General features: G+C 37.8%; 49 protein-coding genes and 1 pseudogene (2 of these 50 cut by a window edge). 11 read left to right on the top strand and 39 right to left on the bottom strand.

The window, feature by feature from the left end; all coding sequences use genetic code 11:
* From BANA01_RS09605 to BANA01_RS09585, 5 genes are all read right to left on the bottom strand, one after another.
* On the bottom strand, positions 1-430 hold the 5' end (the start) of the coding sequence (locus tag BANA01_RS09605; protein ID WP_063252900.1) for a glycoside hydrolase family 28 protein. The gene continues 905 nt to the left of window position 1, outside the view; 430 of the gene's 1,335 nt are visible here — the first part of the coding sequence; the start codon lies at positions 428-430; its stop codon lies beyond the left edge, outside the window.
* A gap of 4 nt (positions 431-434) precedes the next feature.
* Complete coding sequence (locus BANA01_RS09600) at positions 435-1,550, bottom strand: glycoside hydrolase family 88/105 protein (RefSeq protein ID WP_063252961.1); 1,116 nt, start codon at positions 1,548-1,550, stop codon at positions 435-437.
* Positions 1,551-1,652: 102 nt separating this feature from the next.
* Positions 1,653-3,182 (bottom strand): extracellular solute-binding protein, encoded by a 1,530-nt coding sequence (locus BANA01_RS09595; protein WP_063252898.1) that lies wholly within the window; start codon positions 3,180-3,182, stop codon positions 1,653-1,655.
* Complete coding sequence (locus BANA01_RS09590) at positions 3,127-3,810, bottom strand: YesL family protein (protein WP_063252896.1); 684 nt, start codon at positions 3,808-3,810, stop codon at positions 3,127-3,129. Before BANA01_RS09590 ends, BANA01_RS09595 begins: the two co-directional genes overlap by 56 nt.
* Positions 3,811-3,831: 21 nt before the next feature.
* A complete protein-coding gene (locus BANA01_RS09585) occupies positions 3,832-4,746 on the bottom strand; it encodes an ABC transporter permease (protein WP_235847099.1) in 915 nt (304 codons plus the stop codon).
* 382 nt (positions 4,747-5,128) lie between these two features.
* On the opposite strand from BANA01_RS09585, the gene BANA01_RS09580 reads away from it, so the two are divergent.
* Entirely contained in the window at positions 5,129-6,013 is an 885-nt protein-coding gene (locus tag BANA01_RS09580; RefSeq protein ID WP_063252891.1) for a carbohydrate ABC transporter permease, read from the top strand.
* 60 nt (positions 6,014-6,073) lie between these two features.
* Here the strand turns inward: BANA01_RS09580 and BANA01_RS09575 are convergent, their stop codons facing one another.
* The gene (locus BANA01_RS09575; RefSeq protein WP_235847096.1) at positions 6,074-8,308 is read right to left on the bottom strand and encodes a helix-turn-helix transcriptional regulator; all 2,235 of its coding nucleotides are present in this window, start codon (positions 8,306-8,308) and stop codon (positions 6,074-6,076) included.
* 333 nt (positions 8,309-8,641) lie between these two features.
* Here BANA01_RS09575 and BANA01_RS09570 point away from each other — a divergent pair, with 333 nt between their 5' ends.
* Together BANA01_RS09570 and BANA01_RS09565 are read left to right on the top strand one after the other, a co-directional pair.
* Positions 8,642-9,325, top strand: a complete 684-nt coding sequence (locus BANA01_RS09570; protein WP_063252887.1) for a rhamnogalacturonan acetylesterase — start codon at positions 8,642-8,644, stop codon at positions 9,323-9,325.
* A 41-nt stretch (positions 9,326-9,366) separates the two neighbouring features.
* Entirely contained in the window at positions 9,367-11,130 is a 1,764-nt protein-coding gene (locus BANA01_RS09565; protein WP_063252885.1) for an ABC transporter ATP-binding protein, read from the top strand.
* 433 nt (positions 11,131-11,563) lie between these two features.
* Here the strand turns inward: BANA01_RS09565 and BANA01_RS09555 are convergent, their stop codons facing one another.
* From BANA01_RS09555 to BANA01_RS09535, 5 genes are all read right to left on the bottom strand, one after another.
* Positions 11,564-13,057 (bottom strand): UxaA family hydrolase, encoded by a 1,494-nt coding sequence (locus BANA01_RS09555; protein WP_063252881.1) that lies wholly within the window; start codon positions 13,055-13,057, stop codon positions 11,564-11,566.
* Positions 13,058-13,072: 15 nt separating this feature from the next.
* Positions 13,073-14,536 carry a tagaturonate reductase gene (locus tag BANA01_RS09550; protein ID WP_063252879.1) on the bottom strand — a complete coding sequence of 488 codons (1,464 nt, stop codon included), beginning with the start codon at positions 14,534-14,536 and terminating at the stop codon, positions 13,073-13,075.
* A 61-nt stretch (positions 14,537-14,597) separates the two neighbouring features.
* Positions 14,598-15,596 (bottom strand): LacI family DNA-binding transcriptional regulator, encoded by a 999-nt coding sequence (locus BANA01_RS09545; RefSeq protein WP_063252960.1) that lies wholly within the window; start codon positions 15,594-15,596, stop codon positions 14,598-14,600.
* Positions 15,597-15,670: 74 nt separating this feature from the next.
* Positions 15,671-17,107: a glucuronate isomerase gene (gene uxaC, locus BANA01_RS09540; protein WP_063252876.1), complete on the bottom strand. Its 1,437-nt coding sequence runs from the start codon at positions 17,105-17,107 to the stop codon at positions 15,671-15,673.
* 138 nt (positions 17,108-17,245) lie between these two features.
* Positions 17,246-18,013 (bottom strand): NAD-dependent epimerase/dehydratase family protein, encoded by a 768-nt coding sequence (locus tag BANA01_RS09535; RefSeq protein ID WP_063252874.1) that lies wholly within the window; start codon positions 18,011-18,013, stop codon positions 17,246-17,248.
* A 439-nt stretch (positions 18,014-18,452) separates the two neighbouring features.
* Between BANA01_RS09535 and BANA01_RS09530 the strand changes: the two genes are divergently transcribed.
* The gene (locus BANA01_RS09530) at positions 18,453-19,286 is read left to right on the top strand and encodes a YhcN/YlaJ family sporulation lipoprotein (protein WP_063252872.1); all 834 of its coding nucleotides are present in this window, start codon (positions 18,453-18,455) and stop codon (positions 19,284-19,286) included.
* A gap of 87 nt (positions 19,287-19,373) precedes the next feature.
* Here the strand turns inward: BANA01_RS09530 and ligD (BANA01_RS09525) are convergent, their stop codons facing one another.
* Positions 19,374-20,342: a non-homologous end-joining DNA ligase gene (ligD, locus tag BANA01_RS09525; protein ID WP_174524412.1), complete on the bottom strand. Its 969-nt coding sequence runs from the start codon at positions 20,340-20,342 to the stop codon at positions 19,374-19,376.
* A 55-nt stretch (positions 20,343-20,397) separates the two neighbouring features.
* On the opposite strand from ligD (BANA01_RS09525), the gene ligD (BANA01_RS09520) reads away from it, so the two are divergent.
* Positions 20,398-21,297: a non-homologous end-joining DNA ligase gene (gene ligD / locus BANA01_RS09520; RefSeq protein WP_063252870.1), complete on the top strand. Its 900-nt coding sequence runs from the start codon at positions 20,398-20,400 to the stop codon at positions 21,295-21,297.
* A gap of 325 nt (positions 21,298-21,622) precedes the next feature.
* Here ligD (BANA01_RS09520) and BANA01_RS09515 read toward each other — a convergent pair whose 3' ends face one another.
* The 3 genes from BANA01_RS09515 to BANA01_RS09505 are packed head-to-tail and all read right to left on the bottom strand — an operon-like array spanning position 21,623 to position 23,564.
* A complete protein-coding gene (locus BANA01_RS09515; protein ID WP_063252869.1) occupies positions 21,623-22,282 on the bottom strand; it encodes a fumarylacetoacetate hydrolase family protein in 660 nt (219 codons plus the stop codon).
* Between the two features lie 51 nt (positions 22,283-22,333).
* On the bottom strand, positions 22,334-23,065 hold the full coding sequence (locus BANA01_RS09510) for a hypothetical protein (protein WP_063252868.1): 732 nt from the start codon (positions 23,063-23,065) through the stop codon (positions 22,334-22,336).
* Positions 23,052-23,564: an RNA polymerase sigma factor gene (locus BANA01_RS09505; protein ID WP_063252866.1), complete on the bottom strand. Its 513-nt coding sequence runs from the start codon at positions 23,562-23,564 to the stop codon at positions 23,052-23,054. Before BANA01_RS09505 ends, BANA01_RS09510 begins: the two co-directional genes overlap by 14 nt.
* Before the next feature lie 245 nt (positions 23,565-23,809).
* Between BANA01_RS09505 and BANA01_RS09500 the strand changes: the two genes are divergently transcribed.
* The 3 genes from BANA01_RS09500 to BANA01_RS09490 are packed head-to-tail and all read left to right on the top strand — an operon-like array spanning position 23,810 to position 26,284.
* Positions 23,810-24,685 carry a hypothetical protein gene (locus tag BANA01_RS09500; RefSeq protein ID WP_063252864.1) on the top strand — a complete coding sequence of 292 codons (876 nt, stop codon included), beginning with the start codon at positions 23,810-23,812 and terminating at the stop codon, positions 24,683-24,685.
* Positions 24,682-25,020 (top strand): replicative helicase loader/inhibitor, encoded by a 339-nt coding sequence (locus tag BANA01_RS09495; protein WP_063252862.1) that lies wholly within the window; start codon positions 24,682-24,684, stop codon positions 25,018-25,020. The genes BANA01_RS09500 and BANA01_RS09495 overlap by 4 nt, the downstream gene beginning before the upstream one ends.
* Entirely contained in the window at positions 24,941-26,284 is a 1,344-nt protein-coding gene (locus BANA01_RS09490; protein WP_169803674.1) for a replicative DNA helicase, read from the top strand. Before BANA01_RS09495 ends, BANA01_RS09490 begins: the two co-directional genes overlap by 80 nt.
* Before the next feature lie 36 nt (positions 26,285-26,320).
* On the opposite strand, the gene BANA01_RS09485 is transcribed toward BANA01_RS09490, so the two are convergent.
* From BANA01_RS09485 to BANA01_RS09455, 7 genes are all read right to left on the bottom strand, one after another.
* Positions 26,321-26,662 carry a hypothetical protein gene (locus tag BANA01_RS09485; protein WP_063252859.1) on the bottom strand — a complete coding sequence of 114 codons (342 nt, stop codon included), beginning with the start codon at positions 26,660-26,662 and terminating at the stop codon, positions 26,321-26,323.
* Between the two features lie 147 nt (positions 26,663-26,809).
* Complete coding sequence (gene thrC / locus BANA01_RS09480; protein ID WP_063252857.1) at positions 26,810-28,213, bottom strand: threonine synthase; 1,404 nt, start codon at positions 28,211-28,213, stop codon at positions 26,810-26,812.
* A gap of 128 nt (positions 28,214-28,341) precedes the next feature.
* Positions 28,342-28,995, bottom strand: a complete 654-nt coding sequence (locus BANA01_RS09475; RefSeq protein WP_063252856.1) for a DNA-3-methyladenine glycosylase — start codon at positions 28,993-28,995, stop codon at positions 28,342-28,344.
* A 423-nt stretch (positions 28,996-29,418) separates the two neighbouring features.
* Entirely contained in the window at positions 29,419-31,044 is a 1,626-nt protein-coding gene (locus BANA01_RS09470; RefSeq protein ID WP_063252851.1) for a M20/M25/M40 family metallo-hydrolase, read from the bottom strand.
* Between the two features lie 130 nt (positions 31,045-31,174).
* Positions 31,175-32,584: an amino acid permease gene (locus BANA01_RS09465; RefSeq protein WP_063252849.1), complete on the bottom strand. Its 1,410-nt coding sequence runs from the start codon at positions 32,582-32,584 to the stop codon at positions 31,175-31,177.
* Between the two features lie 44 nt (positions 32,585-32,628).
* Positions 32,629-33,390, bottom strand: coding sequence for a dimethylarginine dimethylaminohydrolase family protein (locus BANA01_RS09460; protein ID WP_063252848.1), 762 nt, complete (start codon positions 33,388-33,390; stop codon positions 32,629-32,631).
* A gap of 17 nt (positions 33,391-33,407) precedes the next feature.
* Entirely contained in the window at positions 33,408-34,274 is an 867-nt protein-coding gene (locus BANA01_RS09455; protein ID WP_063252846.1) for a dimethylarginine dimethylaminohydrolase family protein, read from the bottom strand.
* Between the two features lie 169 nt (positions 34,275-34,443).
* Here BANA01_RS09455 and BANA01_RS09450 point away from each other — a divergent pair, with 169 nt between their 5' ends.
* On the top strand, positions 34,444-35,205 hold the full coding sequence (locus BANA01_RS09450; RefSeq protein ID WP_063252844.1) for an IclR family transcriptional regulator: 762 nt from the start codon (positions 34,444-34,446) through the stop codon (positions 35,203-35,205).
* A gap of 677 nt (positions 35,206-35,882) precedes the next feature.
* Complete coding sequence (locus tag BANA01_RS09445) at positions 35,883-37,232, top strand: MFS transporter (RefSeq protein WP_063252843.1); 1,350 nt, start codon at positions 35,883-35,885, stop codon at positions 37,230-37,232.
* 149 nt (positions 37,233-37,381) lie between these two features.
* Here BANA01_RS09445 and BANA01_RS09440 read toward each other — a convergent pair whose 3' ends face one another.
* The 12 genes and pseudogenes from BANA01_RS09440 to BANA01_RS09395 form a co-directional block, all read right to left on the bottom strand.
* A complete protein-coding gene (locus tag BANA01_RS09440) occupies positions 37,382-38,323 on the bottom strand; it encodes a sensor domain-containing diguanylate cyclase (RefSeq protein WP_063252841.1) in 942 nt (313 codons plus the stop codon).
* 111 nt (positions 38,324-38,434) lie between these two features.
* Positions 38,435-38,917, bottom strand: a pseudogene (locus BANA01_RS30320) (amidase); the annotation flags it as partial.
* Positions 38,918-39,041: 124 nt separating this feature from the next.
* Positions 39,042-39,974 (bottom strand): AEC family transporter, encoded by a 933-nt coding sequence (locus tag BANA01_RS09435; RefSeq protein WP_063252839.1) that lies wholly within the window; start codon positions 39,972-39,974, stop codon positions 39,042-39,044.
* A gap of 361 nt (positions 39,975-40,335) precedes the next feature.
* Positions 40,336-40,482, bottom strand: a complete 147-nt coding sequence (locus BANA01_RS29875; RefSeq protein WP_169803673.1) for a hypothetical protein — start codon at positions 40,480-40,482, stop codon at positions 40,336-40,338.
* Positions 40,483-40,524: 42 nt separating this feature from the next.
* The gene (locus BANA01_RS09430) at positions 40,525-41,922 is read right to left on the bottom strand and encodes a CitMHS family transporter (RefSeq protein WP_082799463.1); all 1,398 of its coding nucleotides are present in this window, start codon (positions 41,920-41,922) and stop codon (positions 40,525-40,527) included.
* 91 nt (positions 41,923-42,013) lie between these two features.
* Positions 42,014-42,706 (bottom strand): response regulator, encoded by a 693-nt coding sequence (locus BANA01_RS09425; RefSeq protein WP_034677490.1) that lies wholly within the window; start codon positions 42,704-42,706, stop codon positions 42,014-42,016.
* Complete coding sequence (locus tag BANA01_RS09420) at positions 42,690-44,288, bottom strand: ATP-binding protein (RefSeq protein ID WP_235847095.1); 1,599 nt, start codon at positions 44,286-44,288, stop codon at positions 42,690-42,692. The genes BANA01_RS09425 and BANA01_RS09420 overlap by 17 nt, the downstream gene beginning before the upstream one ends.
* Positions 44,289-44,324: 36 nt before the next feature.
* The gene (locus BANA01_RS09415; protein ID WP_034677488.1) at positions 44,325-45,047 is read right to left on the bottom strand and encodes a response regulator; all 723 of its coding nucleotides are present in this window, start codon (positions 45,045-45,047) and stop codon (positions 44,325-44,327) included.
* Entirely contained in the window at positions 45,044-46,639 is a 1,596-nt protein-coding gene (locus BANA01_RS09410) for an ATP-binding protein (RefSeq protein ID WP_034677487.1), read from the bottom strand. Before BANA01_RS09410 ends, BANA01_RS09415 begins: the two co-directional genes overlap by 4 nt.
* A 70-nt stretch (positions 46,640-46,709) precedes the next feature.
* Entirely contained in the window at positions 46,710-48,236 is a 1,527-nt protein-coding gene (locus tag BANA01_RS09405; protein WP_034677485.1) for a tripartite tricarboxylate transporter permease, read from the bottom strand.
* Between the two features lie 34 nt (positions 48,237-48,270).
* Positions 48,271-48,726 carry a tripartite tricarboxylate transporter TctB family protein gene (locus BANA01_RS09400; RefSeq protein ID WP_034677483.1) on the bottom strand — a complete coding sequence of 152 codons (456 nt, stop codon included), beginning with the start codon at positions 48,724-48,726 and terminating at the stop codon, positions 48,271-48,273.
* 85 nt (positions 48,727-48,811) lie between these two features.
* Positions 48,812-49,843 (bottom strand): Bug family tripartite tricarboxylate transporter substrate binding protein, encoded by a 1,032-nt coding sequence (locus BANA01_RS09395; RefSeq protein WP_034677482.1) that lies wholly within the window; start codon positions 49,841-49,843, stop codon positions 48,812-48,814.
* 180 nt (positions 49,844-50,023) lie between these two features.
* On the opposite strand from BANA01_RS09395, the gene BANA01_RS09390 reads away from it, so the two are divergent.
* A complete protein-coding gene (locus BANA01_RS09390) occupies positions 50,024-50,221 on the top strand; it encodes an H-type small acid-soluble spore protein (protein WP_034677481.1) in 198 nt (65 codons plus the stop codon).
* Between the two features lie 501 nt (positions 50,222-50,722).
* Here BANA01_RS09390 and BANA01_RS09385 read toward each other — a convergent pair.
* From BANA01_RS09385 to BANA01_RS09365, 5 genes are all read right to left on the bottom strand, one after another.
* Positions 50,723-51,760 (bottom strand): cytochrome d ubiquinol oxidase subunit II, encoded by a 1,038-nt coding sequence (locus BANA01_RS09385; RefSeq protein WP_034677480.1) that lies wholly within the window; start codon positions 51,758-51,760, stop codon positions 50,723-50,725.
* A 12-nt stretch (positions 51,761-51,772) separates the two neighbouring features.
* Complete coding sequence (locus BANA01_RS09380) at positions 51,773-53,134, bottom strand: cytochrome ubiquinol oxidase subunit I (protein ID WP_034677479.1); 1,362 nt, start codon at positions 53,132-53,134, stop codon at positions 51,773-51,775.
* Between the two features lie 150 nt (positions 53,135-53,284).
* Positions 53,285-53,776, bottom strand: a complete 492-nt coding sequence (locus BANA01_RS09375; protein WP_034677477.1) for a DUF6803 family protein — start codon at positions 53,774-53,776, stop codon at positions 53,285-53,287.
* A 236-nt stretch (positions 53,777-54,012) separates the two neighbouring features.
* Complete coding sequence (locus BANA01_RS09370; RefSeq protein ID WP_034677475.1) at positions 54,013-55,758, bottom strand: alkaline phosphatase D family protein; 1,746 nt, start codon at positions 55,756-55,758, stop codon at positions 54,013-54,015.
* A gap of 385 nt (positions 55,759-56,143) precedes the next feature.
* Positions 56,144-57,671: the final stretch of a hypothetical protein gene (locus tag BANA01_RS09365; RefSeq protein ID WP_034677474.1), read on the bottom strand. It continues 2,936 nt past the right edge of the window; only the last 1,528 of its 4,464 coding nucleotides appear in the window; its start codon lies beyond the right edge, outside the window; its stop codon occupies positions 56,144-56,146.

The raw sequence follows: 57,671 nt of genomic DNA, 5'->3' as shown, positions 1-57,671 counted from the left end.
AGATGTGCTCACATCCATCAAAACTAATCAATTTCGGACGTGGATATGCCAGCTTTTCTCGCTCATTGCGGAAAATATGCCACCATTTCTCCCCATTGCCATCAATTCTGCCAAAACCAGTAATAGAAATATTTTGTGCATCTTCTGCATAGATACAAGACGCATAAACCTCTCGCACAACACCTTCCCAACGAGAAACGACCACTGGATAGTCCTCTTGTTCATCCGAAAATTTTAAAGTGCTCCCTGCAGATAAATGCAATTCAACATTATTTTTTAAAAACAAAGCACCTGTGAAAAAGACACCTGACGGAATCAAGATTTGTCCGCCGCCGTTTTCAGTGGCTTCATCAATGGCCTTCTGGATAAATTGCGTACATAAACTCCCATCGTTTCTTGCACCGAATTCGGTAATATCGTAAGTGGTCATATATTTACTCCTTATTCATTACTTCTTCAAATTCAGCTAAAGCTTGTAAAAACGCACCGAGCCCTTTTTGGTCATTACATATAATCGGCTCACTAATGTAATAGGTATAGGTACCATCACGCTTGTCATGTCCTCCTAAACCAGCAACCTGACAATTCTTATTTAAATTCACCCAGCCTTCTTTTGTTAGCAATACAAATTCGTCCAATAATCCTTGATGCGATTTTCTTAATTGGTTTTCCCATACATTTCGATCCAGAACCCCCAGACGAATCCCTTTTGCTATTGCACATACAAACATGCTGCTGCAGGAAGCTTCTAAGTAATTACCCTTTTCATGTCTCTTATCTGGTACTTGATACCAGACACCACTTGATTCATCTTGATAGTTTACAAGAGCTTTCAATGTTTTCTCTGTAATCTGTACAAGAGAGTACCGATTCGGTGTATCTTCTGGCAAAATTTCTAAGGTATCTACTAACGCTAATAAATACCAGCCCATTGAGCGCCCCCAAAAGTTTTCAGACAAACCTGTTTCTTTATTGGCCCAAGGCTGCACCTTTTTCTCATCCCAGGCATGATATAAAAGCCCTGTCTTTTCATCTAGTAAATGTTGATAGCTAATGGTAAACTGACGAATGATATCTTCTAACCCTTCTCCATTAGCAAAGGTTGTTTGATACTCTGCATAAAAAGGTGAGCCCATGTACAAACCATCCAGCCAAATTTGATAGGGATAAATTTGTTTATGCCAAAATGCACCTTCCGATGTTCTGGGGTGTGTTTCGAGCTGACTGCGTAATAATTCAGCAGCTTTTTTATACTTTTCTTCTCCGGTTTCCTTGTATAGGACAAATAACATTTTTCCATTATTGATATGATCGATATTATATTCATCGAGATGATACCCTTTAATGGATCCATCTTCTTGAATAAAGTAATCCATGTTTTCTTTGATATAATTAAAATATTTTGCTTCTCCTGTTTGCCTCCAAACTCTTTCAAAACCTTTAAATATCACCCCATAATCATAAGACCACTTTCCTTTATATCCTTTGTCTTCATATAAACGAGGCAGCCTTTCCATAATTGAGTTTGCTGTTTTAATGGACCAATTCATCACGATCACGCTCCTATTCTCTTTTCTATTATTTTGATACGCAGGATGTAGAATGGAGGTATTCTTATTGAACAAATTCAATAAAAAGACCTCCACTGGTGATTATTTTGCCTCGTTATATGCTGCTTTGTATTCCTCTTTTATTGTTTTTCCGCCTTGGTCATTCCAATTTTTAACGGCTTTCTTAAAATCATCGAGTGAGATTTCACCCAAAATGTATTGATAAGTAGCGTCCGTAATAATCTTTTGCAATTCTGAACCTTGTGTAGTGAAAGTTGGTGATTCTAAAGGTACCGCAGGGTTAAAGACAGCATATTCTGCGTTTTCAGCAATCATTTCATCTGCTAGTGCTTTAATTGGGTTAGGATCCTTTAGACCAAAACCGCTTTCTTTCGGACGTGAAGCTGCAAATGGCTGAACTTCTTGCTGCCATAAATCTTGGTTAATAATCTCATATGCACCCTCATCATTGAGTTTATAATGTGTACCTTCAATACCGTAGGTCATTAGCGTATAGGTTTCAGGATCGATTAAATCATTTACAAATTGAAGAAGACGTTTTAACTCTGCTTCATCCTTTACTTCCGAACGCGGGAATGCGAGAAGTCCGCCAATACCATTCCCTGCAGACCAAATGGCTCGTTCAGAATTTGAATCAGATGTCATATCATTGACTAAAGCAAGTTCCATATTGTCCTGGATACCTGCCGCCATTGTTTGAAGATTTTTAGCGTCGAATAAGGCACCAACATAAATACCCGCCTTGCCTTGTGCAAAGTTTTGCTGCTGATCTGTTTTGGCTGTTACAGCAAAGTCCTTGTTGATCCAGCCGTTTTCATATAACTCTTTCATGTAGTCCATCGTTTTAATATAGCCATCTGTTTCAAACTCAGCGGTAAAATTGCCCTTTTTATCCACCTGCCAATTATTTGGAGTGCCGTGGTACGAACCTAATGTTTTGAAGGCACCAAAGATTAAATCACTACGATCCATAAATCCAGTCGTATCATTTTTTCCATTTCCATCCGGATCCTTTTCTGTAAACGCTTTCGCTACTTCCATTAATTCTTCTGTTGTTTTTGGAACAGCCAAACCTACTTTATCTAACCAATCTTTCCGAATGACAACACCATTTCGTGCTAAATCTTTTTGGAACGGAATGCCGTATAATTTACCTTCAATTGAGGCTGAGACACGAATGTCTTTTGTAATCGCTTTTAGATTAGGGAACTCATCTAGATAATCTTCTACATTCCAGAACATCCCTGATTTCAAGGCATTACGAACAGAAGAATTCTCCAAAATGGTTAAAGTAACAATATCTGCTAATGAATCGGAAGCTAATGCTGTATTTAGACGTTCCTCTTTTGAGGCATCTGGGATCCAAGAAAATTTAATTTCTGTATTTGTTTTTTTCTCGATTTGGTCTAATACTGTATCTGTCGGCGGCGAAGCTGTATGCAGAATGTTTAACCAAGAAATTTCTGCGGTACTGTTTTTGTCAACTTCCTTTGCTGAATCTTTTTCGTTCGATGCTGTACTGTTGCACCCCGCTAATAAAAGCGCACCTGCTAAACTAACACTGGCTAACTTTGATACTTTTTGTTTTTTCATCCCAATTCTCCTTTGCATTTTGGTGAATATATTTATCTTCTAGCTCTTCGGCATCCATCGTTTCCATTCTTGTAAACACTTGATTTGCTGTCCAAGTAATTAAATAGAATAAGAAACTAATACCTAAAAAGGTTAAAACCCCTGGAACAAAGTTGGCTGCTGCCCAATAAATTACACCAGCAACTAAAAATAAAACAAGTGCATACTGGAGGCACGAAAACCCAAATAATAGAGACATCTTGATTTTAATGCGAATTCCCTTCCAATTATAATGAGCCATAATCGGAAAGATATAAACGAGTGATAATAAATACATAAAACTAATTACAAATAATACGACTCTAATATACCAATTGGAAACATGCATTAAATCAACAATTAAAACGATCCCGCCTATTAGATAAATCCAACTTATGATGACAGACTCTCTGAAACTTTCTTTGTAATACTTCCAGTAGGTCTTGAAAACAGGCTGGCTTTGTCCGCGCACCCATTGCCTGCAAATACTAACCAAGGCATAAGTGGAGGGGCCAATACCGAAGATGCCTAATCCAAAAATGGTAAAGAGTACCCATAAGAAATTTACGTATACCAAGTTAAGGATGATTGTTAAAACGTGGTTTAACCTTTCCACAGATTTCAGCATGATATCCCCTCCTTCTCTCCTCTAATACACTCCATCTTCTCCAAATTTTTTCGCTAGTTTATTCGCAAGGATGACCAATACCAATCCAACAAGCCCTTTAAATAAACCTACAGCAGTACTGAAACTCAACTGTCCATTTTTTAAACCTGCCGTATAGATATAAGTATCGAAAATTTCTGCAACACTGCGGTTTAAGGAGTTAAGTAAAAGGTACATATGTTCAAATCCTAGATCCAAGGTGCTGCCAATCTTCAAGATTAATAGAGTAATAATAACTGGACGAATAGCAGGTAATGTTACATGCCAAGTTTTTCGAAGACGACCAGCACCATCCATTTCAGCTGCTTCATATAATTGAGTATCTACTGCTGTAATAGCAGCTAGATAAATGATTGTTGACCACCCTAATTCTTTCCAGATGATTTGTCCGATGTAAATGGTCCTAGTCCAATCAGGTGCAGTTAAGAAGCTAATTTTCTCCATTCCTATTGAAGCTAAGAATTCATTAATAATACCGCCATCCACATTCAAAAAGATAAAAGAGATGGAAACAATAATTACCCAAGACATAAAGTGAGGAATATAGATAATCGTTTGAATTCCAGCTTTAAAATATCGATTCTTCACTTCATTCAGCATGAGAGCTACGATAATTGGCATTGGAAAAAAGATTACGAGATTTAACGCAAACAATATTAACGTATTCTTTAATAACATGAAAAAAGTAGGTTCAGTAAATAAACGAATAAAATGTTTGAGACCAACCCATGGACTTCCTAAAATCCCTAAGAATGGCTGATAGTCTTGAAACGCAATAATGAGACCAGCCATCGGTAAGTACTTAAATATAATGAAATAAAGTAACCCAGGAAAGATCATAAAATATAAGAACTTATTCGTTTTTAATCCCGCAATGATTTTTTGCCTTTTTTTCATTTTTAGCTCCCTTGATGTCAAAATGGGCAAGGGTTGATTATTTTGGTTTACAGCACCTTCCATTTCATTCCTCCTCTATTCATTTTGTTTTCCTTTCTTGTTTTAAGCATACTGAAATTGAAAAATTACGTACATAATCATTTTATGATTACGCTTACAAATCCCTTTGGTATCAAGGTTTTTTTATATGCTATCCACCATAATGATAGTTTTTCACTGGTTGTGATTATCAGTTTATAGAGTAATTTTTTCGCATTGTAAACGCTCTCTTTGTTGTTTTATTAATAGTGGGATATTGATTATATACGTAATTTGGGGCCAATGATAAGGTTGGTTTATCTTACTAAAGATGGCTTATTATTTTGATACGAGGAGGATTTACATGAAGAAAACGAAAAAGAATAAAAGAAACAAAGGAGGCCTAGTCTTTCCCATTATTAATGGATCGATTCTAATATTGATTGCACTTATCTGTTTTCTTCCATTTGTCAATGTGATCGCAAGTTCATTTGCTTCTACTCAGGAAGTGGTAGCAAGAAAGTTTATTTTATTTCCACGTACTTTTTCTTTGGATGCCTATCGCTATATCTTATCAACCCCTACCCTCTTTAAGTCATTAGCTGTTTCGATTGGCGTAACGGGTATCGGTACTTTGGTTAGTATGGTTCTAACTGCTTTAATGGCGTACGGCTTATCTCGAAGATATCTAGTAGGGAGAAATTCGATTAACTTTATTGTTGTTTTCTCCATGCTGTTCAGCGGCGGTATGATTCCAACCTTCTTAGTTGTTAAATCTGTTGGTTTAATTGATTCTTATTGGTCATTAATCTTGCCTGTTGCAATTAATGCGTTCAACTTAATTATTATGAGAAACTTCTTCCAAGCCTTACCTGATAGTTTAGAAGAATCGGCTAAAATGGATGGCTGCACAGATTTTGGCGTCTTTGTTAAAATCATGCTGCCACTAGCCTTACCATCAATCGCTACCATTTCTTTGTTCTATGCAGTCACCTATTGGAATACGTATATGACAGCCATTCTTTACATCAATGATTCTACCAAGTGGCCGATACAAGTACTATTACGACAAATAGTCATTGTCTCTAGTGGTATGCAAGCAGAAGGCTCCTCAGTAGATGTTGTACCTCCTGCTCAAACAATTAAAATGGCTGTTATTGTAATCGCTACTGTTCCAATGTTAATTGCTTACCCATTTGTGCAAAAATACTTTGTCAAAGGTGCGTTAGTTGGATCAGTAAAAGGATAATATAAATTTCCAACAAAAAAAGCTTCTGCTGTAGAAGCTTTTTTTTTGATGGAAATGAACCTAATGCATATATTCCTTACGATAATCACCTGGGGTCATTCCTAATTTTTTCTTGAAGAAACGAATGAAATTTTGGGAATTTCGATATTGTAATCGTTCAGCGATTTCTTTGATGGCCAAATTGGTATCCTTCAACAAGCTTTGTGCCATTTGTAGACGGTAATTCATGAGATAGTCTACAAAATTCTCCCCATACTCCTTTTTAAATACATTGCTTAAATAGTTAGGATTGTAATGCAATCGATCTGCAATAATATCCAGGGAAATTTCCTGGTCGTATTCAGTTTGGACAATATATACGATTTTTTCTGATAAAGATTTAAATCCTCTTTCTGTCTTATCGTGTGTACTTATAATAACGGGTTTAATTAAATCGTTAATTAACATTTCCTTAATTGGTTCGGGATAATAGGCATTCATGGCAGCTTGATACAATTTCTTTATATTTTCAAAGATTTTCGATTCAGCACCTAATAGTTGCCCTAATTGTACGAGTTCATTTATTACCCGTATTAAGGTAACTCCCAAACTAATAGGATTTTTATTTTGACGAAAGATCTCTTCTACAAGCCGATCGACCATATGCATGACGTCTTCCTCGTGACCAGAGCGAACAGCATTTAATAACTCATTAAGTAATTCCACAGGGAATTTGGAAATGGACGCGTCATTTAACATTGAAGAAATATCATTATAGAAAATAATTGATTCAGGTCCAACATTTACACGATAATGAAGCGATTCTTTTGCTAAGTCTACCGCTTTTTTACTATCAATTAACGAATCATAGATTGGGCTAATACCAACACTTATGATGATATTCAGCGATTTTTTCACTGCCTCTCGGATTTCTTCATAAAACTTCATAATCCGACGCTCAGGTTCTTGATCACTTTTATCTAAGATAAAGATTGTTGCTTGCATTTCATCATTCAAAACGATTGGATTTAAGCATTCGTACTTTGGGACAATTTCTCCTACGATATTATTAATGGCCAATAATAAAAGATTTTTATCTCCAACTTGTTGATGATCATAGTTGTCAATTTGTATTAAACCTGTATAAAACACCTTTTCCTCTTCAAAATGGTAGCCAAATTGTTCCAAACGATTCTTTACATCGTTTTCAGAGATTCGTTTTCTAAATAAACTTAATACAAATAATGTCTCCAATTGAGGTTTCTGAATAGAAAGGCTAGCAGTTAACACCTCGTTTTGCCCCACAATTTTATCGATAGAGTCCGCCAAAAAGGAAAATTCATTTTGTTTTTTATGTACTCCCTGAATGTCCAGTTTTTCTTGTATTTTTTTTATCGGTCGCGTGTATGAAACTGCCAAAACATATGAAATAATTCCTACTAAAACAATCAATAGAGCCGAAACAATAAAAAGGCCAACTCGTGTATTATGAATAATACTGCCAATTTCTTTTTCATCTATCTCCACTACATAAAGCCAACGATTATAATCAGACTGCATATAAACATATTTCTTTCCTTCATTTGTTTCTAATACATTGGCAGTTTGCCCACTTTCGTTAGCTACTGATTTAAAATCTTGAAAACTGCCTTTTTTCACTTCACTATTCTTCATCATGCTAGAGTATAGTAATTGATTTTTTTTATTATAAATTTCTACTCGATTGTTTTGGTCACCTATAATCTGTTCAATACTTCTTCTAGGAATATATGATATACCTAAAGCAAACTTTTCCCTTTTATACATCGGTAAAGTCATAACCATTTCGATTCCAGATTTTATCGGTTTCCAAAAAAGGTTATTGTTATTATTGTTAATATATGTATTTTTGTATTCAGTAACTTCCTCTGCTGTTAGTGCCTTTAAAGAACCGCTAATGATTCCCCAGTTCCCTTCCAAGCTTATTAAACTATTATTACTGCCTTCTATCCCCATCATTTCAATGTAACTCATCTCTTTTTTGATATCTCGATATATATCAAAATCTTTACCTGTTAAGGGATTCTTAAAGATCTCTTCAAAATTAGAAGTTGCACTATAAGCAGTATATCCATATTCAATGGTTCTTACTTTTTGTTCAACATTGTTTAAAATTTGTTTCGTATAATTTTTCTTATCCTTTAAGAAACTTTCCTCAACGGAATTATAAGTGGAATTATAGATAAATATGCTAAATCCAATCACAAGCCCTATACCCACTAAGAAAAACGGGATAAACAGCTTGTAAAACACTCTTGCCTTTCTCAATAATTTCACTCCTTCGTTAGTTATTGTCCAAATTATTACAATAAAATTCAATTTTCAAAAATTTGATAACGCTTACGTAATAATAAACTACAATTTTCATATTTACAAGACTGTGTAACCTGTCATTTTATCTTTGAATTTTATATGCATTGACACGAAATCAGTTAGATTATACAATGTTAACGTTAACATTTCACTGTGTAATCCAACCACATTCCCAATTTAATAGCCCTCAGGAATGAAAATAGGTTCTAATTTTGTTTTAACATAAAAATGTTAACGTGTACATATGCTTTTAGCAGTTATTAATAAGAAATTTTATTAAATGGGAGCGCAAACAAAATGGAGAATCAAATCACGATTTATATTGCTGGAGATTCGACAGCTGCTAGTAAACTACCAGAAAAACGGCCAGAAACGGGCTGGGGGGAAGCCTTTCAAGCATACTTTAAAGAGGATGTTAGGATTGAAAATTGCGCCATAAATGGGCGCAGCACAAAATCATTCATAAACGAGGGTCATTTAGCTAGAATCGAGAACAGCATTCAACCCGGAGATTTCTTAATTATCCAGTTTGGTCACAATGATCAAAAAATAGAAGATCCAGAGCGCGGAACGCTCCCTTATGGAGACTATCAAGATAATCTCGGACAATTTATTCAAGTGGCTTATCGAAAAAATGCCAATCCTCTTTTATTGACATCCGTTACTCGCCGAAAGTTTGAAGAGGATAAAATTGATCATATGTCAGTTGGAGATTTTCCTCAAGCCATGATTCATTTTGCGGGAAAATACCATGTTCCTGTTTTAGACATACATAAAATTACCACCGAATTTATGGGTAAAATCGGCAATGAAGAATCCAAAAAATATTACTTGCATTTACCTCCGGGTCAATCCGAAAACTACCCTGAGGGAATTATCGACAACACCCACTTCAATGAACATGGTGCAAAAATGGTGGCTCAATTAATTATTGAAGCAATCCAACAAAGTGATTTACCTCTAAGAAACCTACTAAAATAGTAATCTACTATATTTTTCAGACTTTATAGGGAGTTGAATTGATGAAAGAGTCATTTATACAACAAATCTATAACAAAAATCAGAAAAATTCTTTTAAGGTGCTAGTAGGATTATATAAAGGAAATTACTTAAGAATTTTTTATTCAGCTGTTTTATTTATCATCAAACATATCCCTGCTTGGGTGATGCCAATCGTCATTGCGAATGTAATTAATGCAGCGACAATTCAGGATGGCGGGGGCATACAAACAATTTATCTTAATGCAATCGTTATGTTTATATTGGTACTTCAAAACATTGTAACAAATTATTATCATACTAAGCTGCATAGTTTTGCGATTCGTAGTGTGGAGTCAGGTTTACGCGCCTCGCTTATTAAAAAGCTGCAAGAACTATCGATTCCCTATCAAAAAGAGATGCAGTCAGGCAGACTTCAATCTAAAATAATGCGAGATGTAGAAGCTGTCCAAACGCTTTCCTCACAAGTGTTTGTCAGTAGTTTAAATATTCTTGTCAATCTAATAGTTGCCTTAGCGATTACGTTATATAACAGTCCCACAGTCTTTCTATTTTTTATCTTAACTGTACCGATATCAGCTCTTATCATTGTAGTCTTCCGTAAAAAAATCAAAACCTCAAACTCTGAATTTCGTCAAGAAATGGAAGAAACCTCTGCGCGTGTTATTGAGATGATTGAATTAGTCCCCATTGCACGTGCACACGCTTTAGAAAACCAAGAGGTAAGCCGTTTAAATCACCGATTCCAGCAAATATTAACAAAAGGGTTTCACTTAGACATCATTCAATCATTATTTGGTTCTGTCAGTTGGGCTAGTTTTCAAGTTTTTCAAATTATTTGTTTAGTTTTTACTGGTATTTTGGCATTACGCGGTTCCATTACTCCTGGGGAAGTGGTGATGTATCAAACGTACTTTACAACTGTAGTAAATTCTGTATCTAGTATAATAACGTTAATACCCACTATTGCTAAAGGCCTAGAGTCGGTCAATTCGATTGGTGAAATATTAACGGCTGGAGAAGTAGAAAATCATGAAAACAAACCAAAGATTAAACATGTAGAAGGACATTTTTCCTTACAGAAGGTTTGTTACCGGTATCCTAAAAGTGAGCAAACGATCCTCCAAGATATTAACATAGAGGTGAAACAAGGAGAAACAATCGCATTTGTCGGAGAATCTGGTTCAGGGAAATCTACCATCCTAAATTTGCTCATTGGGTTTATTCAACCTACTGAAGGAAAAATTCTTTTGGATGGTCATGATATGTCCTCCATTGATTTACGATCCTATCGACATCATTTAGCGGTAGTTCCTCAGTCTACCATTCTATTCTCAGGAACCATTCTCCAAAATATAACCTATGGCATGCCATCTGTTACAGATGAAGAACTAAAAAGGGTTTTAGTTGCTGCGAACCTCTGGGATGTCATTCAGAAGCTTCCTGATGGATTGGACACGAGGATTGGAGAACATGGGGATAAGCTATCTGGAGGTCAAAGACAAAGGGTCTCGATTGCAAGGGCCTTAATTCGGAATCCAAAGGTCATAATTTTAGATGAAGCCACATCGGCATTAGACAGCCATTCTGAGAAAAAAATTCAAGAAGCCTTGAATACATTATGCCATGGCCGGACAACCTTTATCGTGGCTCACCGTCTTTCGACGATTCGGAATGCAGATAAAATAGCAGTGATCGAAAATGGGCGTTGTGTAGAATTCGGTACCTACGATGAATTAATGTATACTAAAGGGAAGTTTTATGAGTTGAAGCAATTACAAATGTAGTAGATTAGCAAAACTAGGTGCTAAGGGAAATTAAGCCTGGCATCTTTTTTTTTTACCTGTTTGGGATTGTGCCAATAAACCAAGGCTCTACTAATTATCGGAACTATCTGGCCAGGATTGTGCCGATAAACCAAAGCTTCCAAAATTATCGGAACTATCTCGGGGATTGTGCCGATAAACCAGATCTTCCCAAATTATCGGAACTATCTGGCCGGCATTGTGCCGATAAACCAAGGCTCCACTAATTATCGGAACTATTTGGCCGGGATTGTGCCGATAAACCAAGGCTTCACAAATTATCGGAACTATCTGGCCTCTATTGTGCCAATAAACCAAGGCTTCCAAAATTATCGGAACTATCAGAATCAGCCAAAAAAATCCCTTTTGAAGGACTGTATCACTGTCTCCTCCAAAGGGATTACTTAGTCTCTTATTAAAGAGTAACTCCACTCTTAAAAATCGAAATCTCTCTAAAGTCATTTTTCTCATTATTGACAAATTCGCCGCTTGCAACTTGAATAATATAATCCACAAAATCATTCAACACTTGTTCAGGCATTACTCCATCATCCAACAATGTTCCTGCATTAAAGTCAATCCAGTGTGGTTTTGTTTCATAGATTTGGGTGTTAGTTGAAATTTTCATTGTCGGTACAAAGGTTCCGAACGGTGTTCCCCGGCCTGTCGTAAACAAAACCATCTGACATCCGGCTGCACCAAGCGCCGTTGAAGCAATCAGGTCATTGCCCGGGGCACTTAAGAGAATTAATCCTTTTGTTTTAAGTGTTTCGCCATATTTTAAGACATCGACAATGGTGCTCGTTCCCGCTTTCTGTGTGCATCCAAGCGATTTGTCTTCTAGTGTGGTAATACCACCAGATTTGTTCCCTGGCGAAGGGTTTTCATAAACAGGTTGATTATGACGCAAGAAATATTCCTTGAAGTCATTAATCAGATCCACAATCTTTCCAAAAACCTCTTCATCTGCAGCACGTTCCATTAATATCGTTTCGGCCCCAAACATTTCCGGGACTTCAGTGAGGACGGTTGTTCCTCCTTGCGCGATTAAATAATCTGAGAATTTACCTAGAAGCGGATTGGCAGTTATGCCAGAAAAACCATCGGATCCACCGCATTTTAAACCGATTTTCAATTCTGAAAGAGGAACGGATTCTCTTTTGTCATTTTTGGCATTTTCATAGATTTCCATGACCAGTTTAAAGCCTTCCTCGATTTCATCGGTAACATTTTGGGAAATCAGGAATTTCACTCTCTCCTCATTCACCTCACCTAAAGCCTTTTTAAACTCTGGCAGCTCATTATTCTCACAGCCAAGACCTAAAACCAGAACACCGCCCGCATTGGGATGCTTTACTGCATTGATTAGTATTTGTTTTGTGTTTTCATGGTCATCTCCTAGCTGAGAACATCCATAGTTATGCTTTAAGACTAGGACGTTGTCAAACGGGGTAATGTCGCCAACATGACGCTCAAACCGCTTGATAATTTTCTCGGCAATTCCGTTCACACAGCCTACTGTAGGGACAATCCATAATTCATTCCGAATCCCAACATTACCATTTTCCCGACGATATCCCTGGAATGTTCGATTTTCATTTTTATATAGAGTCTGAGATTCCTTAAACACATATTGGTATTCCTGTGTTCCTGATAGATTTGTTTTGGTGTTATGGGTGTGAACATGTTCACCTGGTGTAATCATACCCAGTGCATGGCCGATTGGATAGCCGTATTTAATAATATCATCGTTGAGGTAAATATCTTTTATCGCTATTTTATGACCGCGGCTGATGTCTTCTTTAATTTGAATATCCTTACCATTAACATGAATGGTTTCATTTTTCTTAAAGTTTCTTAGTGCTAGAATAATATTATCGTTGTCTGTGATTTGAAGAAAATCCTTCATTTTAGCTGCCTCCTACTAAATGGATGTTTCAAACAATTCTTTAAGAGCTTCCTTAACTCCTATTTGATAGATAGTAAGGAGGTTTGTACTGACGGTACTTTCTAGATTTGGAATAGAGGTCAAATCCATCCCCCATAACCTTTGCTCCGCCAGGATTATGTTCACGAGTTCAGACATGGCAAGTTCTTGCTGTTCAAATTTTTCCCAATGAGTTTTAAAGAATTCATCAATTTCTGGATCATCTTGTAGTTCTATTGCGTCATTTCCTCTTTTCCCCCGATAAAAATAAAGCAGGCAGCTAAGTGAAAATACCATACGCTTTGGAAGGCTATTATATTTTTCTACATAATCTAATAAGGCCGGCAGGTTTCTAGTCTGAAATTTAGAAATAGAGTTTAAGGCAATGCTCATTAAATAATGCTTGATATACGGATTAGCAAAACGGCTAATCACATCATTTGCATAGCTTGCTAGCTCTGTTCTACTCCCCTCTAAAGTAGGGATTATTTCCTCTGTAATGATTTCTTTTATAAACACTCCTACTTCTTCATGATTTACACTTTCTTCCACTGTGTTTAAACCGTAAAGATAAGCAACCGGAGTCATCGCTGTATGTGTGCCGTTTAATATCCGGACTTTCCGTATCCTGTAAGGAGTTAAGTCATCGACAATCAGCGTGTTTAGCCCTGTCCCTTCCACTTTTAACTCATTTTTTATCCATTCCGGTCCTTCAATGACCCAAAGATGATACGGCTCCCCCACTACCATCAATTCATCCTCATATCCAAGTTGTTCGGTTTTTTCTTTGTAAGAATCGGTTGGAAATCCTGGTACGATTCGGTCTACAAGACTTGAACAAAAGGTATTTGCAATCTTTACCCATTCAATAAATTCATCCTCAAGGTTCCAAAATCTTGCATATTGTAATACGATTTCCCTCAGCACTTCCCCGTTTCTCTCAATTAGTTCACATGGAATGATAATGCATCCCCGTTTTTCATCACCGGCAAACGCCTTGAAACGGTGATAAAGGAACGCAGTCAGCTTCCCTGGAAAACTCTTTTGCGGCCGATCCTCCAACTGATCTGTCGGGTCAAACACAATTCCCGCTTCTGTCGTATTTGATACGATAAATCGGAGATCTTCTGTCCCTGCGAGCTTGAAATATTCCGAATAATCGGTAAATAAATTAATACCTCTGCTGATTGACTCAATCACATGATGCTGATTTACTAATTGACCTTCTTTTTTGCCCTGTAAATAAAGAGTGAACAGTCCATCCTGTTTATTCAGCCTTTCAATCTTGTTATTCCCCCGGGGCTGGACAACCACTACACTTCCATTAAAATCTGTCTTCTCATTAAGAACCTGGATTTGCCAGTCAATAAACCCTCTTAAAAAATTTCCTTCCCCGAACTGGAGCACCTTCTCGGGATATGAGGGATATGTCTGATGTATTTTTTTATTTAGTCGTTGCACGAATCTTTCCCCTTTCTAAATGCACACGTTAACATTTTTATTCAGAAAGAAAAGGTTAAAACTAACCTCTCTTCTTAACCGAATCTCTTATGATTAATTCTGTATTAGCAAAAACTTTGGATGCTCTTTCTTCTTTTCCTGTTACGAGTGAGAGGATTTTCTCCGCACCTAGTACACTGATTTCTTCTACCGGCCGTTTTACCGTTGTTAGCTTTGGTGTTGTATATTGCGCGAACCCAATATCATCAAATCCAATAATGGAAATGTCATTGGGGACATGCAATCCACTAGCAAACACGGCATTCATGGCACCAATGGCCATATCGTCATTGGAACAAAAAACGGCTGTCGGAGGTTGTTTCAAAGAAAGTAATTTTTCCATTCCTCGATAACCGCTCTCCATATCATAATTACCGCTCACGGAATACTCCGGTTGAATCGAAATGCCATTTTCAATCAGCGCAGTAAGATAACCGTCCTTACGCATTTGCGTAGATTTAAAGGTTGGAATTCCTTCAATAACTGCGATGTCTGTATGTCCGCAATCGATCAGATAATGGACAGCTTGTCTTGATCCCTCTGTATCGTTAGATAAAATGTTGATGATGTAATCTTCCTCAATTTCTCTGTTCAGAACAACAAGAGGAATTTCTTTTTGCAGTACATGGTAAATAAAAGCGTGATCCCGTACACTTTGGCTCATCACGATAATTCCGTCAAATCTTTGCGGATTAATACTTGAAAAATCCTGATAATCATCGATACCACGAATAAATAGGTTATATTCTTGGCTAATGACACTATTTACACCTTTTATTGTATCAGCAAGAAAGCTTGCGGAAGTCCCATTGCTGATGCTGGTTAAAAATAAACCAATCGTATGCGACTTCTGCATGACTAGGCTTTTAGCATTGTAATTAGGGGTATATTTTAGCTGGGAGGCAATTTCAAGGATTTTTCTCCTTGTAGGCTCTTTGATAAGGGGGCTATTATTTAGTGCCCTTGATACTGTTGTATGCGATACATTGGCCAATTTTGCAATATCTTTTATTGTAACCATCGTCTTGACCTGCCTTTTGCTTTCTCTATTTTCGTTCATTATACCTCATCTTACCTGCCCCACCAGCTCATTTATTAATTATTAGAGATATGTTCGACTTTTGGTGCTTCCTGAAAATCAAAATAATTTTCGGCATTGTGATACGATATTCCCTGAACAATACTTCCGAGTAACTCCAAATCATTTGGAACCTCACCGTTCTCAACCCATTCTCCAATTAAATTGCAAACCAGTCTCCGGAAATATTCATGTCTTGGATAAGATAGAAAACTTCTTGAGTCGGTAAGCATTCCGATAAAACGGCTGAATAGACCAACAGAAGACAAGGCCTTCATCTGCTCGAGCATGCCTTCCTTTGTATCGTTGAACCACCATGCTGTACCGAATTGAATTTTCCCTGGAGTCTTGCCATCTTGGAAACTATTAATGATACTTGCGATGACAATATTATCGCCTGGGTTCAAAGAATAGATAATCGTTTTAGGAAGCTTGTTTTCCTGCTCTAACGAGTCCAGAACTTTTACTAACGGCTTTGCAATCCGGTCATCATTTATAGAGTCATAACCGGTGTCAGGACCAAGAATCTTAAACATCCTGCTATTATTGTTGCGATGAGCATTAATATGGAACTGCATCGCCCAGTCCAGCTCTGCATAAAGCTTGCCAAGATAGATTAATGTAAACGTTTTGAATTTCTTTTCTGCCTCAAGAGAAATAATGCTGTCAGACATTCTTTTAGCAAAAATTTCGGCCACTTCTTCAAAGCTCGCCTTTTCATATACCATAGAATCTAAAGCATGATCCGACACTCTGCACCCTGCGGCATGGAAAAAATGAACTCGTGATTCAAGTGCAGCAAGGTAATCCTCATAATTGGCTATGTCAATGTCAGCGGCTTCACCAAGCTTATCCACCCATTCAATAAAGCCCGCGCGACTTATTTCTAACCCTTTATCAGGTCTAAAACCTGGTACAACACTAACCGGGTAGTCATTTTCTTCTCTTAACTTTAGGTGGTATTCAAGGCTATCTACAGGGTCGTCTGTTGTACAAACCACTTTTACCTTTGAATTTTCAATAAAATCCCTAACACGAAAGCCTTCCTCGTTTAATTTAGCATTCACTTTTTCCCAAATAACTGGGGCACTCTGTTCATTTAAAATATCATAAATTCCGAAGAAACGTTGTAATTCTAAATGGGTCCAGTTATACAATGGGTTCCCAATCGTCATCGGAACGGTTTTTGCCCAAGCAAGAAATTTATCATAATCACTTGCTCCACCCGTGATATATTCTTCTTCAATTCCATTTGCTCTCATGGCTCTCCATTTATAATGATCACCATACAACCAGGCTTCCGTAATATTTTTAAATTTCCTATTTTCATAGATTTCTTTCGGACTTAAATGGCAATGGTAATCAATAATCGGAAGATCTTTTGCGTAATCATGAAATAAAGTAATCGCGGTTTTATTCTTCAACAAAAAATTTTCATCCATAAATTTTTTCATTTTACACCACCAATTTTATTTTTGTTAACGTTAACAAACTTTTGTAATTAAAGTCTAACAGCTCTAAGAAATATTGTAAATAATTTTTGTTAACGTTAACATTAATATGTTGTCTTTCTCCTTTTATTCGCACCACGCCTACATAAAGGGGTTACCTCTTTTTAATATTTCCACTGAATTCACTTTTGAAAAATAGCCCAGCTCTTTAAAAGCACTTTCTGTTGACCATGGTTTACCAGGATTATCAGAAACACCATAATATGTCCCATACTTAACAGTTGACTGAAGTGCCAAATCAAAAAGCTGCACTGTATCTTTATGGGATAATATCGTTCGGAGAAGACGGTCATCTTCTTTTACTGCCTTTTGTTCATCAGGATGAACACTTCCAATCCGCAAATTAATGATTGAAAGATTGTTTGTTTGTCGAGCCAATATTTGTCCAATATTTTCAGAGGCAAATTTTAATACCCCGTATAATCCACAAGATTGAGGATAATCGCTAGTATCGATTTCTCTCCCTAAAGATGAAAATCCGTTATCCTCATAGTAATCTGTTGTATGATTACTGCTAGCATAAACAACTTTGGGAATTCCTAATGTAATTGCTGCGTGCAACACATAAAAGGAAGATACAAAATGGATACTAGTCATTTTTTGAAAGTCCTCGATATCCTTTAAATCATCTTCCGTTTTTATGGTGAGTAAATTAATAAGGGCATCCGAATCTTTTGGAATGCTGTGTAACAGAGAGTCATAATTCGTTGCATCCACCTTTACAAAATCCGCTGACTGTTCAGTAACATTCTTATCAATGGTTACGATATCATATTTGTCACGGAGCCCTTTGTATAAAATCGTTCCAATTGTCCCTGCTCCGCCTATAATAGTTACCTTTTTTTTCATGGTACCTCCTCCAAAAAAGTTAATTCCGTTATTTGGAAATGAGTCTTTTATTTAGGTTAACGTTTTATTTAATAAAATTTCCTTTCAGGAGAGAAGATATCCCTTTTGCAAATAGAAAAAGGTAATAAAACACGGAAAAAGAGCTACTCTTATATTCAGTGCAGTTCTTTCATTCTTTTATCAAGTGTGAAAATAATAATCGAAAATTACTCATCCGCGTTCAGTTGTAGTTATATTATCTAGCATGAGGATGACATTTACACTAATAACTGGACTTTGGATAAATTATAAAATCGAACATTTGATGATTTTCATTTAAAAGGGTAATATCATCGATTCTTCCTTTTATGCAATTTTTTGTCACCTCCCACCCCGAATAGTTCCACTTAGATAAGCCACGATATATCTGTAAGATAAATTTTTAAGGAGTTGACAACACTTGAAAAAAGGCTTGATTACTTTTGTTTTAGCCTCTACTCTCATCGGTTTAACTGGCTGCGCCGGAAATAATCAAAATGCAGGCGGCGATAACAACGATGCAAACTTAAGGGTAAATAACGTTAGAAACAACATTAGAAACAATGATAATAATGGTATTACCGGAAGAAATGTTTCAAATCAAAATTTACGAGTTTCCACACGTGCCTCAAACAATGTTGAACGATTAAGAGAAGTGGACCAAGCCCATGTAATCATCCGCAATAACGATGCGTATGTGGCTGTTCGGTTAAACAATCAAGGTACTACCGGAGATCGAGCAGGAAATGGAACAACGATTAACAGGGATGTAAACAGCAATGCTAGAAATACGCAAAATACAGCAAACACTGGTAATACCGGAATCACTGGAAACTATACAAACTCTGGCGTAACCGGCACTACAAATGACAACTTAAATACCGGGGCTGGCGCAATTTCAGGAAACAATACAGGTGCCGGGACTGATCGAATCACTGGAACCAACACAAACACCGGTAATAATGGGATTAATGGAACAGGAAACAATATGGGTAATACGGGTAATAATGGAACAGGTATGAATGGAAACAATGGAACAGGCGGTACCAATTTTAAAGAAGTATCCACTCAACTTGAGCAAAGAATCGCCGACCAAGTCAGAGCTTCTGACAAAAAAATTCACAAAGTGTATGTTTCATATGATAACGATTTCTACACCCAAATGAACACCTATTCGAATGATCTTCAAAATGGACGAAACAGAGATGGTATTTGGGATGATTTTACTGGTACTGTCAGAAGGTTTTTTGATTAATTAATCAAATGGGAAAAACTGTCGAATTACGAATCGGCAGTTTTTTCCTTCCAATTAAAAATCCTTTTATCTTAGTACGTGTTTTGGCTAGGTTCTTTCCAACAAACATTCTTGAGGAGGAACCTCAATAAATCCTTCAATACTAGGCTGCCTCATGGCTCCACCTTCAGTCCACTCAGCAAATTTTATTTTGACCGTTTTTAACGGTCGCACCCAAGTGGCATGTGTATGGCGGGACGGTTTTTTGTTAAAGGCATATTGAGTTGTCACCATTTCCCTTAATTCTTTGGTTAGTTCTTTCCAGTCACCATCCGTCATTTTCCCAGTCCCTGTATGACCCACATAATGTAGGTTTCCTTCCTGATCATACAAGCCGAGTAGGATAGAGTTTACAGTATCATGCCTTAATGTAAAACCACCTATGACAGCGATGACATCACGATAATTTTTTACTTTAAGCCAGTCATCCCTCTTTTTTCCTATTGAATACGGTGAATTGGTCCTTTTCATGACAATTCCTTCCATACCTTGTTCCTTAATAGCATGAAATAAGGATTCAGCATCAGTCATAGAGGGAACAAGCTGAATATGTTCATTAGGCGTGATGATGTCACCGAGTATTTGATTTCTTTCATGAAATGGCTTGTTATGAATCCACTCACCATCCAAATAAATCACGTCAAAAATCATATATATAATTGGGACAAATCCTGCAGCCATTTTTATTCGATCCAAGTTTCGTAAACCATCTCTTCTCATAACCTGCTGAAAGGATGGCCTCCCATCTTCCCCTAAAGCGATGACTTCACCGTCTAAAACCACAGAAGTGCTGGAACAGTATTCCGCAATGTTTGTGATCTCTGGAAAATGTAAGGTTCGTTCATTCTTTTTTCGATTATAAAGCCTTACTTCTTGTTGATTAGAATAGGTAAGGATTCTAACACCGTCCCATTTGACTTGTGCAATCCATTCCTCCCCTGTCGGAATAGTATCACTGCTAACAGGCTCCATGGCAAAAATCGGTTCCAGTTGAATCACCTCAATAGTTAGATTCATACATAGTTTTAACTATAAACACTGAAAATATAGAGGAGACGAGGAGGTGTTACGTGTGGGAGAGATAAAGGTTGATGGTCATGTCATTGAAATTACACACCCTGAAAAAATCATTTGGGAAAATCATGGGATTACAAAAATAGATTATATTCATTATTTACTTGATGTTTCACCTTATCTAATACAGCATGCCAAAGAAAGATTATTAATGATATGGCTCTACCCTAATGGTATACATGGCAAGAAAATCGAAAAAAGATCACTTCCTCAGACGGCACCAAAATGGGTTAGCCATACTTTCTATAAAGAGAAGGAGAGAATTTTGTTAAATGATAAGGCTACACTGGTCTGGGCAGCAAATTACGGAGTTATTGAATTCCATGTTCCATTTGATACCCATGAAAAACCTGACTACCCGCTAGAAATGGTGTTCGATTTAGATCCTCCGGATGACAATAACTTTGATCTCGTGTTAGAAGTAGCAATCAAGTTGAAACAGGTTCTGGAATCTATGGGGGTTATCTCTGTCCCACGTACTTCAGGTTCTTCAGGCATGCAAGTATTTGTCCCGATTGAACCCAATTATAGCTTTGAACAAACCAGAAAAATCAATGCCTTTATTGCTCAGTATTTTCAGGAGCAAATGCCTCAGCACGTAACCCTTGAACGAGTCGTTTCAAAGAGAGGGAATAAACTTTATTTTGATTACTTGCAGCTATGGCGCGGAAGGACCATACCAGTGGTTTACACCGCAAGAGCAAAATCTGAACCAACGGTAGCCACTCCTCTAACTTGGGAAGAGGTTGAAGCGGGCATTAAGCCGACAGATTTCACAATTTTAAACATGAAGAAAAGGATACAAGTAATGGGAGATTTATTTAATCCCGTCACAACAAAAAAACTAAATCAATCACTTGATGATATTCTTAATTTTATTGAAAAGGCTCTGTTATAACTGAATGTTGATTTCAATGTGTTTTTAAAATAAACGGAGAAATTCTGTTTATTTTGAAAAACACCTATATATTCTTAAAAATAAAGGAAGTTTTTCCGTTTATATAATCAAAATCTTTGGATTTTGTCATTTTTAGAGCAGTTAATCGGAATATCTGCGCTTATATCTGCTTCTTAAGCTTCCACTATATACATTACTCGGAAATTCTCCGCCTAATGAATCCTCATACCTACACGGAAGTCGACAATCAATATTAACAGAGCCATTAAAAAAATAGAGTCTAGAAAAAACAGGACTAGGGTTATCCCTGGCACCTGTTATATTTTTAAGCTAGCTTGATCACACATTCACCCATTACGGAATTTCCCCAATGTAAAGTTAAATGATCTCTGTCCATTACTTGGCTAACACCTTCAGGGGTGCCCGTATAAATCAAATCCCCTTCACCTAACCCAAAGTTTAGGGCTGTAAAATCGATAATGGTTTGTAAATCAAAAATCATATTTTTAATATTTCCTTGCTGCACTTTCTCTCCGTTTCTTTGAAGCGAGAAGTCGATCTTCTTCATTTCCTCTATCCCTGAAAAGGGAATAAATTCACTTATAACAGCTGAGTTAGGGAATCCTTTAGCTAACAGCCATGGATGTCCTTTTTTCTTAAGTTCAGTTTGGACATCTCTTAGCGTGAAATCAATGCCAATCGTAAAACTGTCTAGTATATCCTCTAGTTTTATCCCCTGTTCATATGGTCTGCCTATTCTAATAACAATTTCCGTCTCAAAATGAATAGATCCACGATTGCCTGGGAGCAAAACTTTCTGACCATTAGCTTCTGCCAAGGCATGAGTAGGTTTCGAAAAAAGCATGGGAGAAGTAGGAATTTCATTTAGTAATTCTTTTGCATGTGCTGCATAGTTTCTGCCAACGCAATAAATGTTATTTACCTTATTCAGAACAATCCCTCTTTTCCAAGTTAGTATTATCATATTAACATAATCCGGCATAAGCTGAGCTTAGTAAAATGGGTGTGAACGAAGCTACTTTATTACATTTTTAGGTTCAAGCGGGTTGTTTTCTAAAATATTCTCCACTTCTTCATAGCCCTCTAGAAATGCAAAGTTATATCTAGCTGGAAGTGCGAAAACATATTCATCATTTAGGCCAAGCAATGTTGGACCAATCGGTGCAGCACCAATATGAAATTCCCCCTTTTCAAGTGATGACCATTGTTTTAGGGTAAAAATCATAATCGGAATATCTTGTCTTGGTTGTTCCTCTGACCATGCAGGATGTCTAATTAACAGAATTTGACCATTTTCCACTTGTTGTTGATCAGTATCTATGCCTTCCCAAGAATCTGTTACAATCTGAAAGCCCACCCAAGTTTCGGGTAATGTAAAGGAAAATCCATATTCTGAATTATTATAAAGGTTTTCTTTAGGTGGATTCTGATCTATATCCTCTTTATCTTTATTTTTATCTACTACAGGTTCTCCTTTACCTTGTTGCCCTTGTTGATTTGAATTAAGACTTAATAAAGGAATTGTAAGAATGGCAAATAACACAATGGCAACAATACTTGCTAACCCTGCTGAAATCTTTTTAATCATTACCGTTCTCTTTTTCTTCGTATCATATGAACTAGCAAATTGTATTAGATTTTTATGGATGATATCCTGGGTTTCTTTAGTAAAGTTTTTATCATAATCAGGTTCTGGTAATGACCGAATTTTATTTTCTAAATTATAATATTTCTCATTCTTCTTCATGAGAAAATCCTCCTATACGATTTTGTAATGACTTTAACGCACGATGATAGGTAGTTCGAACCTTATTTTCATTCCAATTTAATATGGAGGATGTTTCCGATACAGAGAGTTCTTTTATCCCCCTAAGAATAATAACATCTCGATAATTTGTTTTTAGTGATTGAATTGCTAGGTAAAGCAATTGGTTATTTTCATTGAGTTGGAGCATTTTCTCGGGTGTTTCCTTATCCGATCGCTCATCCTGGCGGAACCAATTCATTTGCTTCATCCTTAAACGTTTCCTTTTTCTCATTTCATCTATTCCCACATTGCGGGCAATCGATAAAAGCCATGTTTTAGGACTTGATTTATTCTGAAATGCATCAAAGCCTTTAATTGCTCGGATAAAAACTTCCTGCACTAGATCTTCTACATCGCTTGATCCGATGTAATAAACTAAAAAATTGTATATATCTTTGTTGTACAAATAATACCACTCCGAAATTTTGTCGCTATTCATCCGCTGGTCAACTCCATTTTTCCTCCAATTTTTTATTCTCATAAATTAGTCGAAACCGCGCACCATTTATGTCACCCAATACAAATATTATTTAAGTTTATTTTCTGTTAGAGATATGTTGGTTAAGAGCTATTATAAATTAAGAGTAGTTCTTTTACTTTTTTTAAAAAAATATTTTTTGACTCTGTCCTTTTTTACTCTTTTTATATATATAAAGGTTGAGAAAACTAGGAGGAGATGGTTAGATGTCCGGATGGGTAAAATTGACAAAGCAATTTACAAATGATGAACTATGGTTTAACGTTTCGGCTTTCCGGCTTTATGTGTGGATTTTGATGAAGGCAACTTACGAAGATGGAATCGTTTTAAATGGGTTGAAGCTAAAAAAAGGACAATACATAAGGGCATATTCCCAGTTAGGTGAAGACTTAATGTACATAGAAGGAAGATCCAAGAAGGCACTTGCAAAAAGTACGGTAAAACGCGCTGTTGATAAACTAGTAAAAAAAGGTTTGCTTATGGCCGAAGAAACACCTTTAGGAACACTTTTCACCGTAATGAATTCCGATGATTTTAAGTGTCTAGACGGAACAGCTGATTTTTTTTGCCCTCCGTTTCGCGAAACGGAAGTGGAACAGTCACAGAACGAAAATAAAACGGAACTGGAACAAAATAATAGAAAGAAAGAATATAAGAATGTAAAAAATATTGATCATTATCACATCCAAGAAAATTTCAATTTTCCTTCACAAGGAGTCTCCAACGATGACAGGTTAGAGCGTGAAAGAAAAGAAAATATCTCCAGAATATTTATCGGTTTACGAAAACAAGGAAAACTTTTAAGCCCTAAAGATAAATTGGCAATGGAGAGAATCTGCAGCCTTCCTGTGAAAACGGAGCAGTTAGAATCTTTGTTAATGGAAATTTTTGAAGAATACCTTTTGAAGAATCCGAACGGGACGATTTGCAGTGTATCGTATTGCGAAAAGGTTATAAGGACAAAACTAGAAAGTGAGAAGAAACCGCAGCAGCAGAAAAAGTCAAAAAAAGAATCGATGTCTGATCGCATTGAACGGTTGGTTCAAGAAGGGATAATCTCGTTAGAGGAGGAAGCACAATGACCAAGAAAGAAGTAATCGAACTTTTAGTACTGATTGAATCGGTATATTCAAACTGTATCTTTAAGGACGAAACAATACAGCAATGGCTCGAATTTTGTTCAGAAATGGATGTTGAGAAAGTGATGGCAAGGGTTAAGAACCATATTAGAAAAAGTCCTTTCCCACCAACCATTGCGGATATAGCAGTATTTTCCTTCGATGACAACGATTTTCCTACAATACTACAAGAATGGATCAAGAAAGGACGTGAAAGAATTGAATCCGACTCTAACTCGAACAAACGAGGACCACTACCTGCCTGGCTTGCCGAATATTCACCACGAAGATCTGTTTGAAGCGGAAGGTATTCTTTTAGGAGCAGTGTTTCTAGAACCTGAGCTTATAAATGAAATCACCTTAGAAGCATGCCATTTTTCACAAAAGCGAAATCAACTCCTGTTTCAAGCGTTTCGGGAGCTGCAAAAAGAGAACACACCCATTGATGTTGTACTGGTAGCAAAAAAACTGGGGAACGCCCTTGAAAATATCGGTTATAGTTATATGACAGCTATTGCCGGGTGCTGCCCATCCACAGCTAATTATGAACACTATCAAACTATTATTATGAACGACTATAAACTTCGAATGTTTCAGCAGGCTGCCTTCCGCATTCTAAACGAGAAAACAGTCGATGCGGTGGATGATTTTTATACTATCTATACAAACATGCAAGATGTCGGTAAGTTGAAAGAAAAATCGAAAAGAGATATCTTAACCGAGGTTTATCTAGAAATGGTCGAGGACCGAGGAAATATATCAGGAATAGATACTGGGTTTTCTCTGCTCAATGGCATGTTAAATGGGCTGCAAAATGGGGATTTAATCATCGTTGCTGCTAGGCCATCCGTTGGAAAAACCGCCCTCGCTCTTAATCTAGCAAAAAACTGCTGCAAGGATGGCGGAGTGGTTGATTTCTTTTCGTTAGAAATGCCTGCTATACAACTGCTCAAACGAATGCTGAGTGATATTTCCTATGTAGACGGCTCAAAATGGAAAGATCCTTACCATTATTTCAACGGTGATGACCATGATCGAGGTATTCATGAACTAGGAACCATAGATCAATGGAATATCCACATACACGATCAGCCTCGTCAAACCATTGCGGACATTCGTGCTTCCATCCAGAAGACGAAACGGGAGCATCCAACTAGCCAGCACTTGGTAGTGATCGATTATTTACAGTTAATCACCCAAACAAAGATTTTTGAGCGACAGGATTTAGCAGTTGGTAACATAACACGTGAGCTAAAGTTGATTGCTAGGCAATACGAAGTACCGATTGTCCTGTTGTCGCAGTTATCCAGAGGTGTTGAGCAGCGGGCTGACAAACGGCCGGTCATGTCCGATTTAAGGGATTCTGGAAGTATTGAGCAGGATGCAGATGTGATCTTGTTACTAAGCCGTGAAGATGGCGAACCTGTAAGGTCTGATAAAGCTGAACTGATTAACTTGAATATTGCAAAGCACCGGAATGGTCCAGTGGGAGTGGTTAAGCTGGCATTTGAGAAAAATTATAGCCGCTATCGGGATTATATATCTAATTTTCAACTTACATAGGGAAGGTTACTTGCCTTCCCTTAATTGGCAGGACCTTTACTTATTTAAAAAAATCGTACCGATTGCTATAAGTACTAGACCCATAATAGAATAAACTGAAATTTTCTGCTGTAAAAACAAAATCGATAAAACTGTAACAACCACTGCATAAACCCCAGTTTGAAGACCACCAAGCATGACTGTATTTCCAAATGTCTTGCTGCCTTGAATGAATCCCCATGATAGGACGATGTTTCCTATAAAAGAAAGAGGCAGAAAATATACATTGAATTTAATGCTGTCTTTTAAAGTGGGTTGAAAAAAATGGGCTGATAAAATAGGTAATAAGGAAAAAACAATAGCACCAAAAACGATTGCACCTATGACAAAAAATTTCAAACAAACACCTCTTATACGCTTTTAGTGTTACTTTATCCAAAGTAGGTTCGTATATTCTATGCCTAAGTAATATCGAGCATTTTTTTTACGTTATCTACTGGACAACGTAAAAGGCACCTTCCTGTCCGGAAGGTGCGCACTTTTGGTTTATTTTGCAGAAAAACTAAAAAGCTTTTCTAAATGATGTACGATTTCACCTTTATCAGCTTCAACAATCTCCAGGTATTGTGGTTTATTAAACAATTGGTTGATTTGTTCAGGGAATGTCTGTTGAATCTCACAACGCTCAATGGATTCATTAAATTTCGCCGGATGAGCAGTGGCGAGGGTGACACAGATTTCACTCGGAATATTACAGTTTTCGTATGCAGCTACCCCACACGCCGTGTGTGGATCTAATAAATAACTAGTTTCTGAATTGTACTTACTGATCGTTTGTAAGCACTCTTCCCCATTTACTCCATGTGCAGCAAAATCTTCTTGCACTTTATGGAGCAGATCGCCGCTTACAACAATTTTTCCTTCTACGTTAAAGTTTTCCATTAAGTCCGACACGGCCTTTGGATCTTCTCCAAGTAGATAATATAGATAGCGCTCAAAATTGCTGGCTACTTGAATGTCCATGGATGGGCTGAATGTGCTGCGGAATTCACCTGGCTTGTACAATCCATCACGAATGAAATTTTCTAGTATATTATTCTCATTCGTAGCAACGATGAGCTTACCAATCGGGAGACCCATTTTCTTGGCAAGATAACCAGCAAAGATATCTCCAAAATTACCTGTTGGCACACTAAAGTTTATCGTCTTTAACCCAGTAGCTTTTTTCACTTGGAAATATGAATAGAAATAATAAACCGTTTGCGCCATGATTCGAACAAAGTTAATGGAATTGATTGCACGCATATGGTATTTGTTTTTAAACTCAACATCTGCGAACAATTCCTTGATGATTCTTTGGCCATCATCAAATGTACCTTTAATGGCTAAATTCAACACACTTTTATCATCGACCGTCGTCATTTGTAATTCTTGTACCTTACTTACTTTGCCGTATGGATGCAAAATACAAATACGAATGCCTTCCTTTCCTCTGACACCTTCAATCGCTGAGGCACCTGTATCCCCTGAAGTAGCACCGAGAATATGAATCGACTCCCCTGTCTTCTTGGATACATAAGAATATAAATTCCCTAAGAATTGCAGTGCGATATCTTTAAAAGCAAAGGTCGGTCCGTGGAATAGTTCTAAAACATACATATTATCCTTTAACTTTTGAACAGGCGTTACCTCTGGGTGACGAAAGGTTGCATAGCTTTTCTGAATGAGTTCTTTCAACTCATTGTCTGGTATTTCACCGTCAACATAATAAGAAAAGATTTCGAATGCTAATTCTTGATAGGTTAGATTGGACATAGATTCTAACTTTTCTGCAGGAATTTGTGGAATTTTCTCCGGTACTAATAGTCCCCCATCATTTGCTAGCCCCATTAAGACTGTGTCGATAAAACCAATTTTACTTACATTTCCGCGTGTACTTACAAAGTTCATAGCTGCCTCCTGTATCTATTAAAAGTTTGATTGCCTCAGGTTTGAAGTGTGAGATTATATCCTTTTAAAGTGCTAAAATATAAATTTCATTTTAACATAATTGAGTGAATAGTCTAGAAATTATTGCTTTAATCTTCATTATTTTTATCCTTTTTGATTTTTATTTCATATTCAGATTTTTGATGTCTTGAAACAAATTTATTATGGGTAATCCAGAAGCGCCATGGATAATCCTTGGCTTCACCAGATTTGTCAATTCCAATCCTTTTCCCGACCGATATACTCTCCGGACAAAAACCTTTAGCTATGTATAAAGGTGGAAGTGTAAGAGAACTGCCATAGTCCTCCATGGTAATACCCATTGATTTAGTCAGTTTACCAGGACCATTAGTTAGATTTGTTATATCTTGAATTCCTCTTCTTCTTTTCATCAATTCAATCCCATAACGTGGTTCTAAGGCACGGACCAATACAGCTTCAGGATTTTCTTCACCACCGCTGACCACATTGAAAAGGCAATGGGTATGCATAAGATAGGTATAGGTAAGTCCAGAACGGTGGAACATGACCTCCGTCCTTCCCGTCCGCCTATTATTGTAACTGTGCGCAGCCCTGTCTACTGGACCAATATAGGCCTCTGTTTCTACAATATATCCTGCAGCCATACCCTGATCAGTTTCTTTAACTAGGAGGCACCCCAGTAATGCCTTTGAAAGTTCTAGGGTAGGCTGTTCATAAAAGTCATATGATAGTGGAATGATTTCTTTTGGAATCTCTCCCATACTGCTGCCTCCGCATGAATGATTTTCTTTTTGGTTTACCCTTATTTCGGAGAATTAAAATATGTAATAAAGAAATTTATTTTAAATTATATCTTTGTTATAGTCTGATGTTGATGAACTGTATTTGAAAAATAAACGAAAAAATTCCGGCTAAATTTGGAAATACACCTATTTCCTTAAAAAAAAGGGGAGCTTTTCCGTTTATATGATTCAATTCTTTTGATTTTTTCTTTTCTAGATCAGTTAACCGGGAAATCTCCGGTTATATCTATTCCTTATTCCTCCTCTTTAAACATTAACCGGAAATTCTCCGCCTAGAAATTCTCATACCTAAACGAAAATTAACCCTGCAAAGGCTGCTAAATAATAAATCCTGTAAAATCGTAAAGACACCCTCCTACACGGAAGGTGTCAGTTTTTATATCAATGAACAGATTGACACATGCTTTTGATGATCATTTTTATCATATCCTCAACTAAAGACGGTACTTCTTCAAAGGCGCTTTTAATATGCAGTCTTTCTGTTCGTTTATGGGCATCTTTTCCAAACGGACCGACATTTAGGACAGGTGCACGAAGCTTGGTCATAGCGTCAAAAGGTATACTGTAACTGCTACCCCAAACGGGTGTATTTGCTTTAAATGCAGTCCACCCTTCTTCTTCATCTTGATAGTTAACATAGCTTAAATCACTGATTCCATTAAAATAATGCACCTGTTTTACAGGTAAATTAAATTTTTCTTGTCCTTTTTCCCTAACAAACTGTACACATCTCTTGACGAGGTCATCATCGGAAGAATTAACTGCCGGATAATAAGGAGGTGCATAGAGTAAGATGATTGCTGGTGCAAGCTCCTGACATTCAATCATCAGACTGTCTGCTATTCGTAATGATTTTTCACGGTCATCCCAGTTAGGAATGGTCTGAACTTGAGCCTTTATTTGCTCCACAAAATCGAATCCGAATTTACGGATTGCATGTGTGTGTAAATCGTCGTAACGCAAAACACGGACTTCGCCAACTGGCTCAATAGAGTGCTTCAAACAAACCTCTTTATATGACTGATTGCAGGCTTCCGCAGCTTCAATGGCAACCTTTTCAAATAACCCCATAATTTCGTCAGCAGTCCGTTTCATTAAAAACACATTATATAATGCTGCAGAACGAAAAGGCGTTTGAGCAGAGTATTCCAATCTTAAATCTTTCTGCTGTAGGGTAACAGGCAGTGGTGTAGTTTCGCCATTTACTTTTTCTTGCAGCGTCAAATTCCACTCCATTCTCTGAGTTAAAAATGAAGCAATATATGGTGCCGTAATGCCACTGAGTGGTTCGCCAACATGTGTTTCCTTTCCATAAAAAAGCGCTGATGGCATAATCTTTCCAATGGATCCAGAATATACATAAAAGCTTCTGTCACCCGGTTCTTGGGTAAATACCGGCTCTCCGTTTAGAAAAAGTTTATAGCTAAGATTATGTTGATCCTTTAATTCAAGCAGTTTCGTTACGGCCGCACGCATACCAGTTGAATTTACCTCTTCATCAGGGACTGTAAGCAAGAGCAGATTTATCGGCCATTTCTCAACTGTTGCTTTTTCCAATAACCCCATATGCATTGCCAGTCCCATCTTCATATCCATTGTGCCGCGGCCAAATAAAAATTCCCCAGACAGGAGATCCCTGTGTGCATCTCCATGCAGTTCATCAATTCTATTGAATAGTAATTTCGTCAATTCTTCGGGCTGATAGGCGTACTCCTCTAGGTCTCCATACTCTTCAGTGTTTACCGTATCAAAATGACTCAGTAAAACAATCGTTTCCTTTGAAGAACCATGCTTATATAACCCCGTTAAGAATCTCCGGTCCAAATCAGCCTCATAAAGACCCAAATGGTCCGGATTCTCTTGAAAATACTTAAGCTCCTGAAGTTTCGCCTGAACCTTGAACGGAAACTCCCGCTCTCCCTCTGTTAACGTCATACTCTTCCAGCTCACCAGTTCACACAATAAACTCCGCAGCCTATCCGGTGTTCCCCACCTAAGTTGTTCCATCATTCTATTCCCCTTTAATATTCCAATATTCCATATTCCTTACATAAATTTCCACCCGCAGGATAAAAGTGTCCACCCCAGGTGGACACTGTCCACGAGCGGTGCCTGTCACCCATGTTTGTCACCCATGTTATCCATTGATATTCGTTTCTGAGTTTGCTTTGGTTTGTTTGTTTTTGAAGTAGTAGGATACATAGCATATTATTAGAAATCCTAGTCCGATGAGGAGTCCTATTAGTTGTGTTGGGTCAAATGCCAGGAATATAAGAATAGATACGCAAAATACAATACATACGATTGGAATTAAAGGATAAAATCGTACTTTGTATTGCAGGTCCTCTAATTTCCCACCGCCCTGTAAATATTTACGCCGAAACATTAACTGAGAAAGCGCAATTCCAATCCAGGAGATGGTCACAGATATTCCTGCAACAGACATTAATAGAACGAAAACTGTATCGGCAGCAATCACACTAGTCAAAAGTGATAGTAGTGAGAATATCATCGTAAACACTAGAGCTCTAAATGGAACCTTCCGTTTTGAAAGTTTCCCAAATCGTTTTGGTGCCATTCCCTCATGAGCCATGGCCCACAAAAGACGAGTGGACGCATAGATACAAGAGTTTCCTACTGATAATATCGCTGTCAGAATTACAAAGTTCATAATATCCGGTGCAAATGGAATACCAGCCAACTCCATCAAAGTTACGAATGGACTTTCAAGTAAACCCAACTCCTCAGTTGGAAAAATCGCAGATAAAATAATAATAGAGGCCAAATAAAAGACAATAATTCTAAATAACACGTTACGAATGGCACGAGGGATATTCTTAGAAGGTTCCTCGCTCTCTCCAGCAGCAATCCCGATTAATTCAGATCCTTGGTAAGAAAAAATAACATTCATCATCGTCACAAAAAGAATGGCAATTCCGGCTGGAAATAATCCGGATGGAGCTAGATTGTCTAATAATGGAGCAGGTCTGTCTTCGAGAGGAATAATTCCAAAAATGGCTCCGGCACCAATAATGATAAAGAAAATAACAGCTAGTACCTTAATACCGGCAAACCAGTATTCTGCCTCGGCAAAACCTCTTGTTGTTAGGGCATTAAGTCCAAATAATAGCAGTATAAAGACTGCACACCATATCCAGACGGAAACATCAGGGAACCACCTTTGCATTAGGATACCGGCGGCGGTAAACTCTACACCAGCTGTAGTTGCTGACCCAATAAAATACATCCAGCCTAAAGAGAACCCGGCAGAAGGACTAATGAATTTACTGGCATAGGTTTGAAAAGAACCTGTTACAGGCATATAGACAGCGAGCTCCCCTAGACAGACCATGACCAGGTACAAAATGATCCCGCCAAACAAATACCCGACTAGTGCACCGCCGGCTCCCGATTGATTAATGGTATAACCAGCATTTAAAAATAATCCCGTTCCAATAACTCCCCCTAATGAAAGCATAAATAAATGTCTGCGTTTCATGGAACGATTTAATTGATTTTCCTGACTTACCTGATTCACTGTTTCCATTTTCCCTCTCCCACCCCTCTTAAAATAGCTTTACCCCTTTATTATTAAAATCGCAGTGACAAGCAGCTTAATCCGCCGTCCTGTTTACGGAACTCTGACATTTCGAGTTCAATGGTTTGATACCCTGCATCGTTAATTTTTTGTTTTGTTATAGGATAACCTGCAGGAATGATGACAAAATCGTTCACACGGATACAATTTGCTGCGTATTCCTCTTCAGGCGGAACAACTATTTTTTGATAATGATTAAACTCGGGATGATTGATAAATTCCCCTGCAACCACAATCGTTTGATTTCCCAAATAAGCAATTCCTGTTTTTAAATGGAAGAACTTCTCCAGCTCAACAATCGTACCTTTGTACCCTTCCAATTCTAGAATTGTTTTTAATTGCTCAGCACCATCATGGTTAGTTCTAGCAGAAATTCCTATATAAAAATGATCTTCGATTTGAAGAATATCACCCCCATCAAGAGTTCCCGGAGCCTTAATATAATAAATAGAATCATAGAATGATTTAATTACAGGTTCCATTTCATGGATTTCACCATTCCGGGACAGTGCCCCTGGATTCGAAATGACAGCGAACTTCGGTGTCAATACCGCTGTATCCTCTACAAAAGTTGAGTCAGGAAATTCAATGTTGCTAGGAAGAACTGTTACGGTTGTACCGCATTTTTTTAACGCGTTTATATAGGCCTGGTGCTGTTCTAATGCCATTTCGAGATTAGGTCTTCCTAGATCAGAAGTAGTTAAACCATTGACATAGTTTTCGCTTGGTATTTTAACAATTGTATTTTGAAACATAATACTAGCCTCCTCTTTTAACCTCTTGCTACTGGACATGTAAGACATGTAGGTCCCCCCGTTCCTAAATAAGATATTTCATTTCCTTCATATTCATAGACAGTTGCGCCTGCTGCAATTAATTGTTTCTTTGTTGACGAATTCCCTGAAACCATCACGCAGACTCTTGGTGCGAGCGCAAGAACATTACAGCCCAATCGGTGATACTCTTCATCCGGTACCTCTATTAATTCAAAACCTCGTTTTATTAGCAGCTGCCGGAGGAATACCGGCATGAGTCTTGAATAAACCACTGCTAGATTCTCATCAACAATACTAATAAATGACATAAGATGAAGGCATTCTTCTTCCCCCTGGTCGTGCGGTAATTGGACAACAATACATTCTTCAACCATATCCTTGGTCAGTTCCTTGATTTGTCGGATGGCTTCATCATTTGTACGATAACCACGTCCAATTAATAAAGTCTGATCATCGAGCCAGACGAGGTCACCACCATCAGCCACCGCATCCCCTGTTAGTTCACCAACTATAGGAATCTTCTGTTCTAGTAAAAATTGTTTATAAACCTCTGCCTCTGGTTGACGTAATTTTTTACCTGATTTTAAAATAATGGCTCCGTTTTTCGTGAATTTTACAGGGTCGTGGGTGTAAAGCGAGTCTAATCCTACTGTCCCTGAAGCAGGTAAAAATACAATTTCAGCCACATGTTCTCTAATAATCGTATGAAACTGTTCAAATTCATTGTGTGCTTTTATGTAGTCCGGTTCATTGATGTAATTAAACTTTTTCCATTCATTTCTTAAATGCTCTTGACTGATAAAAGCGTCCTTCGGATGTTTTAAAATTACCTTGTTGAGATTTTTATGCATGGATGATAACATGTTCCTAACCCCCTTTTCCGCATAGTGGAAATCCTTTTCTTTTAATGGAAACTTATAATATGATAATATAAAAAGGGGAAATGTATGTCAATATATTTTGAATTAACTGATAATTAAATATTCTCTTTTTATACTTGGTTGGTCGAAGAAATGATAGGAGTTGGATAGAATGCAAACTATAGACCGTGCTATGCAAGTAATTAAAGTCTTAGCAGAAAGCGATTCGAAACAATGGTTCTCGATTACGGATTTATCAAAGGAATGTGACTTACCTGTCAGTACCATGCATCGACTTTTACAGTCCATGATTAAACATGGATTAATTCAGCAGGATCCTAATCTAAAACTCTATTCAATGGGATATACCTGGATGGAATATGGATTAAAGATGTATGATACCTTTGATTTTGTCGGTCTAATCCGACCGGAAATGGAGAGGTTAATGCATGAGGTAGAAGAGAGTGTTTATTTTAGTAAACCTATAGGATCAGAATCTATAATTGTTGAAAGAATTGATTGCCCGTATAATCCGATCCGGATTTATGATCAGTTGGGAATCAGAATCCCAATGAATATCGGGGCTGCCAATAAAGTTATGCTGGCAAATATGCAGAGGGAAGAAGCGTTAAAAATTATAAGTGAGTTAGTAATAAAAGAAGAAATTGAATCTTTCCTTCAACTGCTAGCCACCATTCGTCATAGGGGTTATTGGGAAAGCCACGGAGAAAGAACGAAAGGCACCTCCTCCGTCGCAGCTCCTATTTTCAATCACTCCAACGAATTAATAGGGGCATTAAGCATTGGTTACGTAGACATCAACCAAACAGATAAAAAAAGGCAGTTATTTATTGAAAAGGTAATTCAAACCGGTTTACGAATATCTGCTAAACTAGGAAGTAAACTTAGAATTAATACGGGACAAAAATATTAAACTAAACGATTGTCCCAAAAAAACACTCTTCCATCGAACTGGCAAGAGTGTTTTTAGGTAGATTGTTTATTGTATATTACTGAAAGGGTGAATATTTATTCTTCTGAAGGCACTCCAGCTTTTCCCTAGTGTGTATTAAGTATTTCCGTTACAATTACTTTCGGAACATTCAACGTTTCGAAGACAGTATTCGTTACATTACGAGTTAATTCTGCTACTTTCTCTTTTGGTCTTCCCTCATCATTCGCCCTTGAATAATAGGCATAAAAATCCCTCTTTTACATTTTTTTCTCACACCCTTTCCTACAGTTTAATCGTTATATTACAAATTCCGAATGGGTGTATGCCTTCCGTTTTCCGGACGCAAGCGTCGTGGAACAGGAGAACAAGATAGTAAAAACAATATCTCTTTTTTACTTTTGATTCTACTTACGTTTCCATATTCCCCCCAAATGGAAATGGTATTTGATGATGGTTCTATGGACCTAAATTTTTACCAATATTCAAAAAAGTATAAATCCTTTATTGAAAATATTGCTTCTAGTGTTTATAATCTCTAATTAGAGAACTGTATTAACTATTAGTAAAGTGTAATTAGTGTTAACCCACAACAAATATGAATCCACTCATATTTACGTAAGCGTTGTCATTTTATTTATTTTTTAGGGGGAAAAAATATGAAAACAATTAATCCTACCGAGGTTATTGCTGCCAGCAAATTTAACCGTTTTCATTTAGGATTGCTATTATGGAGTTTTATCATTATTTTGTTTGATGGTTATGATTTAGTAGTCTATGGAACGGTTGTACCAAGCCTGATAGAGGAATGGAATCTATCTTCGGTGGAAGCAGGAGCTATCGGAACCTATGGGTTATTTGGGATGATGTTTGGGGCAATCTTTTTTGGTACTTTAGCTGACCGTATTGGCAGAAAGAACGTGATTGCGATAACATTAGTGCTGTTTAGTTTATTTACATTCCTTTGCAGCTTTGCCGAAACCCCTACAACCTTCTCAACCTTTCGTTTCTTAGCTGGGTTAGGTTTGGGTGGAATCATGCCAAATGTTATCGCACTATTAACTGATTATGCTCCTAAAACAATGAGAAGTATGATTGTAAGTATCGTATTATGTGGTTATTCTGTTGGGGGAATTCTTGCTCCCTTAATAGGGATTTTTATAATGCCAACTTTTGGGTGGGAATCAATCTTCTGGTTTGCTGGTGTTCCTTTACTGTTTTTACCTATCATGTATAAAAAACTGCCCGAAACAGCCAGCTATCTTATCCGTACAGGCAAAAAAGAAAAATTGATTGCAACCCTTGCGAAAGTAAGTCCAGAATCGCATTTTAGTGCAAATGATGAAGTTATCGACGTAAATATACAAGAATCAAAAGTTCCTATTATAGGACTATTTAAGGAAAACCGAGCCTTCAGTACGATTATGTTTTGGACAGCGTTTTTCAGTTGTTTATTAATGGTGTATGGGTTGAATACTTGGCTTCCAAAATTAATGATGGAAGCAGGTTATGGCTTAAATTCAAGCTTAGGCTTTCTGATTGCCCTCCAAGGTGGTGCCATTATCGGGACACTCATAATCGGACGACTTTGTGATAAATATGGTTCAAAGAAAATGCTTGTTCCAATGTATGCCTCAGGCGCTGTGGCTCTGACACTCCTAGGATTTGGAGGTAATACGTTAGTAATCTATCTGTTAGTAGCTGTTGCCGGAGCTGCAACCATTGGTGCACAAAATATTGTTCAAGCCTATGTTTCTCAGTACTATCCGCCAACGATTAGATCTACAGCATTAGGGATGGCTTCTGGAGTCGGCAGGACCGGCGGTATGCTCGGACCCCTTTTAGGAGGATTTCTATTATCCGTTTCTTTACCCATTCACTTAAATTTTATTGCCTTTACGATCCCAGGCTTGATTGCAGCCGCCGCACTCTTTATGGTGCCTGTAAAAAATGCCCATCAAAATGTAAACGATACCAAAGAGGAATTTAATAAAGTTCATGTTAGTTAATAGATTAAAAGTATCACCTCCGGATAGTAAAGGGATCCCATTTAAGGTGTTTTTCTAAAAACAAGTACGGAATGGTTAGTCATATTGACATGTTATTAGTATATAAAGTGAAAAACTCGCCATTTGGCGAGTTTCTTTATTAGGAATGATTAAAAAATAATATAGGTGTTCTTTCCTGCTGCTTTGGCACGATATAAGGCGTTATCTGCATTTTTAAGGATAGTATCTAAATTGATACCTCTACCGGCAGGATAAAGTACAATTCCAATACTTGTGGAAAGTTGATATTCTCTATCCCAGGTATTTAAATAGTTTAGCAACTCTTCCGCTAGACAGCTAATTTCCATACTAGAAGAAATTGGAGGGAAACTGATTATAAATTCATCTCCCCCTAATCTTACAGCAAAGGCACTTTTATGTTTGTCTACAACCTTTTGAATTTTTAATGCCACTTCCTTTAATACTCGATCACCTACATCGTGCCCATGTAAATCGTTTACCTTTTTAAACCCATCCAAATCAAGAAAGAAAAATACTCCACCTGCTTTAGAAACGTCTTCAAAGGAATTAAAAAGATACTGCCTGTTATATAACTCTGTCAAAGAATCTCTATAGGCAAGACGCTCAAGTTCCAAATAATAAGAAAACATCTTGGCTATTCTTTGGAGCAAATCAATACTCTTCTTGTCAAAATCGCTAGCCTCATGATGAGCCGCACATAATGTTCCAAACCTCTCCCCGCTTACAAGGGAAATCGGAATTCCTAAATAAGAGTTAATATTAACTAATGCGAGTATTTCTCTTAAATCATCCAAGCATGTTTCTTTTCTTAAATCTTCATAGATTAATGGTTGGTTCTTTTGGAAATCTATTCGATTACAAACGGTTTCATCAAGATTAATAACCATTCCTTCGCTCAAAGAAATGTGCGTATTAACATCCGATAGTTTTAGGATAATTTGCTCTTTATCACTAAAAGAGGTTAAATAAATCAATTTGTCTGGTAAAATTTCCTTTGCTAAATTAAGTACATCATTAGCAAGTTCATCAAAATTCTTATATGTTTGCAATTCTTCTAAAGTTATAACCATAAAGCACCTCAATGCCCCCAATTTTAGAATAACACCTAAAGTTTAACATATATAACTAGGTACTGTTCAACAATCGGCCCCACAAAATCATACTCTTTACTCTTGCACCTATTAGTTGAAGTGGGGGGATTTTCTATATTTTGTAGATTGTTCAAAAGCATACGCATGTTTAATTAATGTTCATTCACTAAAGGTACCTCCAGCAAAAGTTATTCGAAGGGACTTCTATTCTCCATATAACCTGCAGGGACTGCGGTGGTAGGATAGCCCGCTTTAGCACAAATAGTAGAACCAATATAAGGAAGGAAACAATATTGCATCGAGAATATACTCTTTTAAAACAAAATCAATACCTTGCTCTTCGGAAAAATATAAATCTTCTAGTTTAGCATGTAAATATTCAGGATTCCCCGATGTCTTATGTGGCAATCCCTCTCCATAATTGAGCATATTCTACCCTAAACTTTAAAGCCTTCTTTTCATTCCTAGTATTAAATTCAATTAATTCTTTATCGGAATGTACAGAGGCAGGTAAGAAGGCAATAAGGAAAGGAAATTTCCTAATGCTTGTTTCATTTCATCTATTGGAACCCCCATTAGGCAGTTTTATTATTTATGAGCGTTCTGGTTAATGTTGGTAGTCAATTTCTCCATTTGCAAGGATAACGGCCCATTCCATCGTATTTTCCAGTTTCCTAATATTCCTCTGCTAACCTGATTATCCATTTCCAAAAAGAATTTTTGATAAATAAACAACAATTGCAACTGTAATACTACTGATGACAGTAGTTAATAGAACCGCTTGTGAGGCATATTCCGGGTAATTATCATATTCGAGCGCCAGTAAAGCACTATTTCTTGAAGTGGGAAATGAACTGGCTATAAATAGTGCCTGAGCAGTTATTCCAGTTAATCCAAGAGAGTATATTACTACTAACCCAACAAAAGGAGAAATTATCAGCCGGCCAATTACTATCCAAACAATGGGTTTAGAAATTCGAGTAATCTTTAAAAACGCCACTTGAGCTCCAAGTGTGACCAGTGCAACGGCCAAAAATGCGTTTGATGAATTTTCAATTGGCTTCCACAAAAATGGAGGAATTTGAATATGGAGCCATTTCAACGATATCGCCAATATTAAAGCGTATATAACCGGAAGACGAATAATTTTTCGTATGATATCTCTACCGCTGCTTTGGGCAGAGACACTGTTGAAGAATCCATATGTAAAGGTAAGGAGATTTTGAAAAATAGAAATAATAATTTGGATTGACATGCCGGCAGGATTAGCAGCAAAAACTAATTCACTTACAGGGAGACCATAATTTCCTGAATTGCTCAAAACCATGCTGTTTTTAAAAGTAGATGACAGCTTACGGTCAAACCTGTTCGCTTTTGCAATAACCATACTGGTAAGGATAAGCAGAACATTAAAAAGGATTAAAAATACTAACGTTTGGCCAATTAACTCACTTGACATTTTGCTTTCATAAATATTTACAAAACAAACCGCTGGCAATAAGAAATACACCGTCAATGTTGACAGTGTAGATAAATCCAGCCTTATTTTCCGCTGCAGTAAAGCGCCTGCCCCAATCAATAGAAATATCGGAAAAATGATATCCAACAAGATATGAAATAAAATATTCATACAACTACCCTTCTCTCCATCTAATAAAAAAAGGAAAAATGCAGTTTATTTAAAAATATGCTCTGTTATTATTTAATGTTGATTTTCGTGTAGGGCCGAGAATTCATAAGCGGAGAATTTCCGGCGATCGTATAAAGATGAGCTTAAGAAGCAGAAATAAGCGGAGATATTCCGGTTAACTGCTTTAAATAAGACAAATTCCACGGATTTCGATACAATAAGCGGAAAAACTCCGCTTATTTTTAAGGAAATATGGGTACTTCCCAATTTAAACGGAAATTCTCCGCTTATTTTCCAAACACAGTTAAATCAACATTCAGTTTTTAAAAGAGCCAAAAAATAAAATGCATTTTCCTATTTCTTATACCACCTGATCATTAAAATAAATAACCTCTGAAAGAATCTTACAACCTGAAACATTATTAAAAACTTCTCTGGCTTCCTTTTCAGAAGTAAATTCAAACATTGAAATATTGTTTTCCTTTGTATAGACTGTGATTATCCACATTAACATTCATCCCCTATCGATTTTCCTTTGTTCTCAATCGAGTTAAAAAGGAATAATTGACAATAGTATTGCAACGGTCATCATAACCAGGGTTGAACCACAAGCCCATTTAAGGAATGCGCGCTGTAAGTCCCCAAAATCTTCTCCCACCATACCGACTAATAAATATGTTGAAGGTACAAGAGGGCTTAATAAATGGACAGGCTGCCCCAATAGTGATGCTCGTGCGAGGAACTCAGGATCAATGCCATAGACACTTGCTGCTTTGGCAAGCAATGGCAAAACACCATAGTAAAAGGCATCATTTGACATAAAGAATGTTAAAGGAGCACTGATTATAGCGGTAATAATAGCAAAATGTGAACCAAGTACATCTGGAATATACGTAATCATGGAGTTTGCCATCGCATCGACCATTTTTGTGCCTGTTAGGATACCAGTAAAAATACCTGCAGCAAAAACCATCGAAACTACCGATAACGCATTATCTGCATAATTTGCAATTCGTTCTTTTTGATCACTTAATTTTGGATAATTAATCGTAATTGCCAAAGCAAATCCAAGCATAAATAATACAGTGGTTGGAAGTACTTCCTTAATTAGCGCAACTAACAGGATAATCGTAATAAAATAGTTTACAAGTATTAACTTTGGTCGTTTTAAATAGGCGTCCTCTGATGTAGCCGCTACCATTGACATTGTGCTGTAATCGATTTGCAGTATACCAACCCGTTTCCGTTCTTTTCTCCCTAGAAAGTAGGCCATGAGCAATACGAACAGCACTCCACCCGCCATGCTAGGTATTACCGGGGTAAAGACATCTGACATCTCAAGATGTAATGCCGTCATGGCTCTCGCAGTTGGTCCACCCCATGGAAGAAGGTTCATGACTCCTGAAGCTGATACAGCAATTCCGGCAAGGATTAACGGTTTCATACCGATTCGTTTATACAAAGGTAACATCGCAGAAATCGTAATCATGTACGTCGTAGTTCCATCTCCGTCAAGGGATATTAAAAGTGCAAGAACGGCTGTTCCGATGGCTATTTTTACTGGATCTCCCTTTACAACTTTCAAAATAGTAGAAATAATAGGATCAAATACTCCTGCATCAATCATGATACCAAAAAAGAGAATAGCGAATAGGATCATAATCCCAGTTGGTGCCACACTTTTTATACCTTCTAGCGCCATTGGTCCCATTTCCTTACCAAATCCGCCGATTAATGCAAAAATGACAGGAACAACGATAAGGGCAATCATCGCCGGAAGTCGTTTTGTCATAATTAAAATCATAAAAGTAATAATCATCAAAAACCCTAATAATGCAAGCATCGTCTTCACCTCTTTTGTTTGTAAATTAAATATAATCAAAATATTCAGTTGTGAAAACGTTACCAAAATAAAGTTATTAACGTAAATAAAATTGATTTTGTACATTTTGTTCACAGTAGGATAATATTTCCATATAGGATTATTCACTGACTGTATCCAAAAAAGTATAAAAAAAAGAAGGTCTTTGGCCCCCTCTTTAAACTGGATAATATTTTCTTTCCGGTCTTCCCACAATTCCATAAACCACTTCTGCTCTTACCTCCTGTTTGGAGGAAAGATATTCCAGGTATCTTCGTGCAGTGATTCGAGAAGCACCCATTTCCTTGCCAACATCCTCTGCGGAAAGTCCCCCTCTTTTTACATGAAAAACAGCCTTAACTTTCCCTAAGGTAATTTCGTCAATTCCTTTTGGCAATCCCGCACTCTTTGTCGGCTCTTCCTGTTTCCCTTTACGAAATAGCAGATCTACATAATTCTGATTTACTTCTTGATTGGCAGAAAGAAGCGAATGTTTTTTAATATAATCCTGGATGACTTCATCGAATCTTTCCCTGCTTACAGGTTTGATTAAGTAATTCTCAACACCATAGCTTAATGCCTTTTCAAGGAAAACCTTATCTATTGCGGCTGTTATCATAATAATACTGACCTTTGGGAATTTCCCCCGGATTACAGGAAGCAACTCAGAACCAAGTATATCCGGCATATACACATCTAACAGCAGTAGATCTGGGTTTTGCTGCTCCAATATATGCAAAGTCTGCTCACCATTCAATGATTTGCCAACTACATCGATTTCCTTAAACTTTTCCAAAAATTTCTCATGAATATCAGCTATTCGAAAATCATCTTCCGCTATAGCCACTTTTATCCTATCCAAGTTCCTCATCTCCTTGCACATTCTTTGGAAGATAGACAGTAAAAACAGTTCCACTTTCCTGATTGCTCTGGACCTCGATAATCCCATTCAGCTCTAATACCGCTTCTTCAGCATTTGATAGACCAAATCCCCTTGACTCGGGGCCATTTTTGGAGGTATAGCCTCTTTCAAATAGAAGAGGAAATTCCACATCGCTAATTCCTTTTCCGTTATCAGAAATTTCAAAGATAATATCTTTTCCAATATCTGTTGCGAAAAACTTAACCGTCGGGATTTCACAATCATAGACGGCTTCAAATGCATTATCAATTAAGTTTCCAAGGATCACGATTAAGTTTGATAGATTAACATGGGAAGGTAAACTATCCAAATAGCTATCTGAAATAATCTCAAACTTAATTTTCCGCTCTGACGCTTTTCCTAATTTCCCTAGTAGGATCGCCTGCACTTTTATATCTTTGATCTGGTTAAAAACCACTGTATTCTGAAATTGCAGCGTTTGTGTCTCACTTTGAATCATCGCGATTGCTTGGTTATATTCTCCAAGCTGAAGCAAGCCCAATAAAACATATAATTTATTGGTAAATTCATGTGTTTGTGCTCGGAGATCTTCCGAATAACTTTTTACCTCGGATATCGTATTTAACATTTGTTTAATTTCGGTTTTATCACGAAAAGAAGCAACAACCCCCTTAATACCTGATTCATCAACGATAGGGGTACAATTAACAATCACTGTTTTATCTTTCCAAACCATTTCTATATCTGTTTGAGCGTTCCCTGACCTTAATACTTCATACAAATAATTAGAAGGAAACAGCCCATCTACTTTCCTATTTTTTACTGTTCCCTGAAGCTGCAGAAGCCTCTTTGCCTTTTGATTCATCATGGTAATAAAGCCTTTATTATCAATCGCTAATATCCCTTCTTTTACAGAATGCAGGATAGCATTTTTTTCTTTGTATAGAGTGGCAATCTCATAAGGCTCAAGCCCCATTGTATCCCTGCGTATATTGCGTCCAAGTAACATACTGCCTATAAGTGAAATCAACAGTGCAAAGAAAGAAACAATGAGCACTCTCCTGATGTTATTTACAATTTGCTGATGGACATCTTCTAATAAAAATCCTACGGATACAATTCCGATAATCTTACCTTGATGATTAAAGATAGGAGATTTCCCTCTAATGGACGGTCCGAGTGAACCCTCCGCCTTCGAGATATAATACTCTCCTTGGACAAGCGCTCTTTCATTATCTCCTCCTGTCATTTTCCTCCCAATTTTTGTATCCAATGGATGCGAATATCTGGTTCCATCACGATTTCCGATGACGACAAATTCTGCACCGGTTTCTTTTCGTATCTTTTCTGCTATAGGCTGTATCGTTTTAGAAGGATCAGGCGTTTGAAATGCATCGATGATGGTTGGAATAAACGATACGGTTTTCGATAATTCCAATGCCAGCCTTCCCTTATTTTCCTCAATTTGTTTACTCTCCATATAACTATAGAATCCTGTCATTAATATGATTAACAATAAACCTAGTGAGAGAACCAGCCCGAATATTTTTGTTTGCAGGGAAACTTTCATTGACTTCAGGCAGAAAACCTCCTATTAAAATAACGCTTAAATCTTAGTTGCTTTGCTTGAAACGATATAAACTCGTTCAGGCCTTCCTACTGTTCCATATGATAAATCCGCTTCTATATTTTCATTCGATACTAAGTGTTCAAGGTACCTTCTTGCGGTGGTTCTGCTTACTCCTATTTCTTTCGCGACACTCTCTGCTGTTAGTCCATATTCAACTTTCCCGAGAACTTCCATCACTTTTTCTAGTGTTAATGGGTCGATTCCTTTTGGGAGATAAGACTTTTCATTTCCAGCTCCCTCTGCTTCTTTCCGTAACAGCCTGTCTACCTGCGCTTGAGTCACATGGGTATTTTCTCTTCTATATTGTAATAGCTTTCCATGATAATCCTTATATCTCAGTAACGATTGTTTAAAGCGGTCAAAGACGACCGGTTTGATAATATAATCGAATACACCAATACTAATCGCCTCTTGGACTTGTGTAATTTCTTTTGTTGCTGTAATCATAATAACATCCATTTGTTTCGATTGTTGTTTTGCTTCTTTTAGCAAATCTAGTCCGTTCATATCAGGAAAATAAACATCTAACAAAAGTAAGTCTGGCTGTAATATATCAATTAAGGTTTTGGCCTCAACATAGCTTGCCGCAATCCCGACCGTTTGAAAGCCTTCAATCTGTTCTAGAAACCTCTTTTGTATTTCTGCTATCCTTAAGTCATCTTCAACAATTAATACGTCTATCTCTCTGTTCCCCTTCATTTCACACTCTCCCTCTGCTCTTTGGGTATAGCCACAGTAAAAATCGTACCTTCCCCCACATTTGATGAAAATGTGATATATCCCCCTAAGCCTTTGATTGCCTTCTGAACTAGACTAAGCCCAATTCCTGCATTACTATTGGTATTCTTGGTCGTATAGCCTGCTTTAAAAATCTGTTCGTTAATGGTAGTATCGATTCCTTTTCCATTATCCTCTACTTCTATAATCAGTTCCTTTCCAAGATCGGTTAAAAACAGCGAGACTCTTTTCTCTTCTTTTTCATTCTCCCTAACTGCTTCAAAAGCATTATTGACTAGGTTGCCAATAATGGTAACTAATGAATCTCTGTTTATATCATGTGGTAAATCTTTAAAACTGCTCTCTCTATCTATTGAAAAACTAACTTTCAATTCACTTGCTAGACTTACTTTCCCTAATATAAATCCAGCAATAATGGGATCAGGGATTTCCTTCATTAAAAATTGGATAAATCCTTGTGTGACATCGACTTCCTTAGAGATAAAATCAATCGCTTCCTTATATGACCCTAGTTGAATTAAGCCTAGCAGAGTATAAAGACGATTGGAATATTCATGGGTTTGAGCACGCAGACCTTCTGCATAGGCTTTTACATGGGATAATTCCTGCAGTAACTGGGCAAGCTCCGATTTATTGCGTAAACTGGCGACAGCCCCAATCACATCACCCTTCTTATTAAAAATCGGAATCCGATTAGCCAAAAATATATCTCCAAAGATAAGTATTTCCTTATCATAATCTGGCTGCCCATTTCGAACTACTTCAAGAAGATTCGTATTTTCTAGAACCTCTTCAATCCTCTTTCCTCGGAGAAGTGTCTCATTTGGAACCCCCAAAATTTTATGTGCCGTTTCATTCACAACTGTGATTCGTCCATCAGTATCAATGGCAATAATCCCTTCATGAATGGACTCTAAAATGGCATGTTTCTCTTGGTACATCCAGGCGATTTCTTTCGGTTCCAGTCCAAACATTGCCTTTTTTATATTTAAAGAAATGAGTAATGCAGCTAGTAATCCTCCTATTAAAATAAGAAGTGTCGCAAAAAAGATTTTTTTCTGTATCTTTGAAACTTCCTTTTGAATATCGGTCTGTAGATACCCGACTGAAACAACACCAATCACTTCCCCCTGGCTAAAGATAGGGGCTTTTCCACGTAGAGAGGGACCAAGAGTTCCGGTAGATTCTGAGATGACAGATTCTCCTTTAAAAACAAGTCCATTATCTCCCCCAACCATTTTTTGTCCTAATCGCTTCGGATTGGGGTGCGAATAACGAATTTCATCTCGGTTCCCGATAACAATAAATTCTGCCCCAACCTGTTTACGAATGCTTTCTGCAATCGGCTGGATATGTGCCGCAGGATTTTCGGCTTCAAATGCTTCCTTGATATGTGGCATATTTGCAATCGTTTGGGCTACAGATAAAGCTTTAGAACCTATTTCATGTTTAAGATTGTTTTCCATTATATTCTTAAAAGTAATCTCAAAAATAACTCCAATCGAGATAATTAATAGAAGAATGACAAGCATTAATTTCGAATGTAAACGCACGCAATCACCTCATTTCTTATTATAGTAAAAAAACTCCTTAAATAAAGGAGTTTTCAAATTATTATAAATTTTAACCTTCAATATTAATAATTACATCTTTCCCTCTTCTTTTCATCATGAACGGTATTAACAGCCAAAGAACGGTGATGATTAGAAAAACAAGTGAAATCGGCCTAGTTAAGAATACACTGAAATCTCCATTAGAAATCGTTAAAGCTCTTCTTAAATTATTCTCTACCATTGGTCCTAACACTAATCCAAGTACTAGAGGAGCGATTGGATAATCGTTCTTGCTCAAGAAATAGCCAAGAAGTCCACATCCCAATAATAGTAAAAGATCATAAGTTGATACTTGAACTGCATAGACACCAAAAATGGAAATGGCAATAATCATAGGAATCAAGAATTGCTTTGGTGTTTGTATAATTTTCGCAAACACTTTAACAAGCGGGAGATTTAAAATTAAAAGCATAATGTTTCCGATAAACATGCTGGCAATCAAACCCCATGCTACTTGAGGATGGTCTTCAAATAATAACGGACCGGGCTGGACGTTATACATCATCAATGCTCCCATTAATATAGCCGTAGTCCCTGATCCTGGAATACCTAAGGTTAATAAGGGGATCATTGCCCCGCCTGATGCCGCGTTATTCGCCGATTCTGGTGCTGCAACCCCTGCAATGGTTCCTGTTCCAAATTTTGATGGCGTTTTCGAGATCTTTTTTTCAAGGATATAAGAAAAGAAGGAAGCTAGTGTTGCCCCAGCACCTGGTAATATGCCCACAAAGAATCCTAAGAGCGAACCTCGGGCAATAGGTCCTGCGGATTCTTTTAACTCAGCTTTAGATGGAAGTAAATTATTAATTCTTGCAATCTCAGTATCTTCCTCTTCTTTTTCCAAGATGGTCTTAAAAACCTCACCAACCGCAAACAACCCTACCGCAATCGTTAAAAACTCAATTCCCTGATATAGCCACGGAACATCAAAGGTAAATCTAGCAATTCCAGATACATTGTCGATTCCAATCGTACCAAGTAATAACCCAAAGATAGTCATTATTAATGCTTTTGTTACGGATTTTCCAGCTAATCCACTGACAGCCCCCAGTCCTAAAAGCATTAAGGAAAAATATTCGGCCGGACCAAACTTAAGTGCGACAGCTGATAATGGTTTTGCTAATGCAATCAGTGCCACCAGGGTAATTATCCCCGCCACGAAGGAACCGATTGCTGCAATAGATAGGGCACTCCCTGCTCTCCCTTTCTTGGCCATCTGGTAACCGTCCAATGTCGTCACGACAGAGGAAGATTCTCCTGGTGTATTTAATAGAATGGAAGTGGTCGATCCGCCGTACATCGCTCCATAATAAACTCCAGCGAGCAGAATAATTGCGCTTGTTGCTGCATGTTCTGGCGGGAGGCCGCCTGTAATGGATGCGGTTACCGGAATAAGAAGAGCAACGCCACTCATCGGTCCAATCCCAGGAAGCACACCAACAGCGGTCCCAATTAAAACGCCAACAAAAGCAAAAAGGATATTATACCAAATAAGTGCCGTTTGGAATCCTTGAAATAAATAATCTAGTGTACTCATGCTTCAATCTCCTTTCCAAAAGCCTTCTCTTTAACTACTGAAACCAAATTGGCCAATCTGGCAGTGTACCTTTTAAAACTTCTACATATAAAAAATAAACAAGTCCTGAAAAACATGCAGAAATGAGAAGGGAAAGAATCACTTTTGAACGTTCCATCGTTTGAAAGCAAACGAATAAAAACAGGAAGGTTGTGATGACATATCCAATCGTTTCCAACGTCAATATGTAAACCAATGTAGCAACAAAAATGATTAAGAAAGGCTTGTACTGCAACTTTTCCTTCGTCCCCTGTTGATTCTTCGTAACGAATGTTTCATAAAATAAACGGATACTTAATAAAACGAGTGCGCTGCCAAGAATCAATGGAAATATATCAGGCCCAACGGCACTTCCATAGGAAGAACTTCCAAGACTTCTGCTCCCAATGATAAAAAGAACACCTACGGCGAGAAACAAGACTGAAGCGATGTAATCAAATTTTAATTCCATTTTTAATCCCCCTTCAGAAAAAATAGAGGAAGGAGAAAGTTAACTCCTTCCCGAGGAAGGAGCGAGTTCCTCCTTCCCGTCTTCTTTACTTTTGCATTCCTAGTGCAGTTAATAATTGCTGGACCTGGCTTTCTTGCTCTTCTAAGAACTTTTTGAATTCAGAACTGTTTTTATACTCTAGTTCCCAGCCTTGCGTCTCTACTTCTTTTTTCCATTCAGGAGAGTTAACGAGCTTATCAATAGATTGTTCCCAATATGACTTGGCTTCTTTAGACATTTTTTCCGGACCAAACACCCCGCGCCAAATCGTAAATTCTGCGTCCACACCCTGTTCTTTTGCAGTTGGAACATCTTTAAAATCACCGGCTAAACGCTCTTCTGAGGTAATCGCCAACACGCGCACCTTACCTGCCTTTAAAAATTCTTTAACACTTGAAGCATCGGTACCAATTACATCTGCGTTACCTCCAAGGAGTGCTGTTATGGCTTCCCCGCCCCCATCATAGGAAACGTATTTCACTTTTGTTGGATCCACTCCATACTTATAAGCAGGTAAAATGGAAATTAAATGGTCCATAGATCCAGGTGCAGATCCGCCTGCAAATGTTAGTTTACTAGGATCTTTCTTTACCTCTTCTAAAACGGATTTTAAGTCTGTGAATTTGGAATCTGCTTTTACCACAATCGCCCCAAAATCTTTTGTAAGCTGCGCTAATGGTGTTGTATTTTTATAGCCATATGGGCTGTTTCCTTCTTTTTTCAGATTGTTAATCACAATCGGTGGTGAATTAACAAAGAGCATGTCATTATTTTCAACTTGCTGGGTAGCATATTCAGCCATAAAGACTGCACCGCCGCCGCCAGGCTTATTTTCAACCGTCATAGGCTGATCAACGATTTTCGTTTCACCTAGTACTTTTACGAACGCACGAGCGGTTAAATCCCATCCGCCCCCTGCCCCTGATGGCGCCACAACTGTAACCGCTTTCGTAGGGTAGCCGGTACCTTCTTCCTTCTTTTCTGTACTACCTGTCTCTTTACTGTTGCTGCAAGCACCAATACTTAGAGCCAATGCACCTGCAACCATTACTGCTGAGATTTTTTTGATAGAAAACATTTCATTTCCCCCTTGTAAACGTTTTCTTAATTTTACAAAACTTTTGAATATTTAATAGATTATACATTTAAACAGCATTAAAAACTTATTAACCATTTTGTTCATATTGTTCACGAAGTGTATGCAGATCTTTAGAATATAAAATGGCTGTATCGGAGAGGATAAAATCGAGGTGTTTATATGAATCTACAACGTGCCAAAGAAATTCTATTAGCCGACCAAGAAATATCCGTTCACTATCATGGAATTCCTGTGTGGATTGAAAGTATAGATGATACATCGATTAAGGCGGTTGTATCTGAAAGAGGAATTCATAGTGAAAGACAAATCGTACCGATTAATGATTTGGAAGAAACGGGAGAGTATTACACTGAATAATGAAAACATGTACATCTCCATATTCAACTACTAAAACTGCATAGCTGGTCAAAAAAATCCCACCTTTAGGTGAGATTCAGGCTGTCGAGAAAGTCTCGACAGCCTTTATTTTGACTATGATTAAAAAGGGACTAGTACGATTTACCATCAAGATCCTGTATTAAGGACAAATCCTTATTCGCTGTCTGGCGATTCGTCCTCAAGACCCTGTATTGAGGACAAATCCTTGCCCGCTGCACTGGTAATTTGTCTTCAAAAGCCCGTATTGAGGACAAATCCTTCCTTGGTGCTCACACGATTTGTCCTTAAGACCCCGTATTGAGGACAAATCCTTCCTTGGTGCTCACGCGATTTGTCCTTAAGACCCCGTATTGAGGACAAATTATTACTTGCTGCTCATGCGATTTGTCCTCAAAATAGCATAAAAGTAAAAAATTGCCAAGAAAGATACCTTTCTCGACAATCTGAATCCCACCTTTAGGTGAGATTTTTTTGTTTCTACTAGTTCCCCTTTTGCCTCAAATATCGTTTATCATTCATAAATAAACTCCAAAAGTAAATGAAGCCCGGGAAAAGAATGGCAAATCCAACGATATAGGTGATAAACACGGCTTTAAATGAGTTAGGGTCTGTAAAGGCCGACTCAATCGTAACATTTGGATAGATGATATAAGGTAAATGGGCCTTGCCATATACATAGCTAGCAATGAGGTATTGAATGGTAACTGCAATGACAGCGAGTCTTGGCATGCCTCGTACCCCTTTTTGAAAAGGATTGGACGCATATAATCCGTAACCGATGATTAAAAAGAACCCAACCGAAATCAATAGTAAGGGAAGATCTTCCATCATTTTAGTATATAACCATCCCACTTCACTTTTTAGCGTCAGCATAATCAGTAATGCCATTATTAATGAGATCGGTCCAAGTATTTTTCCATCGCGAAGGTAGACACGATATGCCTCCATTTCATTCGAAGCCTTGGAATAATCGGCTAATAGTAAAGATGAGAGAAAAAGTGTACTCGTGATCGCAAACCCAATAAAGGCATACTCATTGGGGCTCGTAAAGAGCTTACTTAGGTTTAAATTGGCATTGCCATTTACAATATCAACATAGTGACCATGTGTAATCGGCAATACACTAATTAACAGGCCGGGAATAATGATTCCTGCAATACCAGAAATGTAGGTTAACGGCTTTTTGTATTCCGTAGCAATGTTTGAAAAAACTAAAAAAGCACTCCGTAATGCAAGTAATAGAAGGATCAAGCTCCCAGGAATCAATAATATCGTCCCTAAAATATTGGCCGCACTTGGAAAAAGGCTATAGACAGCAACAACCAACGCAACAATAAAGGTATTTGTCACTTCCCAAGTTGGAGATAAATAGCGATTGGCAATGTTCGTTGCTTTCGTTTTTTCCCGATTAATGTAAACCATTGACCAAAAGCCGGCTCCAAAATCCATTGTGGCCATAACTGCATAAATAAACACGAACCCCCATAGCACGGTAATTGCAATAAGAGCATCAGCCATACGTTTCTCCTCCTATGAATTTGAACTAAATAATGGGGTGCTTTTTTTCTCAGCACGCTCGATATCATCTAATTCTGTGTTTTTTCTAAAGAAATAGAGTAATACGAACACCACAGAAAGCCCTAGGATGATGTAAACAACAATAAACGATATAAATAGAGGGCCTAAGTTGGTTGCCGTCGTTGCAGACTCTGCCGTCGATAAGATGTGGTAAATGACCCACGGCTGACGGCCGGTGCACGCAAAAATCCATCCACATTCAATGGCGATGACAGCCAGAGGACCTGTCGTTACCAGCCCCCAAAGCATGAGCCTTGGATAATGTGATTTTTTCAAAAATTTCCTCCATGCAAAAACAAGTAAAGGAACCATGATAAGTGCGGATCCAATAAACACCATCCCATTAAAAAGAGTATGGATAAATAATGGCGGCCACAGTTCCTCTGGATAATCGTTTAAGCCGACAACTACCGTATCAAAGCTGTTTCCCGCAAGAAAACTTAGCGCCCAAGGTATTTCAATAGCTCCTTTTATTTCCTTTGTTTTTGGGTCGGTAAAGCCACCTATGGCCAAGGGTGCATGGGATTGTGTTTCAAATAACCCTTCCGCTGCAGCTAATTTTTCCGGCTGGTACTTATGAAGGTATTGAGCAGATTCATGTCCATTTAAAGCCGTTAGAAAAGCAAAAATCCCGCCTACAACAAGACTTAGAACTAGTGCTTTTTGATGAAATAAATATACTCGCGATCCGATTTTATTTTTCATCATTTTAAAAGACGCAACAGAAGCAACCACAAAAGCTCCTACTACATAGGCAGACAACGCCACATGTCCGGCTGTAACAAAAAAGCTTGGGTTAAAAAAAGCTGCCCAAGGGTCAATGTCGAGAAATTTCCCATCTTCATAACGGAAACCTGCCGGTGTACCCTGAAAGGCATGGACATTGGTAATTAAGACTGCAGAGGACAATGCCCCAATTGCCACTAAAACTAAACTAACGATTCGCATCCAAGGAGCTATTCTTTCTGCTGCATAGACGTAGATCGACATAAACAATGCCTCAATAAAAAAGGCATAGATTTCGATTTGGAAAGGAAGAGGCATTACTCTACCTATCACTTCCATAAAACCTGGCCAAAGTAACGATAATTGTGTACCCGCAATCGTACCGGTGGGAATCCCAACGCCCAGTAAAACTGCAAATGCTTTAGTCCAGCGTTTTGCCATTACTACATAATCTTGATCTTTTGTTTTTTGATAGAGAAGTTCTGCAGCTAAAATCATCAGCGGCAAGCCAACTCCTATCGTGGCAAAGATAATATGAAAAGCCATGGTTGTTCCAAATAAGGAACGGGCTATTAAGATGTCACTCAAAAATAGTTCTCCCCTCACGTAGTATAGTCTTGATAATTATTTCCAAAAGGTCCAATAATATGTAAACTTGTGTTTTCTAACATCTTATTTATGAAAATACGCTACCAATAAAAAATCTCACCTCCAATTTGAAGGTGAGATACATTTATATTACATATTATGACCCATAGTAGGCATGTTAGAAACGATTGTTGGATCGACCATTCCAGCAATCATAGCAATGTGCGCAAAAATCAGGAACATACCTACAAAGGTTGCGTGAACTTTTAACTTTCCTTCTTGTGTTTTGTTTTTATAAATCAAATTTAAATCCAAAAGTGCCATGCCCAGCAATGGGACAATCCCTAATAGGTAAAACCCTACTGCCACTACATCAATCCAACCATGCCATTCTCCGTTTGATGTAATCGGTAAAACAGCATTAAAGAATAAGTAAATAAAAATACCAGTGAAATAAATTCCTACAAAAATAGATGTTATTTTGTTGACCAATCTTAATTTGCCAGTCAGATTTCTAGTAAACAAAATCGCTAATTCTGTTACAGCGATCGTTTCCGCACAGATAACCGGAATGGCCATAAAAATAATCAGGTTCCATGGTTGATTGTCTGCTAGCAGGCCCATATAATGTGTCATGTTCATATGCTTTATCCTCCTAAAAATTTCTTTATTCTGTTTCTCTGCAGATTGATTGTAGGTTTAGGATATAAAGTTTAGATGAAGAAACTGTGACAAAAACATGACATATCCTCTACTTTATGATTATGGGGTAATTTTTAATTAGCATACAAAATAGAGCTGACGGAAATATACCGCCAGCTCTATTTCCATTAAATTTTTAAACAGCGGAAAGTACAGGTGTTCCCCGCTACACCAAATTAATTCGTAACAGCTTCTCGTTTGCGCTTTTTCTCCATTTGCTTTTCGTGAGCGCGGGTGTGGGCACGGTGGCGATCTTCTTCCACTTCATCAGACATTTGAACACCCATAGGGACTGTAGTAGTCGCTATTTCTTTGAGCCCTTTCAGGTCTTTCTCAAAAACAAATGATGCTCTTGTTGAAATATCTGCTCCATGCTCGGTTACAAATGGGACGACACGGTAATCTGCACGCCATTGTTCAGGGGTTACCTGGCAACGAACGTAACCGCGGTAATTATTAAAGAATTTGATGTGTGGGTTATCCGCTAAAGTTTTAGCCGTGTCTGCACGCCAATCTGACCCGTTTCCACCCGAAGTAATGGATGTTCCTACAAACTCTGCTCCGAGAATCCGAGATTCTGGATTGTTGTAATCAGCCAAAAGGTTAGAAGCCCAGCTTGCATGGACATCTCCTGTGAGAACAACCACATTGTTGATGTTATTGTCAGCAACGAAATCCGTAATGCGCTGACGTGCGGCCGGATAGCCATCCCATGAATCCATGCTGTATTTCGGAGCAGTGATGCTTCCAGTTTTGCGCTGGGCAAAGAATATTTGTTGAGCAAGGACGTTCCAATTAGATTTTGTGTTTCCTAGATTGTCAAGCAACCATTTTTCTTGTTCAACTCCAAGAAGAGTGCGCTTTGGATCCAATGATTCCGGTGTATGAGCTTTTGATCCATCACCATTCGCTTGGTCATCACGGTATTGACGTGTATCAAGAACATAGAAGTTCGCCAAATCACCATATGTGAAATCCCTGTATAATTGCATGCCACCATCGTGAGGCAAAGACGACCTTCGGAGCGGCATATGTTCGTAATAAGCTTGATAAGCAGCAGCACGGCGTTTGATAAATTCTTCAACAGACTGGTCTTTTTCCGGAATGACATTTGCGTAGTTGTTTTCCACTTCATGGTCATCCCATGTAACCACCCACGGGAATGCCGCGTGTGCAGCTTTGAGGTGTTCATCTGAACGATACTGAGCATGACGATTGCGATAATCTTCAATCGTGATAATTTCGTCACCTTTATGGGCACGGACATTACCCGTTGGTGATAGATACTCGTTCGTACCGTATTCATATATGTAATCGCCAAGATGGAATACAAGATCAAGATCCTCTTTTGCCAAATGCTTGTACGCAGTAAAATAGCCGTGTTCATACTGCTGACAGGAAGCGAATGCGAAAGTCATGCTTGCTACATTGGTACCTGGTGCTGGTAAGGTTTTTGTTTTTCCAACAGGACTTAGTTCATTTCCGGTCTTGAAACGATAAAAATAAACACTATTTGGCTTCAGACCGCTCACTTCTACATGGACTGAATGGGCGAGATTAGGAGAAGCATGTTCGGTCCCTCGTTTGATTACGTTTCGGAAGTTTTCGTCTGTTGCAAGTTCCCAATTAACAGGAACAACGTGAGCTGGCATTCCTCCACCATTTAGTGGATCCGGTGCCAACCTTGTCCATAATACGACACTGTCTGACAGTGGGTCGCCGGAAGCAACACCAAGAGTAAAAGGATATTCGCTGAAATTTGGAGCCGCATCTACTTTAAATCCTCCAAGTGATTGAGCGATTGTTAGACCAAGGGACAGTCCTGCGATCTTTCCAGCTCCAGAAAGAAAGCTTCGACGGTCTAAATTCTTGTTCAAATTTTGTTTGTTAAACTTCCTAATCATTTCATCCAAATTGGTCATGATTTCTTCCCCTCTCAGCATACATATTTCTACTTCGGCTTTGATTATAGCCAAGGTTTGTTAAAATATTATGAAGTTTGTAAATAAAGAAATAGTATGATGTTTGATAGGTGGTTCATTTATAATAGGCCTTTCAATTTAGATGGGGATAAGAAATTACAACAATAATTGGGAATTCTTTCAATCAACGGCAAATTTTATCGATTTTAAATAGCCTTTTCCTCCTGTTTTTCTTCATATTATTTTCATAAAAAACTTACAAACTATCACTCTATTAAAATGTACAAGTCACTTACTTTTGCTATCTTAGGTGCCTCTTAAACAAAAAAATCCCACCTTCTCTACAGAAAGTGAGATTTTTACGTTTGGTTCCTTTATCATTGTGTTACCTTACCTGAGAAACTTCCTCCCCCTGGTAAATCCGAAAGGCCGGAACAATCGTGTCAGATACTATTTCTTTTCCTTTTTCACGAATGAAATCCAATTTATAATAGGCGTCGAATCGTTGACTAATTTCCGTTTTCACTAGCTCTGGCGGCGTAACCACAATGAATTGGAACTTCAGTTTTTCAGCAACGGCGAAAATCGGGTCAAGGACATGTGCGGATGCCGCTTGTCCGAACGGATTATCACAGACTAATGGAACCCAGCTATGGTCGGTTTCACTTTTAACCGATAATAACATCATCATCATCACCATTCGTGCTGATAACTTTTGTCCGCCACTGCCGTCTGATTTCGTCTTAGAACCTTGATTGATTGTCTGCCAGGTTGAATAATGCTCTCTTTGCGGCTTCCCGTACATAAAGGCATTATCCGTTCGCATGTTGTAAACCAAAAGCTCAGGATAACGATTTCGAAGTGACACAAATAATATTTGCTCATCACTAATCAGCTGTTTAATTTCTTCGTCTAAGGCCCGGTTATGATCATCAATCATAACAAATTGTTTCGTGATTTTGTTAATCGCAGAAACAAAATGCTGTTTCAGCAGTGGTTCGATATCTTCAGGCTTTTTAGGTAAGATATCTTCTTTAAGCTGGACGAGCGGGAAAGATCCTCGTTCATTTTTCAGTTTCATTTTCGCCACCATCGAACGAATTGCCTCTGAAATGCTCATCACTTTCATGCTGGCACGGCTGGCCCAGAAGTTTTGCGCCTTCTCTGCCCTTTCCTTATCTCGTTCTAATTGTTCCAAACCACTTTGTGAAAAACGCTTCATATTTTTAACAATGGTTTGGATATGCGTATAATGCCTCGTATCCAAATGGTCAAGGGTGGTTAGTACTTCATTTTTAAAACGAACTTCCCAATCCTTCCCTTCAATCGTAAGCTTGAGATTGCGCAATGATTGGTCAATCTTCGCATGTTTTTCCTGACCTTCTTCTTGAACCGCTTGATGTTCTTCACACCAAGACAAGATACATGCCTTACCTTGACTCTTAATTTTTTCAACATCATTATTCGTAAATACAGCTGCTTCTTCTTTAAGGATAACCGATAGGGTTAATAAGTCTCCTTCATAGCCAGCTATATTCGTTTCTGTTTCTTTTTGAACCTTCTCAGCCTTCTTTACTTCCTCTTTCGTTACTTTTGTTTGGTCTTTAATCTCTACTTCTTTGACTTCTAAATCAAGGTCTTCCCAGGTTTCTGGCTGTTTTTCATGTTTTTCTATCTTTTTACCTAATTTGTCACGCTGTTCAGTCGCGTGCTTTAAGGAAGTTTCCGCCACCGTTACCGCAGTTCCTTGTTCCCGTTCTTCTTTTTCCGCTGCCTTTGCTTCCTTCTGAGCATTTTGCAGCATGTTTTCTAATATACTAATCGGTTCCTCCGGTTCGGCTGCTTTATTCCACTCCTCATCATGGGTATGGAGTTTTTTCTCTAATTTCTTCTGCTGCTTTTGCTCCGTTTCT

This window comes from Neobacillus niacini NBRC 15566 (assembly GCF_001591505.1).
GTDB classification, from domain to species: Bacteria; Bacillota; Bacilli; order Bacillales; family Cytobacillaceae; genus Neobacillus; species Neobacillus niacini.
This window is presented reverse-complemented; position numbering and strand designations above follow the sequence as displayed.

Bases quoted from the DNA above. Each gene is read 5' to 3' on its own strand.
- BANA01_RS09595 (WP_063252898.1), bottom strand. From the start codon at position 3,182: ATGCAAAGGAGAATTGGGATGAAAAAACAAAAAGTATCAAAGTTAGCC.
- BANA01_RS09370 (WP_034677475.1), bottom strand. From the start codon at position 55,758: ATGACCAATTTGGATGAAATGATTAGGAAGTTTAACAAACAAAATTTG.
- BANA01_RS09555 (WP_063252881.1), bottom strand. From the start codon at position 13,057: ATGAAGGATTTTCTTCAAATCACAGACAACGATAATATTATTCTAGCA.
- BANA01_RS09385 (WP_034677480.1), bottom strand. From the start codon at position 51,760: ATGGCTGATGCTCTTATTGCAATTACCGTGCTATGGGGGTTCGTGTTT.
- BANA01_RS09465 (WP_063252849.1), bottom strand. From the start codon at position 32,584: ATGGAAACAGTGAATCAGGTAAGTCAGGAAAATCAATTAAATCGTTCC.
- BANA01_RS09475 (WP_063252856.1), bottom strand. From the start codon at position 28,995: ATGGGAGAGATTCCAAAAGAAATCATTCCACTATCATATGACTTTTAT.
- BANA01_RS09395 (WP_034677482.1), bottom strand. From the start codon at position 49,843: ATGTTTTCTATCAAAAAAATCTCAGCAGTAATGGTTGCAGGTGCATTG.
- BANA01_RS29875 (WP_169803673.1), bottom strand. From the start codon at position 40,482: ATGTGGATAATCACAGTCTATACAAAGGAAAACAATATTTCAATGTTT.
- BANA01_RS09405 (WP_034677485.1), bottom strand. From the start codon at position 48,236: ATGAGTACACTAGATTATTTATTTCAAGGATTCCAAACGGCACTTATT.
- BANA01_RS09425 (WP_034677490.1), bottom strand. From the start codon at position 42,706: ATGAGGAACTTGGATAGGATAAAAGTGGCTATAGCGGAAGATGATTTT.
- BANA01_RS09450 (WP_063252844.1), top strand. From the start codon at position 34,444: ATGCAAACTATAGACCGTGCTATGCAAGTAATTAAAGTCTTAGCAGAA.
- BANA01_RS09420 (WP_235847095.1), bottom strand. From the start codon at position 44,288: ATGAAAGTTTCCCTGCAAACAAAAATATTCGGGCTGGTTCTCTCACTA.
- BANA01_RS09430 (WP_082799463.1), bottom strand. From the start codon at position 41,922: ATGTACAAAATCAATTTTATTTACGTTAATAACTTTATTTTGGTAACG.
- BANA01_RS09460 (WP_063252848.1), bottom strand. From the start codon at position 33,390: ATGTTTCAAAATACAATTGTTAAAATACCAAGCGAAAACTATGTCAAT.
- BANA01_RS09545 (WP_063252960.1), bottom strand. From the start codon at position 15,596: ATGGTTACAATAAAAGATATTGCAAAATTGGCCAATGTATCGCATACA.
- BANA01_RS09440 (WP_063252841.1), bottom strand. From the start codon at position 38,323: ATGGTTATAACTTTAGAAGAATTGCAAACATATAAGAATTTTGATGAA.
- BANA01_RS09565 (WP_063252885.1), top strand. From the start codon at position 9,367: ATGAAAGAGTCATTTATACAACAAATCTATAACAAAAATCAGAAAAAT.
- BANA01_RS09495 (WP_063252862.1), top strand. From the start codon at position 24,682: ATGACCAAGAAAGAAGTAATCGAACTTTTAGTACTGATTGAATCGGTA.
- BANA01_RS09415 (WP_034677488.1), bottom strand. From the start codon at position 45,047: ATGAAGGGGAACAGAGAGATAGACGTATTAATTGTTGAAGATGACTTA.
- BANA01_RS09570 (WP_063252887.1), top strand. From the start codon at position 8,642: ATGGAGAATCAAATCACGATTTATATTGCTGGAGATTCGACAGCTGCT.
- BANA01_RS09390 (WP_034677481.1), top strand. From the start codon at position 50,024: ATGAATCTACAACGTGCCAAAGAAATTCTATTAGCCGACCAAGAAATA.
- ligD (WP_174524412.1), bottom strand. From the start codon at position 20,342: ATGAATCTAACTATTGAGGTGATTCAACTGGAACCGATTTTTGCCATG.
- BANA01_RS09435 (WP_063252839.1), bottom strand. From the start codon at position 39,974: ATGAATATTTTATTTCATATCTTGTTGGATATCATTTTTCCGATATTT.
- BANA01_RS09590 (WP_063252896.1), bottom strand. From the start codon at position 3,810: ATGCTGAAATCTGTGGAAAGGTTAAACCACGTTTTAACAATCATCCTT.
- BANA01_RS09500 (WP_063252864.1), top strand. From the start codon at position 23,810: ATGTCCGGATGGGTAAAATTGACAAAGCAATTTACAAATGATGAACTA.
- uxaC (WP_063252876.1), bottom strand. From the start codon at position 17,107: ATGAAAAAATTTATGGATGAAAATTTTTTGTTGAAGAATAAAACCGCG.
- BANA01_RS09515 (WP_063252869.1), bottom strand. From the start codon at position 22,282: ATGATAATACTAACTTGGAAAAGAGGGATTGTTCTGAATAAGGTAAAT.
- BANA01_RS09455 (WP_063252846.1), bottom strand. From the start codon at position 34,274: ATGTTATCATCCATGCATAAAAATCTCAACAAGGTAATTTTAAAACAT.
- BANA01_RS09445 (WP_063252843.1), top strand. From the start codon at position 35,883: ATGAAAACAATTAATCCTACCGAGGTTATTGCTGCCAGCAAATTTAAC.
- BANA01_RS09505 (WP_063252866.1), bottom strand. From the start codon at position 23,564: ATGAATAGCGACAAAATTTCGGAGTGGTATTATTTGTACAACAAAGAT.
- BANA01_RS09535 (WP_063252874.1), bottom strand. From the start codon at position 18,013: ATGAAAAAAAAGGTAACTATTATAGGCGGAGCAGGGACAATTGGAACG.
- thrC (WP_063252857.1), bottom strand. From the start codon at position 28,213: ATGAACTTTGTAAGTACACGCGGAAATGTAAGTAAAATTGGTTTTATC.
- BANA01_RS09400 (WP_034677483.1), bottom strand. From the start codon at position 48,726: ATGGAATTAAAATTTGATTACATCGCTTCAGTCTTGTTTCTCGCCGTA.
- BANA01_RS09510 (WP_063252868.1), bottom strand. From the start codon at position 23,065: ATGAAGAAGAATGAGAAATATTATAATTTAGAAAATAAAATTCGGTCA.
- BANA01_RS09580 (WP_063252891.1), top strand. From the start codon at position 5,129: ATGAAGAAAACGAAAAAGAATAAAAGAAACAAAGGAGGCCTAGTCTTT.
- BANA01_RS09585 (WP_235847099.1), bottom strand. From the start codon at position 4,746: ATGAAAAAAAGGCAAAAAATCATTGCGGGATTAAAAACGAATAAGTTC.
- BANA01_RS09375 (WP_034677477.1), bottom strand. From the start codon at position 53,776: ATGAACATGACACATTATATGGGCCTGCTAGCAGACAATCAACCATGG.
- BANA01_RS09470 (WP_063252851.1), bottom strand. From the start codon at position 31,044: ATGGAACAACTTAGGTGGGGAACACCGGATAGGCTGCGGAGTTTATTG.
- BANA01_RS09600 (WP_063252961.1), bottom strand. From the start codon at position 1,550: ATGAATTGGTCCATTAAAACAGCAAACTCAATTATGGAAAGGCTGCCT.